We start from the raw sequence: 48,510 nt of genomic DNA, 5'->3' as shown, positions 1-48,510 counted from the left end.
AAAGGGTGCAAAACGGACACTACTATTCGTCCTCGTGCACCACATCCACGTGTGAGCGCACTCACTGCACAGGCCCCGGCGACATCACCGACCGACCCACCGCCACCACGCTGAGTCAACACCAGGCGGCCGCCACTGAGACCGCCACCACACCCCGCCGAACCGTGGCGGTCATCGCCGGCCCCACCTCCTGCACGCGGCCTGTCCTGGGAGCGGCCGGGAGACGAGGTGCAAGCGCTGGAACGCCGCCGGTGAACTGCCCCTGGACACCAGGACCCGCCGAACGGCACCGTCTGCCTCCCCCACGGCCCGGCGGACACCGCCCACCGCACCCACCGGATCCGCCTACGCCACTGCCCTGACCGCCAGCGCCTGCGCCTGCGCGCCACCCTCACCGCCTACACCGCGCCCGCCACCGGGCGCCGGGCGCCGGCCATGGCTGAAATGGCGAGGCCGGCCCGTTCTGCATAGGCTCGACCGCGGGCCCTCCGGGTCTTCCTGCGGCAGTGTTCGACCGCGGCGGCCGGCGTCCGATTCTGCCGCGCGAGGTTGCGCCGCTCCCGGTGCCGTCATGGACGCGATCGGCGCCGCGCCCTGGGCTGGTCGAGTTCGGTGGGCGGTCCGTCGCGCGGTGATCGTCGCAAGGGAGATCGATTCCCGTGGATCTCAACACCATCACCGAAGTCGTCCGCCGTCCGCCGGATCGACCGGGCGCGCACTGGCGCGAGGGCGACGCCTGGCTCGCCGGGGGAACGTGGCTGTTCTCCACGGAGCAACCGGGCCTGCGTCGCCTGATCGACCTGACGGCGTTGCGTTGGGATGCCCTCGTGCCGAGCGACACGGGCCTCGAGATCGGCGCCACGTGCACCATCCGTGACCTGTATGCCTTCGTGCCGCCGGACGACTGGATCGCGGGCACCCTTCTCGCGACGAGCTGCGACGCGTTCCTGGCCTCGTTCAAGGTGTGGAACTCGGCGACCGTCGGTGGCAACATCTGCCTGTCCCTGCCGGCCGGCCCGATGATCACGCTGACGGTCGCCCTGGAGGCGACGTACGAACTGTGCGCCCCGGACGGGTCCGCGCGCGTCGTCGACGCCCTCGACTTCGTGACCGGCGACAACCAGAACGTTCTGACTCCCGGGGAAGTCCTGCGGCGCATCACCATTCCGGCGCGCGCGCTGAGGAAACGCGCCACGCACCGCCGCTTCACGCTGACCCGCCTCGGCCGTTCGACGGTCTTCCTCATCGGTACTCAGACGCCCGGTACGAACGACCTGCTGCTCACCGTCACGGCCGGCACCACACGGCCGGTGCGCCTCGCCTTCGACGCCGTGCCCGATGCCCGAACTCTGCGGCAGAGCATCGACGCCGTCCCCGCCGACGTCTGGTTCGCGGATCCCAACGGGACCCCCGACCACCGCCGTCACCTGACACAGCACTTCGCCGAAGAGATTCGTCGCGAACTCATGGCTGGGAGCCCGGCGTGACCTACATCGTGAACGGCAGACGTTTCGACGAGGAACCGGAGCCCGGCCAGTGCCTGCGGACCTTCCTTCGCTCACTCGGCCACTACGGCGTCAAAAAGGGCTGCGACGCCGGCGACTGCGGTGCGTGCACGGTGTGGTTGGACGGCAGTCCGATCCACAGCTGCATCACCCCCGCGTTCCGCGCGGACGGTCGTGAGGTGACGACGATCGAAGGCCTCGGATCACCCGGCGATCTGCATCCCGTGCAGCGGCAGTTCCGCGACGCCCCGGGATTCCAGTGCGGCTTCTGCACCGCAGGGATGATCATGACGTCGGCGACGTTCACCGAGGCCCAGAAGGAGGACCTGCCACGGGCGTTGAAGGGCAATCTCTGCCGCTGCACCGGCTACCGGGGGATCGAGGATGCCGTGAAGGGCGTCGTCGGTGTCGAGACGGCCGCCCCGGGAAAGGCCGTGGGGACGAGCGTCGCTACCCCGGCGGCCGACGACGTGGTCACCGGCCGCGCCGAGTTCACGATGGACACCCGCATCGACGGCATGCTGCACCTCAAGGTGCTGCACTCGCCGCACGCACACGCCCGGGTCGTCTCGATCGACAAGACCGCCGCACTCGCGGTTCCCGGCGTGCATCGCGTCTACACCTGGGAGGACGTGCCGCGCAGGCGTTTCACCACGGCGATCCACACCGACCATCTCGTCGATCCGGACGACACCTTCATCCTCGACGACACGGTCCGCTTCGTCGGCCAGCGGGTCGTCGCGGTCCTGGCCGACACCGTCGGGGCGGCGGAGGAGGGCTGCAGGCGGGTCGCCGTCGAGTACGAGGTGCTGCCGGCGGTCTTCGACCCCGAGGAGGCGATGGCCGAGGGAGCGCCGCAGCTGCACGGCTCGCACGACCCCTTCGTCCGCGACCCCGTGCGCAACATCCTGCTGGAGCTCCATGCGCACATCGGCGATGTCGACGCGGGGTTCGCCGAGGCCGACGTGATCCACGAAGGCACGTACTCCTCGCCGCGCGTGCAGCAGGCGCATCTCGAAACCCACGGCTCGATCGCCTGGATGGAGGACGGCCGCCTGAACGTCCGTACCAGTTCGCAGTCGCCGTCGATCGCCAAGGTCAAACTCGCCTACCTGTTCGCGCTGCGCCCGGACCAGCTCCGCGTGTTCTGCAAGCGCGTGGGCGGCGCCTTCGGCGGCAAACAGGAGGTGTTCTCGGAGGATCTGGCCGCGCTCGCCACCCTGGACACCGGGCGGCCCGTCTGCTTCGAGTACACCCGCGAGGAGGAGTTCACCACGGCCTCGCCCCGGCATCCGATGACGCTGACGGTCCGGCTTGGCGCGAAGGCGGACGGAACGCTGACGGCGTTCCAGGTCCGCAACGTGTCGAACACGGGCGCCTACGGCAACCACGGCGGCGAGACGCTGTACGCGGGTGGCGCGGCCGGCATGATCTACCGCTGTCCCAACAAGAAGTACGACGCCTTCGCCGTCTACACGAACACCGTTCCGAGCGGGGCGCTGCGCGGTTACGGGATGACGCAGCCGGCGTTCGCCGTGGAGTCGGCGATGGACGAACTGGCACGCGCCCTGCACCTCGATCCGCTCGAACTGCGGCGCCGCAACATCGTGCGGCCGGGTGATCCGCTCCTCGCCCTGCACGACGGCCCCGACGACCTGCTGTTCACCGAGGACGGACTCGCGAAGTGCATCGACCTCGTGGACGACGCGCTGGCCCGCACGGCCGATCAGCCGCCCCCCGGCCCCGGGTGGCTCGTCGGGGTCGGCGTGGCGAGTTCCCTGCACGAGACCGCGCCCCCGACCGAGCACACCTCGGAGGCCTGGGTCACGCTCGGCGACGACCTCAGGTACGAGGTGGCCGTGGGAACGGTCGAGTTCGGCCAGGGCACCCCCACCGCCCATGTCCAGATCGCGGCCAACCAGCTGGGCACGACCCCGTCGCGGATCCGCCTGGTGCGGTCCGACACCGACCGCACGGGATTCGACACCGGCGCCTTCGCGAGTGCGGGCCTTTTCGTGGCGGGCAACGCGGTGCTTCGAGCGGCTAACGCCGTGCGCGACCGGGTCCTGGAATTCGCCGCCGCTCACACGGGCGTCCATGTCGTGATGTGCTCGATGGACGACGACGGCGTCGTGTGCGGCGACCGGCGGGTGTCGTTGGCCGAGCTCGTCGCCCTGGCCCGCGCGCGCGGAATCCGGTTCACCGCCGCCCGCAAGGCCTACGGCTCCCCCCGAAGCGTCGCCTCCAACACGCAGGGCTTCCGCATCGCCGTCCACCGGGTGACGGGCGAGATCCGCATCCTCTACAGCGTCCAGGCGACCGACGCCGCCACGGTCATCAACCCCGCGCAGGTCCGGGGACAGGTGGAGGGCGGTGTCGCCCAGGGGATCGGCTTCACACTGACCGAGAACTACCTCGTCGACGCCAATGGCGTCATGGTCAACCCGAACTTCCGCAACTACCGCATCCCCGCCTACGCCGATGTCCCCCGTACCGACGTGCTCCTGGTGGAGTCGTCGGATTCCTTCGGGCCCCTGCGGTCGAAGGGGATCGCGGAGTGCTGCATCAATCCGGTGGCCCCCGCGTTGGCGAATGCGCTCCACGACGCCACGGGTGTCCGCTACCGCGCGCTGCCCCTGACCCCGGAACGGATTTACGGTCGGCTCAACGAGAGCCGGCCGGTGCCAGCGGCCTGAGCCATGAACACGGACAGGCAGCTGAACAGCGGCCGGCACGAGGACGCCGCGGCGACGGCGATCATCGGCCAGAAGGTCCTGCCCGGACTGGAGCGGGAGTACGAGACGTGGCAGGAGGACGTCAACGCCGCTGCCGCCGGCTACGCCGGGTTCCTCAGCGCCGAGATCTCCCCGCCGACGCCCCGGCAACCCGACTGGGTCGTCGTCTACCGATTCGACTCGATCGCCCACATGCAGGTGTGGATCAACAGCGCGACCCGGCAGCGTTTTCTCGATGCCGGCAGCAAGTACTTCGACGGCCCCGCGACCCAGCAGGTCGTCACCGGCGGCACTCGAACAGCGGATCCACTGGTGACCGTGGTGGTCACCCATCGAGTCCACCCGCGCCGCGTCGACGACTTCCTCGCCTGGCAGGACCGCATGAGCCAGGAGGAGAGCACGTTCGAAGGCTTCCGCGGAACCGAGCTCTTCCGCCCGATCGAGGGTCTTCAGGACGAGTGGACCACGCTGTACCGGTTCGACACCGCCGAGCACCTCGACGCCTGGCTGACGTCGGCCAAGCGGCGGGAACTCCTCGCCGAGGGCGAGGAGTTCAGCTCCTTCGAACTGCGCACGATCGACAACTCGTTCGGCAGCTGGTTCGCCTTCGAAGGCGACCGCCGGCAAGCGCCGCCACCCTCGGAAACCAAAACCGCCGTGGCGGTCTGGGTCGGCCTGTACCCGACCGTGGTGCTGCTGACGCTCGTCCTGTCGCCGCTGAAATTGCCGCTCTGGCTCGGGCTGCTGGTGGGCAACCTGCTGTCGAGCTTCATCATGAGCTTCTTCACGATGCCCTACTACGTGAACCCGCTGCTCAGGCGGTGGCTGCGGCCGTCACCGGACGAACCCGCGGCGAGGACCAACCTCGTCGGTCCCGGCATCGTCGCTGCGGTGACCGCGTTCTGGGCCGTCGTCTTCTACCTCGTGACGACCCGGTTCTGGTCGCTGCCCTGACCTGGTGCTCCACGCGTGGCTCGTGACCGCGCGTGGTGTTCTCCCGGGAAGAACCAGCCGGGCGGTCACGCCGTGCCCGGCGCACCGTCCGGACGGGGGCAGGACCGTTCCTGAACAATGTCCAGGAGTGAACCTTGAGTCCGGCGGTGACCACCCGCGGCCGGGGTGCGCGGGTGGGTGCGGGCAGCAGGTGGGCGGTGAGGGCGAAGGAGAGCGGGTGTGTTGTCGCTCCGCCCGGTCTGGATGCGGGTATCGCTTGCGGCGCGGACTCGTCAGTCGCGGGCACGGAGGCTGGCTTCCTCGAGGTCGAGTTCGCGCTGGATCCGGCGCCGGGTGGCGTTGCTGATCATGTTTGCTTCGTAGAGGCGCTGGAGCTCGGTCGCCTCGATGTCGATGAGTGTCCGGCGTATCTCGCGGTAGGCGTCGGCGGGACGGGCGTCCGGGTCGCTGTAGTGGGCGTCTTCCGCTTGGTGGATGCGCGCTTCCAGATCGCGGCGAGCCTGTTTCACGGCGGCCTCAGCGGCGGCGCCCAGTTCGGCGAGCTCATCCAGATCGCCGAGCTGTTTGAGCTCGTCGAGAGCGGTGTGGGCGATGTGTCGGCGGGTCCGGGCCTCCTCGCGGGCGGTGTGCTCCGGTTCCAGAGCGATGCCCGAGCGGCGCACGACGGGAGCGAGGGTGAAGCCCTGGAACACAACGGTGAGCGCGACGGTCCCGGTGGTGAGCGTGAGGATGAGCGCCCGGTGCGGCAGCGGCGCCCCCGTGTGGGTGACCAGGGGGATGGAGAGCGCGGCGGCCAGCGGCATGACGCCTCGGGTGCCCGCCCAGGACAGGACGGCCGGAACGCGCCAGGAGAGGCGACTGTCGCCCTCCTTGTGCCGGTAGTGGATCAGGGCGGACAGCGGGAAGATCCACAGCAGGCGGATCGCCAGCACGGTGAAAGCGATCACCGGCACCCACAGCGGCCAGCCGTGCTCGTCGTGCGCGAGGTGACGGACCGCGGAGGGGAGCTCGAGACCGATGAGGGCGAAGACGACGCTCTCCAGCAGGAAGGTCACGGTGTCGTAGACGGCGTGGACCTGGAGACGGACGGGGGCGTTGCCGAGCTTGTGGCCGGTGCTGCCCAGGACCACCCCGGACACGATGACGGCGGTCACGCCGGAGGCGTGCGAGTCCTCCGCGATGACGTACGAGGCGTACGGAGTGACCAGTGCGATGACGGTCTCCAGCACGGGGTCCTCGGTCCGTCTGCGGATGAGGGTCACCACCGCGGCGACCGCCGCGCCGATGAGGGCTCCTCCGCCCGCGAGGATCAGGAACTGCTCGACCGTCGCGGACACGGTGATGGCGCTGCCGGAAACCGCGGTCGCCACGGCGACCTTGTACAGAACCAGCGACGTGGCGTCGTTGAACAGACTTTCCGCCTGCACCATGGCCTGCACCCGTGGTGGGAGGGACAGGCGCCGGCCGAGTGCGGTAACGGCCACGGGGTCGGTGCTGGCCAGGACAGCGCCAAGGATGAACGCGGTCGCGATGGTGAGCGGGGTGATCGCTCGGGCGACGTACCCGACGGCGACGGCCGAGGCCAGGACCAGACCGAAGACCAGGCCGGTCACCGGCCGCCACACGCTGCGCAGGTCGCGCACGGAGATTTCCCCGGCCGAGGCGTAGAGCAGTGGCGGCAGCACCAGCACGCTGATCACGTGAGGCGGCAGGCGGACCTCGGGAACCCAGGGTATGAGCCCGACGACCAGACCGGCGATGACGAGGAGCGAGGGAGCGGGCAGGCGCCAGCGCCGGGCACCGGTGGCCACGGCCGTGGCCAGGACCACGAGCAGCAGGATGACGGTCAGGCCAGTCATGCAGCGTCCCCGGTGGGTTACGGCTTGTTACCCCCCTCTGACCAGGTGCTCTATCAACGTAACCGGATCACCGACACCAGCGCACCGCCAACGGCGGCCCCGGCGGCAAGGACCGGCCCCCTGGGCGGCGCACGGTGAAAAACGGCTGCTCTCCCCGCGAGGAGGCACGCCATGTCGACTTTCGTCGGGCCCTGGTCACCGTCATCGCCGCGCCCTTCCTGGCCGCCGCCATGGCGTCGCAGGCCACCGCCGCGCCGCCCGCCCCAGGGCGGTGACAACCGAGGACGGGCCGGCCGTCCACCGGGCCCCGATGCGTCCGTGGTCGTCCTGGAGTACGCACTCCCGCCGGCCTCGCCGGCCGTGCTCAGGGGGCGGCGAACAGCCCGGGGAAGGCCGGGGCCAGCCACGGCCGGCGGCCCCAGGCGAGCACCTTGCCCCGGGCGAGGGCGCCGATGGCGGTGCAGCGGCCCAGCGCGATGAGGAGGAACGCCACCGGCTCGGTGAGGATCGTGCAGTCCGGGCGCCGCGGCGGCTCCTGGCTCACCACGGCGACGCCGTCCGTGAAGGTCACCGCGAAGGCTCCCAGGCCGCGCACCCGCAACTGGTAGCAGGCGCTGTGGCCGGCCGCGGCGCGGGCGTCCGTCACCCGTGGCATGGCCGCCCGCAGGAACGGCATCGTCAGCCCGACGCGGTACCGGTCGATCGGGTGCGGCCGCCCCAGGGCGACGGCGATGTCGTAGAGGTGGCCCAGCATGTGGGTCAGCAGGTAGGCGCCGAGGGTGTCCAGGTCCATCGGGCCGAGTGGGGTCAGCACCGGCTCGGTCCCGGCACGCGGACCGGCCGCCGCCGTGAACTTCCTTGCCTGCCGGGCGATCTCCTCGGCGAGCACGGCCGGGTCCCGCTCCGGCCGCGCGGCCAGCGAGGCCGCGTTCGCCGCGGCCAGCGAGCCCGCAGTGCCGTCCCCGTACGGCCGTTCCTCGCCGGCGGCCAGCGCGGCCATCAGCTCGTTGGCCATCGCCAAGTGGGCGGCGGCCTCGGCGACCGTCCACTCGGCGCCGGGTACCGGGGTGTCGCCGCGGCAGCCGGCGAGCAGCGCGACCGCCTCGTCACCGACCGCGGTGACCGCCTCGAAGAGTGCGCCGCGCGCGGCACCGGGGCCGTGCTCAGGGAGCGGGAGAGTCATGACGTCGAACACTGACCGACTCGCGCACCGCTGTCCAGACCCGTGACGCGGTCAGGACCGGCTTCCCCCTCCGGGTCGGTGCGGACAGCGGCGACGAAGGCCCGCCAGGTGGGGCGAGCGCGCCCGTCGGGCTCGTCCGACCGGTCAGGGGGCGCCCGCCAGGACCTCCACCTGGCCCGTGTCGAGCGAGTAGTAGGCGCCGACCACGGCGAGGGCGCCCTTTGCCACGAGTGGGGCCAGGTCCTGGTTGGCGCGCAGGTCGGCCGCGGTCAGCGTGACCTGGGCACGGGCCATGGTCTCGACCGGGTCGGCGCCACCCTCCCGGACCGCCTGGTCGTACGCCGGCTGCAGGGCCTTGACGATGGCCTGCAGGTTGCCGGGCAACGGTTTGCCGTCACGGATGGACTCGTACGCCGCCTTGACGGCGCCGCAGCGCTGGTGCCCGAGGACCACGATGAGCGGGGTGCCACTCGTCATGGGCCCGTACTCGACGGAACCGGTGACCACCGGGCCGACCGCCTCCCCGCCCGTGCGCATCACGTACAGGTCGCCCAGGCCGGTGTCGAAGAGGAGCTCGGGCGGCACTCGCGAGTCGATACACGAGAGGATCGACCCGAAGGGCTCCTGTTCCTGGGCCACGAGCTGACGCCGGTTCGGATCCCGGTTGGGGTGTTGAAGGTCTCCGCTCACCCAGCGCTTGTTGCCATCCATCAGCCTGGTGAACGCCGCGGCCGGCGTGGTGGGCCGTGCCTCCGGCGAAGCGCTGGTCGCGGGCGAGGCCGCCCTGGTCGTCGTGCACCCCGCGAGCGCGACCGCGGCGCCCACCAGCCCGCCGGCCAGCAGCGCCCTACGACTCGGGTGTCCGGCTCCGTCCATCGGTTGTTCCCCTCGATGCCACTCGGACACGTCCCTGTGTCTCGACCAGGCCGAATTGTTCAGCGTGGCGTGGGCGTCCCGGCGACAGGCGCGGGCGGGCGCGGGCCACATTGCCGCGAACGGCCCACAGAACGCGCCCGGACGGCGGTGAACCCCCCACCGGAGCGCCGGCCAGCACTGCTACGCCCTGGACGCGCTCACCGGCAAACCGCGCTGGAGCCATCACGCGCAGGACCGGGTGATCCATACCCCCGCCGTCGCGGGCGACACCGTCTACCCGGTCGGCGAGGACGGCCTGCTGCGCGCGGTCGGCACCGCCGACGGCGTCGAGCGCTGGAACACCCGCGTCGGCGCCTCGGCCGAGCCCACCGTCGCCGACGGTGTGGTCTACACCGCGACCATGTCGCAGTTCGCGCTGCGCCATACCCTCCCCAGCACGCTGGTCGCGACCGGCGCACACACCGGCCGGAAGCGGTGGGAACCACCTGCGCGACGGCTCCTGCTCGGCGGCCACGGTGGCCGGGGGCCTGGTCTACGTGACGGGCGTCAAGGGCACGGTCGTGGCGGTCGACGCCCTGACCGGCCGCCGCCCCGCCCCGGGGCAGCGCAGGCGGCAGATCGCCTGACGCGGACCGCCGGCGCCGGGAGGACCGCCCGGCGACGAAGCGGGACGTACGACGAAGCGGGACGTACCCGGGCCCGACGCGGCTGACCGGCCTGACGGCCGCGCCGTTCGAGGACCTCTCGGTGGAATACGGCCGGTCGGCCCAGCGCGCGCCCGTGAGCCGCGGGTGCGGCCGGGTGGCGTGCCTATCGTGGGTCGGTGACCGATCATCGGACTGTTCGACCCGCTGTCGCCCGGACGGGCTACCTCCTGGCCGCCTTCGCCTTCGCCGTCTGCATGACCGGAACCACCCTGCCGACTCCGCTGTACGGGCTTTACCAGGAGCGGATCGGCTTCTCCGAGCTGACGGTGACGGTCGTGTTCGCCGTCTACGCCTTCGGCGTCATCGGCGTCCTGCTGCTGGTCGGCAACGCCTCCGATGCCGTCGGGCGCCGTCCCGTCCTGCTCTGCGGGCTGGTCTGCGCGGCCGGCAGCGCCGTCGTCTTCCTGGCCGCGGACAGCGTGCCGCTGCTGTGCCTGGGCCGCCTGCTGTCCGGTCTGTCGGCGGGCCTGTTCACCGGCACCGCCACCGCGTACGTGCTGGAGCTCGCCCCGCCACGGCAGCGGGGCCGCGCGGGCTTCGTCGCGACCGCCGCCAACATGGGCGGCCTCGGCTGCGGACCGTTGCTGTCGGGCCTGCTCTCCCAGTACGCGCCCTACCCCCTGGTGCTGCCGTTCGCCGTGCACCTGGTGCTGCTCACCGCGTCCTTCGCCCTCCTCCTGCTGCTACCGGAGACCGTCGCCGGCACCCGCCCGCTGCGCGCCGCCCGGCCCAACCGGCCCGACCTGCCGCCGCAGGTGCGCCGGGTGTTCGTCCCGGCCGGGATCGCCGCCTTCGCCGGTTTCTCCCTGCTGGGCCTGTTCACCTCCGTCAGCCCCGCCTTCCTCGCCGAGGGCCTGAACGTCCACAACCGCGCGGTCGTCGGCCTGGTCGTCTTCACGGTCTTCCTCGCCTCCACCCTCGGCCAGCTCCTCGTCCCCCGGTTCGGCACCGCGCGGGCGGTCCCCCTGGGCTGCCTGGTGCTGATCGGCGGGCTGGCGCTGCTGGCGGGTTCGCTCGCCTGGACCGTCCTGCCGCCCCTGGTGCTGGCCGCGCTGGTGGGTGGCGCCGGCCAGGGCATGGGCCTGCGTGGCGCGGTGGGCGAGGTCGCCGCCGCGAGCCCCGCCGAGCACCGCGGCGGCGCCCTCTCGGCGCTCTTCGTGGTCGCCTACTTCGGCATCTCGATCCCCGTCATCGGCGTCGGCCTGCTCACCGGGCCGCTCGGCCTGGCCCACGCCGGCCTGGTCTTCGCCGCCTGCATGACCCTCCTCGCCGCCGCCTCCGGCGTCTACCTGCTGCGCCGGGCGAGCATCGAGGCTTGAACCGCGACCGCCGGCAGTCCCCCACCCGACGACCGCGACCCGGGCGGCGGCCGACCGGCGACCGGATCGCGCGGGCGGGTTGCCCGGCGTGCGGAGCACTGGCCGGACGGCCGGGCCTCACCCGCACCGGACGGCGGCGGCCCGCCGTGTGCGAGGACACTGCACGCGGCGGGCCGTCGGGTGTGCGGGAGTTGTGGGTTGTGGGCCGTGGGTCAGCGCACGGTCACGGTGAACACGGGAGAGGCGGTGTTCCTGCTGATGATGCGCAGCTCGTTCAGGCCCTTGATGCCGAGCTTCACGCCGAGGGAGTAAGAGCCGTTGCGGGTCGTGTGCACGGAGGCCGGCAGGGTGACCCACGTGCCGTGCTGCTTCTGCTGCAGGGTCACCGTGCTTCCGGCCTTGAGGCCGGTGGTGGCGCCGGTGACACGGAACAGCTGCCAGGTCTGGACGGACGAGACCGCCGGCTTGGCGGTGATGGCGGCGGACGCGGAGGAGGCGGAGGAGGCCACCGGGGCGGCCGGGGCGGCCGCCATGGCGGTGCCCGCCGTACCGAGGAGGAGCGCGCTGAGGGCGGCGACGGCGGCCAGGCGCAGGGAGTTCCGCTTGGAGACGATCACGGGTGCACCCCTTTCAGGGGGAGGTGGTCGTTCGGCCCGAAGACACGGTCGGTGTGGTTCGGGCGCTGTCATCCGGTGGGACGCCTCACTCGACGCCACCGGTTGGGTGCGGAACGTCACTGTCGTGTAACAGTCGGCAATGCTGGACGTCGGTGGCGGCGGTTTGGTGCGCGGTCCGGACACCGGTCCCGGCGTGGCGATCCCACGCCAGGCACGGCCCGTGGAACGGGGAACCCGCCTCGGCGACCTGCGACCCACGGATACCCGTGCCGCAGACGCGGGAGGAATCCCCCGGCTCTAGCCGGGGGAGGATGTCAAGGCATCGTCTCTGCGTGGGGCGCCAGTGGATCCCCTGCGAGGTGGAGCGGCTCGGTGAGCGCGGCCTCGCAGGCGGGGCGGGCGAAGGTGTACGGGCCCGTGGGGAGGTCCCCCGTCCCGTGCGGAAGGGCTGGCGGAAACAGGGCCAGGTGACGGGCCGAGCCCCCCGGCGGCGGGGGCGTCGCCGGGGCCGCGGGCCTGGCCTGCGACGATGGGCCCCGTCGGCTGATCGAGCAGGGGGACCGCATGGAGCTACGGCAGCTGCGCTGCTTCGTCGCCGTCGCAGAGGAACTGCACTTCGGCCGGGCCGCCGAGAGGCTGCTGCTCGGCCAGCCCGCCGTGAGCCAGCAGGTCCGGCGTCTGGAGCGGGAGTTGAAGGTCGAGTTGTTCGACCGCTCGCCCCGGTACGTCCGGCTGACCCCGGCCGGCGAGCGTTTCCTGCCCGCCGCCAGGGACGTGCTGGCCGCCGAGGACGCCGCCCGCGCCCTCGCCGCCGATCTGGCCGCACCCGCCGTGCTGCGGCTCGGCACCATCACGGGGCTCGGCGAGCGGCTCGACCTGATCCTGGACACCTACCAGCGGCGGGCCCCCGGCGTGCGCGTCGAACTTCATTCCGCCCCGGTGCGGGAGCGGCTCGCGCGGCTGGCGGACGGCCGCCTCGACGCCGCGTTCGTGCGCGGTGCCATCGCCGAGAACAGCGCCGATCTTCGCTTCCTGCCCGTCTGGCAGGACGAGTTGGTGCTCGCGCTGCCCGCCCGGCACGCCCTCGCCGACCAGGCTGAGGTCGATCTCGCGGAACTGGCCGCCCTGCCGCTGCGGCTGACCGAACGCCGTAACCACCCGGCGCTGGTGGACCTGGTGATGGGTGCCTGCGCGCAGGTCGGCTTCCAGCCGGTCCTGGGCCCGGCTCACAGCACCCTGCAGGACACCCTGGCCGCGATCGGCGCCGGGATCCCGATGTGGACGGTGGTGTACGCGGCCAACGCCCGGATGGTGAACACCCATCGGGTCGCCTTCCGCCCCTGCCGCACCCCGCTGGCCCTGCCGACCTCGATCGCCGTCCGGCGCTCGGCCCCGTTCCCTGGGCTGCTCCTGGAAGCCTGCCGCCAGACGGCCCCGACCTGGGACGATCAGGATTCGTGATCGCTGCCAGAGCGATTCGGGTCTGGGTGCGGGCGCCCCGATCGGGTGGACTGTTCCCAGCCGGAAAAACCGGCAGAGGAAGACCCGGTAGGGAATCCCCGGTAGGGAATCCCCGGTAGGGAATCCCGGTTAGGAGCCGAAGATGCCGATCGTCACCATTCAGCAGGGCCCGCGCAACGTCGAGCAGAAGCGTGAGCTGGTCAAGAGGGTCACCGAGGCCTTCGTGGAGACCCTGGAGGTTCCCGCCGAGAGCGTGTTCGTGTGGATCCAGGAGTACCAGGCGGAGAACTGGGGCGCGGCCGGCAAGCTCACCGCGGACCGGTAGCCGGCCCGGTTCCGGCCCGGTTCCGGCCCGATGCGGCACGACAGGCCGGTGCAGGCCACGCCCTTCCGGGTGCGGTGGCCAGCACCGGCGGGCCGGGAGCGGGAGGACGCGCTGCGGCGCACGGCACCCGCGGCCGGTCCCGGACGGCCCGTCATGGTTCAGTCCCCGCCGGCCACCAGGCCGTCCAGCTCGTCGGGGTCGACGCTGAGCGTCACTCCCGCGTACGTTTCGTCGGCGCTGCCCCGGTACTGGTGGATGCGGTGGCCGCTCCACAGGTCGTCGGGCAGCCCGGCCTGTCCGTTGGTCGTGGGGCGCCCGTCCCAGCGGGCGTACCAGAGCGCGTCGGGCATCGGGTCGCGGCCGGCCCGGGCGGCGGCGACGACGTCCGCGATGCCGGAGTCCATGCTGGAGTAGAAGCCCGACCGGTACCCGGCCGCGTGCAGCGCCCGGGTCCAGCCGGCGGTGAAGTCGATCACCGCGCGGCTGCACACCGCGTCGCCCGCCGGGTAGGCCTCCATGTCGAGGTACACCGGGCTGCCCGGCCCGAGCCCCAGCGCCTGCAGCGCCGCCGCCGCCTCGCCCGCCTCCTGTGCGCCCTGTTCCTCGGCCAGGTCCGGGTCGATCCGCAGCGGCTTGTCCTCGCGCTCGGCGCAGGGTGCCTGGAGTCCGACGTGGGTGGGCACCAGCTTCCAGCCCATCGCCCGGACCGCGGCGACCCACTGGGGCGTCAACCGGGGCTGCTCGCAGCCGCGCTGGCCGCCGCTGCTGTAGATGTTCACCGCGCCGTAGGGCGAGGCGGTGCGCCAGACGTACAAGGCCTCCTCCGGCGGGGCCGAGCAGGCGTCGAACCCGGCCCCGGTGAACCGGTACTCCGGCAGCGGCTCGGTGGAGCCGTCGGGCGGCGCGGCGAGGGGCGCGGGACGGGCGGCCGAAGGTGCCGTCGACCGTACGGCGGCCGGCTGCCACGTGCCGGGAGCGCGCCCGTGGACGGTACCGGGGAGCATGACGAGCGAGACCGCCAGGAGCGCGGTCGGAGAGGGAAGGCGCATCCCCCCGTCCTAGCCGTCCGGCGCGGGCCTGCCGTGCCATCACGGCGCCGCGTCGCGTCCGTTCACCCGGATCACGTACCCCCGTTCGGCTCGCCCGCGGTCGGCCGGCCCGCGGGCGAGGGCGTCCACTCCCCCGCCCGGCCCGCCGCGTCGCGCTCGACGAACACCTCGCGGGCGGCGGCGATCCCGTTGAGGGCCGCCGGGAAGCCCGCGTAGACCGCCATCTGGACGATCGCCTCGATCGCCTCCTCCCGGGTGCCGCCGACGTTGAGCAGCCCGTGCAGGTGGACCCGCAGCTGCGGGGCGGCGGTGCCGAGCGCGGTACAGGCGGCCACCGTGGCCAGTTCACGGGTCTTCAGGTCGAGGGCGGGACGCGAGTAGACGTCGGCGAAGGCGAAGTCGACGATGTAGTCGGCCAAGACCGGGGCGATGTCCGCCAGCGAGGCGACGACGCGCTCCCCGGCCTCCCCGTCGACCCGCTTGAGCGCGGCGAGCCCGCGCTCGTGGCGCTCCCGCAGCGTCTGCTCGCCGTCGGTGCCGCTTCGCGCGGGGGTGACGTCGAGCTCCGGCCGGGCCGCGAAGGCGGCCTTGGCCACGGCCATGCCGTTGAGCGCCGCCGGGATGCCGGCGTAGACCGCCATGTGGAGGACCGTCTCGACGATCTCGGCGGGCTCGACGCCGATGTTGAGGGCGCCGTCGATGTGGAAGCGCAGCTGCGGGGCCGCGGTGCCCAGCGCGGTCAGGGCGGCGACGTTGATCAGCTGCCGCTGGGCGAGGGTGAGGCCGGGACGGGCGTACACATCGCCGTAGCCGAACTCGACGGTCAGCCGGGCGAGGTCCGGGGCGATGTCGCCGAGGCCGTTCAGAATGTCCGAGCCCTCGGGGCCGGCGATCTCGTGCAGGAGGGCCAGCCCGCGCTCGAAGCGGTCGGCGGACGGGGACACGGCCACGGGCACGGACGGGGAGACGGCGGCGGTGGTCATGGCGGCCTTCCTTGGGTTCGTGAGCAGCAGTCAACGTTACGAAACGTTTCGTAACGCCGATGAGGCTAGGACGACCCGGAGCCGACTGTCAAAACGAAACGTAACGTCACGTCTGGGCTAGACTCGGGCCATGACCCCCCAGCCGAACCCCGAACGCCGAAGCGAACGCGCCCGCCGCGCCGTCCTGGACGCCGTCTTCGAGGTGGCCGGGGCCAAGGGGTACGGCAAGACCACCATCGAGGCCATCGCCGCGACCGCGGGCGTCGGCAAGCCGACCATCTACCGCTGGTGGCCGTCCAAGGGCGCGATCGCCCTGGACGCCGTCAACGACCGGATCGGCGACTCCATGGACTTCCCCGACACCGGGGACATCGCCGCCGACCTCACCGCCCAGCTCACCGCCGTGGCCGCCATGCTCACCGGCGACATCGGAGCGCTCTACCGCGGCATCATCGCCGAGGCCCAGAGCGACCCCGACCTCGCCGCCGCCCTACGCGCCACCTTCCTCGAACCCCGGATCCGGCGGTGCGTCCGCCGCCTCGACGCCGCCGTGGCCGCCGGCGAGCTCCGGGCCGACCTGCCCACCCGCACGATGGTCGACATCCTCTACGCCCCGGTCTACTACCGGATCCTGCTCGGCGCCGGACCCGAGGAGACCCTGCGCAGCCCCCTGCTCGTCGAGACCGTCCTGGAGGGTCTGCGCCCCTCCTGACGCCCGCTCCGACACGCCGGGCGCAGCGGGTCGAGGGTGCCCGTCCGCGGCGGACACCCTCCACGGACGGCCTCGCGCGTCCGCCCGGGAGCCGGGTTCAGATCCTGTCAGCGTCGTCTTCCCGATGGCGGTACCGGACTCCTGTAGTCGGTGGGCCTCGCGGAGGTTGGCGGCGTTGACGGGTCCGAGGTCCCGGGTGGCGGTGGTGCGCAGGACGCCGGCGTCCACCAGGCGCGCCACCTGGGTGAGGATGTGGTGCTGCATGGCCCGGTCGGCGGTCGCGAACCGTGAGCGCGTGTACATCGACTCCCAGTGGAACGCGATGCTCTTCGCCTTGAGCAGGCCCATCGGCAGGGAGTCGACGTCGTCGATGGCCACGATCCGGCCGAACGGGTTGAGCACCTGCGCGTAGAGGGGGAGGTTGCACTAACCGTTCTGACTTGCCGTAACAGTTAACCGCAGGGAAGGCATCCCGTTCTTTTCGCGGGCCCCCGGAGGACGGCGGGGCCGGCCCGGTACCCGAGGGGGTGGATACCGGACCGGCCCCGTGCCGCGCGTGACGGCGGGTCAGCGCGCGGCGCTCTTGCGGGTGCGGCGGGAGACGGAGTCCAGGACGACGGCGGCGAGCAGGACGGCGCCGGTGATCATGTACTGGACGGCCTGGTTGACGTGGACCAGGTCGAGGCCGGTGATGATCGACTGGATGACCAGGATGCCCAGCAGGGCGGACCAGGTCTTGCCGCGTCCACCGAACAGGCTGGTGCCGCCGATGACGGCCGCGGCGATGGAGTTCATCAGGACGTTGCCGCCGCCGAGGAGCTTGTCGGCGGAGCCCTGCTGCGAGGCGATGAACAGGCCGCCGAGGGCCGCCATGCCGGCGGAGATCATGAAGACCGAGATCCGGACCCAGGCGACGTTGATGCCCGCGCGGCGGGCGGCCTCCACGCCACCGCCGACGGCGAAGATCTGCCGGCCGTAGCTCGTGCGGCGCAGGACGAAGTCGGTGATGACGACGACGGCCAGGAAGACCAGCAGGGGCAGCGGCAGGCCGCGGTCCTGGTTGAGCGTGTACGCGGCGGTCAGCGCGACGACGGCGAGGACGCCGGTGCGCAGCGCGATCTCGCCGACCGGGCGCGCGGTGAGGCCGGCGGCGGTCCGGCGGCGGGCGTCGAGGATCTGCCCGGCGGCGAAGAGCGCGATGCCGAGGACGGCGAGGCCCCAGGTGTAGGCGATGTCGCCGTCGCCGAGGAAGTAGGTGTCCAGGTTGGCCAGGACGCCGTCGTTGACGACGTTGACGGTGCCCTTGTCGCCGAGGACGTACTGCTGCAGGCCGCTCCAGGCGAGCAGGCCGGCGAGGGTGACGACGAAGGCCGGGACGCCGATCTTGGCGAAGAAGAAGCCGTGCAGGGCGCCGATGGCGACGGCGGCGGCGACGGCGATGAGGCAGGCGAGCCACTCGTTGTAGCCGGAGCGCACGGACAGGACGGCGGCGATCGCGGCGGAGACGCCGGAGACGGAGCCGAGGGAGAGGTCGATCTCGCCGAGGAGGAGCACGAAGACGATGCCGACGGCGATCAGGCCGGGGCCGGCGATCCACTTGGTGATGTTGGTGAGGTTGTCGGCGTTGAGGAAGTCGCCGGTGACGCTCTGGAAGATGGCGCCGATGAGGATCAGGCCGAGGACGACGGGTACGGAGCCGAGGTCGCCGTTCTTCATCTTCCGCTTGAACTCGGCGAGGTAGCCGGCGAGGCCGGCCTCGCGGACGAGCAGGCGGGGGTCGACCGCGGGGGTGGTCGGGGCGGGCTTGGCCGGGGTGGTCTGTTCGGTGGTCACTTCGCTTCCTCCGCGAGTCGGGCCTGGCGCCGGGTGACGGCGTTCTCGGTGGCGCCGGTGATGGCGGAGATGATCTCCTCGTGCGAGGTGGCGGCCACCTCGAAGACGCCGTTGTTGCGGCCCAGGCGCAGGACGGCGACGGTGTCGGCGACGGCCTTGACGTCGGCCATGTTGTGGCTGATCAGGATGACGCCGAGGCCGCGGTCGCGCAGGCGCTCGACGAGGTCGAGGACCTGGGCGGTCTGCTCGACGCCGAGGGCCGCGGTGGGCTCGTCCAGGATGACGATCTTGGGGTCGCCGACGAGGGCACGGGCGATGGCGACCACCTGGCGCTGGCCGCCGGAGAGGGCGGCGATGGGGATGCGCACGCTCGGGATACGGATGGAGAGGGTGTCGAGCAGTTCGCGGGCGCGCTTCTCCATGGCGACCTCGTCGAGCGTGCCGAAGCGCTTGAGCTCGCGGCCGAGGAAGAGGTTGCCGACCACGTCGAGGTTGTCGCACAGGGCGAGGTCCTGGTAGACGGTGGCGACGCCGAGGGCCTGGGCGTCGTGCGGGCGGCCGATGGAGACCGCCCGGCCCTCCCACTCGATCGTCCCCTCGTCGATGGGGTGGACGCCGGCGATGGTCTTCACCAGCGTGGACTTTCCGGCGCCGTTGTCGCCCACCAGGGCCACCACCTCGCCTGCGTGTACCTCCAGGTGCACGTCGGTCAGTGCCTGGACGGCGCCGAAGCGCTTGGAGACCCCGCGCAACGCCAGTACGGGTGCGCCTGTCACGTGAACCATCTCCTTCTTCCCGTGCGCGCCGTGATGGTGGGTCGGCGGCCGGGCTGGCCCGCGCGCCGTGCGGGGCGGGCGGATGAGCGTCGAAAAGGGGGGTGCCGGGGCGGGGCGGGGCCCGCCGCGCGGTGTGGGCGGTGCTCCCCGGGGAGGTGGGGAGCTCCGCCCGGGCGGCTACTTGAGGCCGGCGGCTGCGCAGGCGGCGGCGTAGTCGGCGGTGCAGATGTCGGAGGCCTTGTAGAGGCCGTCGGCGATGACGGTGTCCTTGATGTTGGCCTTGGTGACGACCTTGGGGTCGAGCAGCTTGGCGGGGATGCCCTTGTCGGTGGCGCTGTCCGCGGTGGCGGTGGCGACGGACTTGACGTCCTTGCCCTGCAGGAGGTCGACGGCCAGTTCGGCGGCGTTGTCGGCGAGCGGCTTGTAGGCCTTGTAGATGGTGTAGGCCTGGTCGCCGTTGACGATGCGCTGGACGGCGTCGAGGCCGGCGTCCTGGCCGCCGACGGGGACCTTGATGCCCGCGCCCTGGAGCTGGGTGATGATGGCGCCGGCCATGCCGTCGTTGGCGGAGTAGACGGCCTGGAAGCCGTCCTTGCCGAGCTGGGTGATCGCGGCGCCGATCTTCTGGCCGGCGACGGTGGGCTTCCACTCGCCGGACTGCTCGTAGACGACCTTCTTGACCTTGCCGTCGAGGACCTTGTGGGCGCCGGCCTTGAACTGGCCGGCGTTCGGGTCGGCGTCGTCGCCGTTGATCATGACGATGTTGGCGTCGGCGGCCTTGTCTCCGAGGGCGTCCAGCAGGGCCTGGCCCTGGAGTTCGCCGACCTTCTCGTTGTCGAAGGAGACGTAGGCGGCGACCGGGCCGGTGGCCAGGCGGTCGTAGGCGACGACCTTCACGCCCTTGGCGGCGGCCTCCTGGACCCAGGCCTGGGTGGAGGTGGCGTCGAAGGCGTCCAGGACGATCACCTTCACGCCCTGGGCTATCAGGGTGTCGAACTGCTGCTTCTGCTTGGCCGCGCTGCCCTCGGCGTTGTTGTAGAGCACCTTGCAGTCCGCGCACAGGGCCTTGACCTTGGCCTCGATGAACGGGCGGTCGAACGACTCGTAGCGCGTGGAGGACGCGTTCTCGGGCAGCAGCAGACCGATGGACTTGTTGTCGCCGGAGGCGGCGGAGTCCTTCTTGTCGCCGCCGGCCTTGCCGCACGCGGCCATGGACAGGGCCATCGAGACGGCTGCGGTGGCGATGACGGCGCGACGCATCGTTGCGTTCATGTGGGGTGCCTCCCTGACGTCGCCGCGACGGTGCGGCGGGGTGGGAGGGAGTCAACCCTTACACGCCAGATGGAGTCAAGAAGTAAATCCAATACGAGACCATGCCAGGCCTTTTCGTTATCTTCCTGAACGCATTCACCAAAGGCGCCGCGAACACGGAGAGGCGCGGGCGGAAACTGTCAGTAACAATTGCCGGTGTGGGGTGGGCGGTCCGCTGGGCCTGGTCGACGAACCGGGCGCCAGGGGAGCCGCCCGGCCACTTGCGGGGCAGATGTGTTCAAGATGTGTCGGATTCAGTGTCCTCCGCGAGCCGGATACGGGCTCCGCGGCTGGCGGCCCCGCCGGCGGGACGCCCCGGCCCGGCCGACCCCTGCGGCCCGACTCACCCGCAGGGGCGGGATCCTGATGCCGCGTCAGTGACGGCGCGAGGATGACTCGGCCGCCTCCTCCCCTCGGGGACCGACGGGAGGAGGCGGAGATGGGCTGACTAGGCTGAAGCCGCACGTCAATGGCCGTGAACGGCCGGGGAGGGTACTGGACGGTGGAGAACATGGGCGAGTTGGACGACCTGCGGGCGCGGCTGGCGGCGCTGGAGGCGGAGGTCGACCGCCTGCGCGAGGAGTCCGCGGCGACGCGCGCGCCGGCGGCGCCGACCGACCGTGACGGCGCGCAGGTCCGCCCCAGCGCGCCCGAGCGCACCCCGGTGCCGGACGCGGTCCACGCGGACCGGGTCGGGCAGCGCCAGTCGATGACCCGGCTCGCCGATGCCGTCGGTGTCATGGTCTCCGGCCAGGCGGAGCAGACCGTGCTCCTGCGGGCCCAGACCCGGACCCTGGAGACCCAGAGCAGCACGCTCACCAAGCACAGCCGGTTCCTGGAGAGCCTCCTGGAGGGCCAGTCCGCGCTGTTCGAGGAACTGCGCCGGGACGGCAGGTAGGCGCCGGGCGACCCGGCGGTGGGGACGGTCCGAATGAAGGGCCGGCCCCACCGTGGCGTTCACGAGCCGTCAGGGGGCGGCGTCGGCTCCGGGCGTAGGGCCAGGCCCACGCCGACGGCGGCCGCGGCCAGGCCCAGCACGGCGAGGGGGCGGGACCACTCCCCCGCCGCGGTGGGGGCAAAGGCCGACGGCAGGACCAGCAGCGAGGCGGTCAGGGCGGCGGCCGCGGAGGCGGGGCGGATGCTCGGGCGGCGGGAGCCCAGCGCGTCGAGCAGCAGCAGGTGGCCGGCGAGCAGGACGGACACCGCGAACGCCCGCCACCAGGACGGCTCGCCGAGGGCCGCGAGCAGGACGGATCCGGCGGCGAGGAGCGTGGTGCGGGTCGCGGACAGGCGCGCGGGCCTCGGGTGCGGGCGATCCGCCGGAGTTCGGTGGGCGCGGTCGCGGCGATCGGTCGTACGGACCCTTGGGGTGGGGAGCAGCGCTCGACGTCCTCGGTCCCCGTGAGCGGCTCGCCACCGATGGGGCTCCTGCAGAAGGTGCGGGGCGGTCTTTCGGCGTGTGCGGGGGGATTCGGCAGCGCCCCTGCGAGTCCGGCTGCCGGGTCGTGGTTTGCGGCTACAGCAGGACGAGCAGCTTGGTGCCCGGCACCAACTTGCGGTTGACGGAGGTCGATTGGACGAACACGGTGTACGAGGGGTTCTCACCCGGCTTCACCGTGGCCTCCGATGCCGGCAGGCCGAGGAGCTGGCGGGCGGCCGGGCCGGAGAACACCCTGCCGGTCATCCGGCCGGTGGTCGGGTCCTTCTCCGCTACGGCGAGCTGCTTGCTGCCCTGGATCTTCTCGCGCTTGGACAGCTCGTAGAAGGCGCAGCCGGTCTTGTAGGTGTGGCCGGCACTGGTGACGAAGTCACGGATCTGGGTCTGCTGGTCGACCGGTATCAGGATGTACTTGCCGGTGTCCAGGGCGTCGAGGTTGGCCTTCACCTCGGCGGTGTTCAGGTCCTGGCCCATGGCGAACAGGTTCTTGGTGCCGCGCACGCCCTGTTCGCGGCCGCGCAGGAAGCTGGTGGCGGCGTTCTTGACGGTGCCGATGGCCTCCTCGACGCCCTTGCTGGAGTCCGCGTCCCAGATCGCGATGTTGCCCGCGGGGAAGCCGTACTCCTGGGCGGTGCGCTTGGCCAGGGAGTTCGGGACGAGGATCGCCGAGGTCCAGTGGTCGGGGAGGTTGTCCATAGCGCCGTGGATGCGGTCGATCCACGAGCGCAGGACGGCCTTGCCCTGGCCGGCGCCCATGCGGGTGTGCATCTGGCCGCTCTGCGAGCAGCCGGAGGCGTTCTCCTCGCCGTCGGTGACGACGACCTGGAGGAAGGAGTGCTCCCCGTAGCCTTCCCAGATGTTCTTCAGGTCGTCGACGGACTTCACGGCCGCCTCGATCAGCGCCGTCGCACCGTTGTCGACCGTGTAGAGGCCGCGCAGGGACGGCAGGTGCTTGACGTCCATGTCCCAGACCAGGTTCTGCACCTCGTGGTCGAAGGCGTAGAGGCTGATGCGGGTCTCGTGGCCGAGCCGGTCGGACTCCTCCTGCAGGCCCTTCACGAACTCGTCGACCACGCGGACGAGTTGCTCCTGGTGCTGGCTCATCGAGCCGGACTTGTCGACCACGAGCGAGACATGGTTGACCTTGTGCTTGATCCGGTTCGCAGACATGGCTCTACCCCTTTTCCAACGCTCTTTCGGCGCCTTTTCGGCGTCCCCTCCGGCGTTGTTCCCAACAGTAGGAGGGGGCACTGACAGTCTGTTCCGGCCCGTTCCGGCCCGTTCCGGCCCGTTCCGCCTGCGCCGGCGAGGATGTCGCCCGCCTCGACGGCCGTCGGGTGCGGCAGGGTAGGCGTCCGCGCCGGAGCCGGGACAATGGCCGGATGACCAGTCAGCTCCCGCGCGGCCTCCAGCACCTCATCCCCACCACGCGCGCCACCACCGCCGGTGAGCGCGCCGCCTCCCAGCTGCTCCACCTGCGCACCGCCGCCGTGCCGGTCCCGGTGCTGGCCGCGGCCGCCGAGCTGATCGCCGGGCAGCTGGACGACCCGGACCCGGCCACCCGCGACGCCGCCGGCACGGTCCACGCCCGTCTGCTCGCCGCGATCGAGACCGCCGCGCCGGACCGGTAGCGGTTCACCGCGGGGGCGGTGGGGCCGGCGCTACCGGGGGTTGCCGTTGGCGGCGAGGCGGGCGCTCATCTCCGCGCGGGCGCGCCGGGAGTGGGTGGTGGCCGGGTCGTGGACGAGTCGGATCCCGGACGCTACGCCGAGTGCCCGCGCTGGCGGTGGTAGTGGCGGGCGGCGCGGGCACGGTTGCCGCAGCCGGGGCCGCACCACTCGCGGCGCGGGTGGTCCTTGACGAAGACCTGGACGCAGCCCGGCCCGTGACAGGCCCGCAGGTCGCGGCGGGCGGGCCGGTGAGCAGGGCGGCGGCATCGTGGGCGAGAGCGCCGAGCGTGGCCGGGACCCGCCGCCCCGTCACGGACCGTGCACACGATGCACGCTGCCCGAACGGGGACACTCAAGGAACGCGGGCGGCCAGCGTACCCAAAACCGTTCGGGATGCGCGCAGTACCGGGACGTGGACTCAAGGTTCACTCCTGGACACTGTTTAGGAACGGTACGTCCGGGCCTTCGACCGCTGCGAGCCCTGGCTGGACTTCGGCACCGCCTCGCTGAACGAGTGGCTGCCGCCGCTGGAGCGCGTCCTTTTCCTCGACGCCGCCCTCACGTGAGGACGGGCCCGGCTCCGCGCCGTCAGGTCATCCGGGCCGTGGTGGGGGTGTCCTCGCCCTGCGCGATTCAGGACAGTTGTTGATCGTCGGAGTCCCGCCGGGCGTTCTTCGGGCCGCCGCGCGCGAGGGGCCGGGCGGGCGTCTCTGCCCGTGGCGAATCTGCGGCGGGCAGAGAAACCACATCCGGGGTGCTCCCGGGGTCGAGAGTGGAGTCGACGGCAGACCTCCTCGACAAGGAGACCGGATGACTCCCCTCACCACGCCCCCGCCCCGCGCGGAGCAGGGCGACACACCGCCCAGCCGCTTCGACGACCATCTGGCGGCACAGCTGCTCGCCCAGCGGATCGTCCTGCTCGGCACCCAGGTCGACGACGTGTCGGCCGACCGGGTGTGCGCGCAGCTGTTGCTGCTGTCGGCGGAGGACCCGCGCACCGACATCAGCCTGTACATCAACAGCCCCGGCGGGTCGGTCACGGCGGGCCTCGCGATCTACGACACCATGCGGCTGATCCCGAACGACGTGTCGACGCTGGCGATGGGGTTCGCCGCCAGCATGGGCCAGTTCCTGCTCACGGTGGGGGCGCCCGGCAAGCGGTTCGCGCTGCCGAACGCGCGGATCATGATGCACCAGCCCTCGGCGGGCATCGGCGGCACCGCCGCGGACATCGAGATCCAGGCGGAGAACCTGGAGTTCACCAAGCGGGCCATCGAGCGGATCACCGCCGAGCACACCGGGCAGAGCGAGGAGACGATCGCGCGCGACGGCGACCGGGACCGCTGGTTCACGGCCGAGCAGGCCAGGGAGTACGGGATCGTGGACCGGGTGGTGGAGTCGGTGGCCGACATCCGCCCGGCCTCCTCGCGTCGACGGATGGGGCTGTGACATGGGGTCGTACACGGTTCCCTACGTCATCGAGCGGACCGCGCACGGTGAGCGGTCCTACGACGTCTTCAGCCGGCTGCTGAACGAGCGGATCATCTTCCTCGGCACCGAGATCGACGACGGGGTCGCCAACGTGGTCATCGCGCAACTCCTGCACCTGGAGTCGGAGAACCCGGAGCGCGAGATCTCGATCTACCTCAACTCGCCCGGCGGATCGTTCACTTCGCTGATGGCGATCTACGACACGATGACGTTCGTGCAGGCGCCGATCTCCACGTTCTGCGTCGGTCAGGCGGCGTCGACGGCGGCGGTGCTGCTGGCCGGCGGAGATCCCGGGCGACGGTTCGTGCTCCAGCACGCGCGGGTGCTGCTCGGCCAGCCGGCCAGCGGCGGCCGGCAGGGGACGGTCTCCGATCTCAGCCTCGCGGCCAAGGAGATGGTCCGCATCCGCTCGCAGGTGGAGGAGGTCCTGTCCCGGCACACGCACCACGACGTGGCGACGCTGCGCGCGGACCTGGACCGGGACAAGGTGCTCACCGCCGAGGAGGCCGTCGCCTACGGGCTCGCCGACGAGGTGCTGAGCCGGCGGCTCGCGTTCGCCTGATCGCGCGCCGGGGCCGATGGCCGAACCGGCGGCCGGTACGACGGGGGTGTACCGGGCGCCGGTTCGGCCAGACGGTTCGGCCAGACCGTTCGGCCAGACCGTTCGGTCAGACCGTTCGGTCAGGCGGCGAGGCAGAGGCCGTCGTACCGCGCCGTGGGCGACGTGCGGCCCCCGCTCACCCGACTCTGGCCCACCCGGCTCGGGGCGTACCGGGCCAACTCGTCCTGGGCGAGCGAGAGCAGGTCGCCGAGGCCGAGCCCGAGGGCCTTGGCGGCGGCCGCGAGCACCTCGGAGGACGCCTCCTTGCGTCCGCGCTCCAGCTCCGACAGGTACGGCATCGAGATCCGGGCCGTCTCCGCGACGTCCTTCAGCGTGCGCTCCTGGGCGAGGCGCTCGCGCCGCAGCACGCCGCCGACGAGGTCGCGCCACAGGGGTTCCCTCGGCGCGGGTGCCGGTGGGGCCCCCGCCGGTCGCTGCGGGGCGCGGGCCGCCCCACCGGATGCGGGCGGCGAGGTCTGCGGGCGCAGGGGGATGACGCGGGCTTCGTTCGGCGCATGAGTGCTCACCCCTTCAGCCTAGGGATCCGGCGCGCCAGGGGAAGGGAACGGCGTTCTGCCCTCGGTGAAGCCGAACGGGCGGACCGGCGGCGTCGCGGAGCCGGCGGGCAACGTGCTCGGCCGGTTCGACGCCCAGTACAACTCGGGGGCGACGTACGCGGACACCTAACAGCGGTCCTTCCTGTGGCTCACCGCCTCCGACCTGCCGGAGCTGGCCGCCGCGGTCTTCGCCCTGCTGGTGGTCCACAAGCTGACGGCCATGCAGGAGGAGCGCTTCGCCGAGTCCGCCGCACGGGCGTACGGGGTGCCCGCCGCGACCGTCCAGAGCTGATCCCGCGACGGAGACGGGGGCCACTCCGCGATCGTCGTCCCGTACCTGATCCCCGCGCCCGTCGCCGCTCTCGTCCTCGCGTGGGATGAAGCCGGTTGTTCGCCTCGCAGGGTTCGACCGGACGACGGTGGATGACATCGCCGGGGCGGCCGGGATCGGGCGTCGGACCTTCTTCCGGTACTTCGCCTCCAAGCACGATCTGGTGTGGGGCGACTTCGAGGAGCAGTTGGAGCGTCTCGGGCGCTGCTGGAGGCCGTCGGGCCCTGTGTCCCGGTGGTGGACGCACTGCGTGGGGCGGTCTGGGAACGCTCTGCGATGGGGAGGTTGCCCGCCGTCATATGCTTGTCGTATTTGCTGGTGGGCTCGGTGGGGGCGTGGGTGGAGTTCCGGTTGTTGGGCTCGGTGGCCGTGGTGGCCGCGGATGGGCGGGAGCTCGCTGTCGGGTCGGTGAAGCGCCGGAGTCTGCTGGCGATGCTGCTGCTGAACCCGGGTGCGCCGGTGGGGGTCGGGCGGCTGACCGAGGCGCTGTGGGAGGAGGAGCCGCCGCGGCACTCGCGCGCGGTCATCCAGAACCACGTGTCGGGGCTGCGCGCGGTGCTGGCCGCGCACGGGGCCGGCGACGGCGGGGTCGAGCTGGTGACCGACGGCGGTGCGTACCTGCTGCGGGTGCCCGACGCGGCGGTGGACGCCGGGCGGTTCGAGCACCTCGTACGGTCGGCCCGCTCGGCGCCGAACGCGGGCGCATCGGTGGCGGCGCTGCGCGAGGCGCTCGGGCTGTGGCGGGGGCCGGCGCTGGCCGGGACGACGCCGAGCCTGCCGTTGCGGTGCGCCGCGCAGGCGATGGAGGAACTGCGGCTCGCGGCGGTGGAGGAGCTGGCGCGCGCGTACGGGCGGCTCGGTGACCACGGGTCGGCGGCCGGGGTGCTGGGCACCGAGGCCGCGCTGAACCCGCTGCGGGAGTCGCTGGTGGCGGCGCTGATGACCGCGCTGGGGCAGGCCGGTCGGCGCTCGGAGGCGATGGAGTGGTTCCACCGCGCCCGCCGGGCCCTGGCCGAGCAGTTGGGGATCGCCCCGGGGGCGGAGCTCGTCGAGGCGCACGAGGCGCTGCTGCGCGCCGACGCCCCCACCGCGCGGCCCGCCCCGCCGGCCGTCGAGGGCGTTCCCGCCACCGCCCCCGCGCCCTGGCCCTTCCCCCGGCGCCCCCGCGGCTTCTCCGGGCGCGAGGAGGAGCTGGCCGCGCTCGACCGGGCCGCCGCCTCCCCCGGGGCGATCGCCGTGGTCGCCGGCGGGGCCGGGGTCGGCAAGACCACCCTGGCCGTGCACTGGGCCCACCGCCGCCAGGCCGACTTCCCCGACGGGCGGCTGTTCGTCGACCTGTGCGGGCACAGCCCGCTGCCCGAGCGCTCCACCCCCGCCGTGCTGCGCGAACTGCTGCTCGCCCTCGGGCTGCCGGCCGAGCGGATGCCCCACTCCCCCGAGGCGCTGGCCGCCCGCTACCGGGAACTGACCGCCGGGCGCAGGATGCTGATCGTCCTGGACAACGCGCGCACCTCCGACCAGGTCCGCCCGCTGCTGCCCGACGCGGAGGGCTGCGTCACGGTGGTGACCAGCCGCGACCGGCTCGGCGGGCTGGTCGCCTCGGACGCCGCCCGGCCCGTCCCGCTGGCCGAGCTGTCCGCGCCGCAGTCCGTCACCCTGCTCGCCGACACCCTGGGCCCGGAGCTGGTCTCGGCCGAGCCCGAGGCCGCCGCCCGGCTGGCCGCCCTGTGCGACGGGCTGCCGCTGGCGCTGCGCCTGGCGGCGGCCCGCGTCGCCACCTGCCCGACCCGGGGCCTTGCCGCCATGGCCGACGAACTGGCCGACGAGCAGGGCCGGCTGAGCCTGCTGGACATGGAGGACACCAGCGTCGCGGCCGCCCTGGCGCTGACCGTGCAGCACCTGTCCGACCCGGCCCGCCGGATGTTCCACCGCCTCGGCACCCACACCGGCGCCACCCTCGACAGCCGCACCGCCGCCGCGCTGGCCGGCTACGGACTGCCCCAGGCCGCGGGCGCGCTGGGGCAGTTGGCCGCCGCCCACCTGGTCGTCGAGATCGGCCGCGACGCCTACACCCTGCACGACCTGGTCCGCCTCTACGCCCGCGGCCTGCCGCCGCGCCCGGGCGAGGACGACGCCGAGGTGCTGCCCCGCCTGCTCGACCACCTGGTGAACACCATGCTCGCCGCGTGCGCCGCCGCCGAGCCGGGCAGCGAGCCGTGCTGCGTCCCCCCGCCCGGGGCGCGGCGGCCCGTCGAGGTCCGTCCGTTCCCGGACCGGGCGAGCGCGCTCGCCTGGTACGCCGCCGAACGCGACACCCTGCGCGGCGCGGTCGAGGCGGCGATCGCGGCCGGGCTGCACGACCGGGCCTGGCGCCTGGTGCTCCTGCAGTGGCCGCTGATCGTGTGGCAGGTCCGGGACGGCTGGGCGCCGCTGCTCGAACACGGCCTGGCCGCCGCCGAGGCCGACCTCGACCCCGGCGCCCAGTCCCGCGCCCGCGCGCTGCTGGGCTGGGTCCTGCTGGAGGAGGACCGGCCCGAGGAGGCCCTCGTCCACCTGGAGCGGGCGCCCGGCCTCGCCGCCCTGGCCGGCGACCGCACCGCGCAGGCCGTCGCCCTGGCCAACCTGGCCGTCGCCCTCGCCCGGCACGGCCACGACGCACGGCACGGCGGGCCGGCGCGGGTGCGCGCCCTGCTGACCGAGGCCCTCACGCTGGCCGAACGGGCCGACCGCACCGACCTCGTCGCCCTCGCCCGCCAGCACCTGGCCGACCAGTGCCTGGCGGCCGGCGACCCCGAGCAGGCCGCCCACCACGCCGCCCGCGGCCTGGCCCTCGCCGAGCCGCCCTTCCCGGTCACCCGCCGGGTCGTGCTGCAGACCCTCTACGGCCGCGCGCTCGCCGCCACCGGCCACCCGGAGGAGGCCGCGCTCCACCTCGACGCCGCCCTGCGCTCCGCCCGGGCCCACCAGTACGGCGACGGCGAGGCGGCGGCCGACGCGGCCCTGCGCGCCCTGCGCGCCGCACGGCCGGGGGCGGGCCGGGCCCTGCCCGGACGGTGCTGACGGCCGGCCGCAGCCGGGGCGCGTCGCTCGGCGGCCCCGGCCTCCCCCCGGAAGGCGGGCCCGCCGAGCGGCGTTCAACGAGCGTCAGGGAGTGAGCACCCACTTCTGGTTGTCCAGGCCGTTGCAGTCCCAGATGCCCAGCTGGGTGCGGTTGGCGGTGTTGAAGCCGAGTTCGTCCAGGCACTTGCCGGTCAGCACGTTCTTCAGCGAGCCGTCGGGCTGCGGGAGCCACTGCTCGCCCTGGCTGCCGACACAGTCGTAGATCTCGACCTTGGTGCCGTTGGGACTGTCGGCGCTGCCCCACACCACGTTCAGGCACATGCCCAGGGCGCGCACGGAGTTGTCCAGGCCCAGGGTCCACCACTGGGCGCCGGTGCCGTTGCAGTCGTAGATCTGCACCGGGGTGGCGACGTTGGTGCTGCCGTGCGCGATGTCCACGCACTTGCCGCCGTAGCCGACCAGGCGGCCCTGCTTGCCCTGCATGCCGATGACGACCGGGCGGATGGTGTCGGTGGCGATGTCACCGGGGCGGCAGACCGACCTGGACGTCCCGTCGCCGACCACGGTGTTGCCGGCGACCCAGTAGGTGATCGGCTGGTTCTGGACGACGTAGAAGCAGACCGTCTCGACGTGCCAGACGGTGCCGGGCGGGACGTTTCCGCAGCTCGCGGTGGCTATCCCGGCACCTCGGCCGGTGGTGCAGTTGCCGGGGGTGTCGGCCTGCGCGACGGACGGCAGGACGGCGACACCCATCAGGGCGAGCAGGGCGGTCAGTAAGGCGGCGAAGGTTCGGCGCATGCGAGAAGGACCCCTTCCGGTGGACGCGGACCGACCGGGTGTGTGGAGTGCGTGGTCGGTGTCGCCCAGCGTGGGGGACGTGGTGATGGATCGTCAACTGTTATGAAAGCTTTGTCCAGAACTTGTTCACACCAGCTGATCCGAGAGGGACGCGTCAGCCGCCCACGGCGGCCGGGTCCCGCGCCCACCGGACGGAAGCACACTGCGGCCCGGCACCAGCGACGCCGAGCCCAGCACCGCCCCGGCCATCACCACGAGCCCGACGAACTCGGCGAGCAGTACCAGCGGCTCCGTGCGGCCCGGTGAACGCCAGCGCGGACGCTGACGGGCCTGGGCCCGAACCGCGCGCCGCCCCGGCACGCGGGAGCGCGGGCCGAGGCGGGGTGGGGCGGGGCGGGCGAGGAGGCGTCAGGCGGGGACGATGGCGAAGGAGCCGTTGCTGAGCGAGGTCTCGGTGTACTGGCCGCTGTCGATGGCCTGCGGCGAGTAGCTGTCGAAGACCTGCCCGTTGACGGTGACGTCGGAGAAGTCCAGGCGGCTGAAGGACGGGTAGCTCTGGGTCGGGGACTCGATCACGGCCTCGGCGCTGACGTTCTGGCCGTCGAGCCGCTGGGTGGTGTTCTCGGTCCAGCCCTTGGTGGTGTCGGTGATCTGCAGGGTGTAGTCGGAGCCGCCGCTGTTGACCACGGAGGCGGTGAAACTGTCGCCCGCGTCCACCGGGTCGCTGAAGTACTGCGGCGGGGCCGGGTACATCTCGTACCAGGCGGAGTAGACCGGGGAGCCGCTGGAGCAGTCGACCTGCACGCCGGTCTGCTCGACGGTCTGCGAGCCGTAGCCGTCGATGCCGACCCAGGGGGCGAACAGGTCGTTGGAGGTGTTGCACTGCACGGTGGGCATCGTCCAGGAGCCGGAGACGCTCTGGAGGCCGCTGCCCTGGGCGACGTAGCCGCCCCAGACGCCGCCGTCGTAGCGGGGGCCGTGGCCGTAGTGGTGCGCGCCGTACGTGTGGGCGGCGTGGGCGGTGGGGGCCGCGGTGGCCGCGGGGGCGGCGGCCACCGCGACCGGCAGGGCCAGCAGGGCGGCGAGCACGAGGCGGCCGGTGCGGGAAAGGGCCATGGGGGGCTCCTCGACTGGAGGTTGTGGGGGTGCCGCCAACTGTGGGGGCGCCCCGGTCGGGCCGGGAAGGGAGCCGGGGGGACCGGAACCCGACATGGCGTAAACATGTCAAGCCGTCAATCCCTTGATTTCGGCCACCGGGTGGCGCACAGTCGCTCTGTTCGGCTGGCGGTCGAGGACGTGAGGAGGCTGTCGTGCCGGGGACGGGCATGCTCGCCGGGCTCGGACTCGGCGCGCTGGAGGAGCAGCTCTACCTTCGGCTGCTCGGCACCGCGGCCGCCGAACCGCAGTGGCTGGCCGCGCAGTTGAACCTGCGGGCCCCGGTCGTGGTCGCGGCGCTGGCCGTGCTGGCCGAGCTGGGACTGGTGGAGGCGTGCGCGGCGGGGGCGTGGGCGGCGGTGCCCCCGGACGTGGCGCTGGAGGAGCTGCTGCTGCGGCGCGAGGTCGAACTGCGGCGCGCCCGGGGGCGGATCGGCGAGCTGATGCGCGCCTACCGGCAGGGCCGGCCGGGCGCCGAGGCGGCCGGGCCGGTCGAGGTGATCAGCGGGCGCCGCTCGATCGCCGAGCTGTGGCGCACCCTGCAGCTGGGGGTGCGCGAGCGGCTGCGGGTGCTGGACCGCCCGCCGTACGTGCGCCGCACCGATCCGCAGACCGAACTCGCGCTGCTGGCACGGGGAGTGACGACCCGGGTGGTGTACCACAGCCGGGTGCTGCGCGACCCCGGGCGCCTCGCGGAGATCCGCACCTTCACCGCGGCCGGGGAGCAGGCCCGGGTGCACACCGAAGTGCCGCTGAAGCTGGCCCTGTTGGACGACCGCTGGGCGCTGCTGCCGGTCAGCGCGGGCACCGAGCTGGAGAGCGTGCTGCTGATCCGGCCCTCCACCCTGCTGGACGCGCTGGCCGGGCTGTTCGAGCTGTACTGGGCGCACGCGATGCGGCTGCCGGAGCTGTCCGAGGAGCCGCCGGAGGACCGGCACCGGCAGTTGCTGACGCTGCTGGCGGCCGGGCTCACCGACGAGTCGATCGCCCGGCAGCTGGGGGTGTCCACCCGGACGGTGCAGCGCTGGGTGCGGGAGCTGATGGACCGCTTCGGCGCCCGGACCCGCTTCCAGGCGGGCATCCAGGCGGCCCGGGCGGAGCTGCTCTAGAGGCGAGTGCGCAGGTCAGGAGCGGGGCCGGGTGCGCGCGGGAGGCCGGGCGACCGGGAGAATGGTGCGGACATTGCTCGGAGTACAGAGACGTACAGAGCTCGACGCACAGAAGAAAGCGAAACCCCCACATGGATCTCGGCGTGCGCTGGAAGCTGCACGGTGACGGGCGTACGCCCGCGCCGGGAGCGGTCGTCCGCCCCGACGAACGGCTCTCCTGGCCCCGCACGGCAGGGCTCGGCGCCCAGCACGTGGTGGCCATGTTCGGCGCGAGCTTCGTGGCCCCGGTGCTGATGGGGCTGGACCCCAACCTGGCGATCATGATGTCCGGCGTCTCGACCGTGATCTTCCTGCTGGCCACGCGCGGCAAGGTGCCCAGCTACCTCGGCTGCTCGCTGTCCTTCGTCGGCGTCGCCGCCGTGATCCGGGCACAGGGCGGCACCAGCGCGACGGTGACCGGCGCGGTGCTGGTGGTGGGCGTGGTGCTGTTCCTGGCAGGCCTGGCGGTCCAGTACTTCGGGGCGCGGATCATCCACGTGACGATGCCGCCGATCGTCACCGGCGCCGTGGTCATGCTGATCGGCTTCAACCTGGCCCCGGTGACCGCCTCGACCTACTGGCCGCAGGACCAGTGGACGGCGCTGCTGGTGATGCTGTTCACCGGGCTCGCGGTGGTGTGCCTGCGCGGCTTCTGGTCGCGGGTGGCGATCTTCCTGGGGCTGCTCTTCGGGTACGGGATCTCCTTCGTGTTCGACCGGGTCTTCGGCAAGATCCACTCGGTGGACGGCGGCGGCCACATGACCGACCACTGGCGCCTGGACCTGTCCGGCGTCGGCAAGGCCGACTGGATCGGCCTGCCCACCTTCCACGGCCCCTCCTTCCAGTGGTCCGCGATCCTGGTCGCGCTGCCCGTGGTGATCGCGCTGATCGCGGAGAACGCCGGGCACGTCAAGGCCGTCGGCGAGATGACCGGGACGAACCTGGACGACAAGCTGGGCACCGCGATCTCGGCGGACGGCGTCGGCTCCGTGCTCTCCACCGCGCTCGGCGGCCCGCCCAACACCACGTACTCCGAGAACATCGGCGTGATGGCCGCCACCCGGGTCTACTCGACGGCTGCTTACTGGGCGGCGGCCGGGTTCGCGCTGCTGTTCGGCATCTGCCCGAAGTTCGGCGCGGTGGTGGCCGCGATTCCCGGCGGGGTGCTCGGCGGCATCACCGTCATCCTGTACGGCATGATCGGCCTGCTCGGCGCGCAGATCTGGATCAAGTCCGGGGTGGATCTGCGCAACCCGCTGAACCTGGTGCCGGCCGCGGCGGGCATCATCATCGGCATCGGCAACGTGACGCTGAAGTTCACCAACACCTTCAGCCTCAGCGGCATCGCGCTCGGCACCCTGGTCGTCATCACCGGCTACCACGCGCTGCGGGCGCTGGCCCCGGCGCACCTCCGGACGCAGGAGCCGCTGCTGGACGAGGGCACCTCCTCCTACGACGAGCCGGCCCTGGGCGAGGGGGAACGGCGCGCCCCGTAGGCGTGGTTCAGGACCGGCGGGAGCGAGCGGAACAGGAAATGAAGACAGCAGGCCCGGACCGCAGCGAATGCCGTCCGGGCCCGTTGCTTCAGACGTCGCCGAACTCCCCGCTGCGGACGGCTGCGACGAACGATTTCCAGGCCTCGGCAGCAAAGATCAGCGCCGGTCCGTTGGGGTCCTTGGAGTCGCGGACAGGCATCACACCGGCGAAGCCGGGCGCTACCTCTACGCAGTTGCCCCCGTTGTTGGAATACGAGGACTTGACCCAGGCAGCCCTGGGCAAGTCTACACGGACGGCCATAGCGCTTCTCTCAAACGTCGCCGAACTCGCCGCAGCGGACAGCGGCGACAAACGACTTCCAGGCCTCGGACGGGAAGACTAGGGACGGACCCTGAGGGTCCTTCGAATCACGAACGGGCATCAGTCCCGGGAAGTCGCAAGCCACCTCGATGCACTGTCCGCCGTTGCCGCTGTAGCTGCTCTTGCTCCAGGAAGCACCCGTCAGGTCAACGTTCTCGCTCATGCTGAAGAGTCCCTTCGCGCCTTGCTGATCATTGTGAGCGATGCCGCCTGCGACAGCGCTTCCACCTGGAGCAGATCGTATTCCCTTGCCCAGGCCGACACGATTGCTCGGTCGTTCTCCAGGTAGCCACGTTGATGCGTCTCGGTGTACCCCAGCGAGGCGCCGTCGCCGAGATCGAGAATCGACATGGACCGCATGAACGGGCGAAGCGCGCCCAGGGTAAAAGGCGCAACCTGTACCACGTAGTTGGGCCGTTGGGCCAACTTCTCCACATGCGCCAGCTGTTGGGACATGACAGCACCACCGCCAACCACGGTCCGAAGACAGCTCTCGTCAAGGATCACATGGATCAGCGGAGCCGGGTCCCTGTTGATTCGCTCCTGTCGGTTCAGGAGAAGCCGGACGCGTTCGGCTCCTTGTTCAGCCGTGACGCTGCCTCGCGCAACAGCGCCAGCCTCCAGAGTCTCAGCGTAACCCCGTGTCTGCACCAGACCAGGGATGATGCCCAGCTCAAAAAGCCGGATGACCCTGGCCTCCCGCTCCTTGGCTGCGTACTCCGGGTAGCCCTGCAGGAAGGAAGATCCCCTGAGGCTCCAGTACGTCAGTTCCAGTGTTCCACCGGTGGCAAGAACCTTGTCAGCAGCACGGACCCACTCAAGTGTGGGATTGCGCGTCCCTCTTTCGAGATTCGAAATCTGACTATCACTCAGCTGTGTGCGCTCCCCGAGCTGGGTCTGCGTCAAGCCCGCGGCCTTGCGCAGCCTGCGCAATTGGGCCCCGAACGCCTTGAGGGGTGAAGCCGATGGATCCAGCTGAGACTCACGCACCGTCAGACCTCCACTGCTGCGCGAATACCACACGGGGAAACTGTCAAGTGGGAAAGCCTTCCGATCGTAGCGAGTGAAGCGCCACCATGGCTACACCCGGTCATTCGCCGGACGCGCAGCGCAACCAGTGGAGACCCCCATGGCTGACGGCCAGAACGCCCCGCCCCCGTTCCAACTCCACGAAGTCGTCCAGGACTTCAGCTCTCTGGAGGACGGGAGGCCGCGCGAAGGGGTCTTCGTCGAGATGCTGCTAGGAAAGGTGGTTCTCCGACCGTTGGGGGCGACCGCGCCCGAGTGGCGGGTCGACCCGGCCTTCCTCCGCCCCCTCTCCCCGAGGGAGACCGCGCCCGGTACCTGCGGGAAGCCGCGCCGTCGGTCGCTGTGACCATCGAACTATCCACTTCTGGAGCAGAGTTGAGCACCGCCCACATCATGAGCCGTCCCCCCGCCCGGCGATCGGGCCAGCAGGTCCTCGTCCTCCTCGAGGACCCCGACCGATCCGACGACTTCTTCGTCCTCCTCGTCGACCGCACCCACGCGGACGGCCTGACCCTGCCCGGTGGCAGCGCCGAGCAGGACGAGCTCCCCCACCTCGCCGCCCGCCGCCACCTCGAGACAGAGACCGGCCTCGTCCTCGCCCTCCGCACGATCCTCACCGTCGACTACGTGCCCGCCGCTAGGTTCCCCGAGGGCGTCAACTTCGTCTACGCGGGCGGGATGCTCACGCCCCGACAGGCCGAGACCGTCCGCCGCCACCAGCCGCCGGCCGACATCCGCGGCCTCCACTGGGTCCCCCAGTCCAAGCTGCGCGAGGTCATGGCCGACGACCAGTACCGGCGCGTCGAGGACGCCTGGGACGCCTGGGAGCACGGCGCCGGCCTCCCGCTCCTGATCCGGGGCGTTCCGATCCCGGTCGGCTGATCAGGGTCTCCGTCGGCGGCGACACCCCAGCGCCGGGCCGCCATGTACATCGGGCAAGCGCAGCGCACGGCGCTCTCCACTCGAACGCAATCCCCCCTTGAGGCTCCCCCATGCTCACTGCCGGTCGCCCCCGCGCGTTCGTCGCGCGCCTCGACTCCCGCACCGAGTCCACGCCCCTGGCGCGGCACCTGCTCCGCGCCTACCTCTGCGGCCTGCCCACCGGCGAGCGCTACACCGATACCGCCGAGCTGCTCCTCGGCGAGCTGTTCGCCAACGCCGTCCAGCATTCCGACGCCCCCGCCGACCGCCCGATCGAACTCCGCTTCGCCCTCGTCAACGACCGCCTCCGCCTCGAGGTCCACGACGGCGGCACCGGCCGCCCCGCCCTCCACTGCCCCACCCTCGACGACGAGCACGGCCGTGGCCTCCACCTCGTCAACGAGCTGGCCGAGAAGTGGGGTTTTGCCCCCTGCCCCAGCGGCATCGGCAAGTACGTCTGGGCCCTCGTCACCGTCTGAAAGCACACACTCCCTTGCACCTCGCCACTCTCGCCAAGCACGCCCTCTCCCGGGGCACCACCCCCGCCGCCACCTACGCCCTCCTCGCCCGCCGCACCCGCAAGCCCCTGCCCTCCGCCCGGGCCGTCTGCCTCGCCCTCTCCATCCCCCTCGCCGAGGCCACCCGCCGCCTCAACGACTGCTACGACGCGCTGCTCGCCGATCCGCGCCCGGGCTCCGAGGTCGACACCGGCGAACTCCTCGAAGCCCTCGGCGTCTTCGACATCCCCAAGTCCCTCACCCCCACCGAACTCGCCATCGTCGAGCTCTTCCTCACCGCCATCGATGCCATGGGCGGCATCCGCGTCGGTCACCAGCACGGCCTGGCCCGCTGGTTCACCACCGGCAACCTCACCGCCGCCTACCTCTCCCTCGCCGCCGCCCACCCCCTCCCCCGCACCGGCGACCCGGCCCTCTACTGGACGGCCCTCGTCCAGGCCGGCGAACTCCTCACCACCGCCCCCACCCCCGACCCCCGCATCAAACCCGCCCTCACCCACTGCCGCACCCAAGCCACCACCCACACCACCACCCCGTAAGCGCAGGAAGTCGACCCCGCCGACTTCCTGCGCAGCGATCCACCACCCGGGCTGCCCCAAGCACCAAAACGTCGGCCCTCACCACGCGGTGAGGGCCGACACCCGTGCGTGTTCAGCCCCCGCCCCGGGTGGCGGCGGCGAGGAGTGCCCGGCCCCTGCTCCTGCCCCGACCCTGGCCCCCGACTCCGGCCCCCGGCTCCGACTCCGGCTCCGGGGCGGACGGGTCCGCGATGTGGCACGGGACACGCTCCGGGGGCCTTCAGGTGAGAAGGGTCACCTGCGGCGGACCTGGGGGCGGTCGGGGCGGGCCCGGGCCCGTGAGCACTGGGCGGGCGCGGCTCCGGCACGGGCCAAGGGCCTGTCCGCTTCGGGACCAAGGTCATCAATCCGGTCGACCTTCGGCCCGGTGGTGACATGTCCCAACCCGGGCAACCGTGGACGGTCGCCCGGTGTGATCGGGCGGTGGCGCCGTCCAGCGTGGGCGGCGCCGTTCCCTGCCGTCTACCCGGCGCACGGCGTGCGTGACAAGCGCGCAGCCGTACGCTCCGGAGGACCCCGAAGCCCATGTCCCAGACCATCGACAACGCCCCGTATACCGCCTTCCACCGCCGACTGGCCCTCGCCTGTTCCGGTGGGCCGCTGCTCGACGGCTACATCCTGAGCATCGTCGGCGTCGCCCTGATCGGGATGCGCCCCGACCTGGGCCTGTCCACCGCGCAGGTCAGCCTGATCGGCGCCGCCGCCCTGGTGGGCATGTTCGTCGGCGGCGCCCTGTTCGGCGTGCTGACCGACAAGATCGGCCGGGAGGTGATGTACACCGCCGATCTGCTGGTGATGGTCGCCTGCTCGGTGCTCTCCTTCTGGGTGGACTCGGTGTGGGCGATCACCGTGCTGCGCTTCGTGCTCGGCATGGCCGTGGCCGCCGACTATCCCATCGCCACCTCCCTGCTCGCCGAGTGGCTGCCCGCCAAGCACCGCGGGCGCCTGCTCGGCCAGCAGATCGTCGCCTGGTACGCCGGCTCGGTGCTCGCCTACGTGGTGGGCTACCTGTTCCTGGAGCTGGCCGGACCGGGCAGCTGGCGGTGGATGCTGGCCAGCTCCACCGTGCTGTGCGTGGTCTTCCTGGTGATCCGCCGCGGCTCCCCCGAGTCGCCGCGCTGGCTGGCCGCCAACGGGCGGGTCGGCGACGCGGTGCGCGTGGTCGAGAAGCACCTCGGGGTCCGGGTGGACGGCCGCGAGCTGATGCCCGATGCGGCCGAGCGCGCCCGCAGCGCCGGCGGGCTGCGGCTGCTGATGACCCCGCCCTACCGGCGCCGCACCCTGTTCTGCGGCCTGTTCTTCCTCTGCCAGGTCGGCCCGCTGTTCGCGATGCTCACCTTCGGCCCGCAGATCCTCTCCTCCTTCGGCATGCCCGGCGGCACCGTGATGGAGACCCTGGGCACCGGGCTGATCAGCCTCGTTTTCCTGCTCGGCTGCTACCCGGCCCTGCGCCTGATCGACACCCGCGGCCGGCGCCCCGTCATCATCTGGTCCTTCGCCCTGATGACCGTCCCGCTCGCCCTGCTCGGCGTGTGGCCCACCGCCCCCGCCGCGGTCGCGCTGACCGCGCTGTGCGCGTACGCCTTCCTGTGCGGCGGGCCCAACGTGCTCGACTGGACCTACCCGAACGAGCTCTTCCCCACCGAGATCCGGGCCACCGCCGTGGGCGTGGCCACCTCGGTGAGCCGGATCGGCGCGGCGGTCGGCACGTTTCTGCTGCCGCTGGCGCTGTCCGGGCTCGGTACCGGGCCGACCATGCTGATCGCTGCCGGGACGACGGCGCTGGGGCTGCTGGTGTGCGTGCGGTGGGCGGAGGAGACCCGCGGCACGGCCCTGGGCGCTGCGCCGGCCGCCCCCCGTACAGGCAAGGCGCCGGCCGTTCCGGCGCAGCGCGTGCCGCAGACGGTGCGCTGACGGCCGACGGCTGGAGGGCGGCGCCGCCCGGGGGTTCCCGGGCAGTGCCGCCGTCGGCTCACCAGAGGTCGGATTCCTTGACCAGGGCGGGATCCAGGCGATTCAGGGTGTGGCGGTAAGCCCTCCGCACGGGCAGCAGGGTGCTCAGGCCCGGGTGCTCAGGCCCGGGCGCGCAGGCGGCGGAGCATGCGGGCGTCCTGGAAGCCCACCGTGCGGGCCGCGGTCTCGGCGGTGGCGCCGTGGGAGACGAGGTGCTCCGCGTGTTCGAGCCTCAGCTCCTGCTGGTAGCGCAGCGGGGTGAGGCCGGTGGCCTCGGTGAAGCGGCGGGTGAGGGTGCGTTCGCTGACGCCGCACGCGGCGGCGAGGTCGGCCAGGCGCAGCCGGGTGGCGAAGTGGGCGTCGATCAGGTCCTGTGCCTGGTGGACGGCGTCGGCCAGGTGGGCGCGGTGGCGCAGCATCGCGCTGGTCTGGCGCTCGTCGCCGTTGCGCCGGGCGTAGACGACCATCTCGCGGGCGATCCGGGCGGCGGCCGCGGGCCCGTGGCGGACGGCGACGAGGTGCAGTGCGAGGTCGATGCCGCTGGCGATGCCGGCCGAGGTGACCACCCGGTCGTCGACGACGTAGAGCACGTCGCGCATCACGCGTGCCCCGGGGTGGCGGCCGGCGAGTTCGTCCTGCGCGTCGTGGTGCGTGGTGCATCGGCGGCCGTCCAGCAGTCCGGCCCGGCCGAGTGCGGTCGCCCCGGTGCAGACGCTGGCGACCGTCCCGCCGGCCGCGTGGTGGGCGGCCAGCCGCTCCAGTGACGCCGGGGACGGCCCGTCGGCGCGCAGTGCCGGCTCGCGCCAGCCGGGGACCACGATGAGGTCTCCGGCCGACAGCCGCGGCCACTGGGTGGCGGCCCGCAGCGGCAGTCCCTGCGCGGTGGGGACGTCCTCCTGCTCGGCCACGTAGCCGATCTCGTACCCGAGACCGTGGTCGGCCGCGGTCGAGAACACCTGGGCGGGGCCGGCGAGGTCCAGCAGGTGCAGGCTCGGAACGAGCAGGAAGACGACGTGGGTCACGATCCGGTCAGCTCCTTGACGGTGGCGACGCGGGCGAAGCGGCCCGACAGCGCGTACTCGGTGCGGGCGGTGATCTCGTCGGTGGACAGGGTGCGCGGGTCGGCGAGGATCTGCGCCAGGCTGCGCCCGGGCGGCGCGTCGCGGTGTTCGATCGGGTGGGTGGCGGTGGCGTCGGTGACGAAGGTGACGTCGTAGCCGAGGTCGGAGGCGACCCGGGTGGTGGTCTCGCAGCACTGCTCGGTGCGGATGCCGCTGACGGTCAGTTCGCGGATGCCGTGCTGGGTGAGCAGTTGCTGCAGGTTGGTGGTGGTGAACGCGTTGTGCGAGGTCTTGGTGATGACGGGTTCGCCCTCGGCGGGCAGCAGTCCGTCGATCGGGTGCACGTGGCCGAGGGCCGGGTCGAAGACCGTCCCGGTGCCGTGCTCGGCGTGCAGGATCCAGACGACCAGGTCCCCCTCGTCGCGGGCGTGGGCGACCAGCTTGTTCACCTGGCCGACGATATCGGGGTTGGACACGGCCGCCCACTTGTCGAGGCGGCGGAAGGATTCCTGGACGTCGATGACGAGGAGTGCGCTGTTCATGCCTCGATCCTGGCGGCCGGGGCCCGTCGGCTGAAGGCACCATCGAGGCCGGAAGCGGAACGATCCGGTCAGCGGCGCGAGGGGCAGGGCAGGGCGAAGTCCGCTCTTGAAATTTATCGTCCCATGCAACTATTGTCACGACACATAGAGCGCACCTGCAAGCGGCCGTGGGGCCTCCCCGCCGCCGACCCACCGGGAGTCCGACATGAGCATCGACCTCTTCACCCCGTACACCCTGCGGGAACTGACCATCCCCAACCGGGTCTGGATGCCGCCGATGTGCCAGTACAGCGCCGCGCCGTCCGGCGAGGCCGCCGGGGTCCCGAACGACTGGCACTTCACCCACCTCGCCGCGCGGGCCGCCGGCGGCACCGGGCTGATCATCGTCGAGGCCACCTCGATCAGCCCCGAGGGGCGCATCAGCCCCTACGACCTCGGCCTCTGGAACGACACCCAGGTCGAGGCCTTCCGGCGGATCACCTCCTTCCTCAAGGAGCAGGGCACCGTCCCCGCCGTCCAGCTCGGCCACGCCGGGCGCAAGGCCTCCACCGAGCGGACCTGGGTGGACCGCGGGCGCGCCCTCACCCCGGACGAGGAGCACGGCTGGCGGCCGCTCGCCCCCAGTGCCGCCGCCTTCTCCCCCGAGCACAGCACCCCCGACGAGCTGACTGTGGATCAGATCCACGAGATCGTGCGCAAGTTCGCCGACGCCGCCCGGCGCGCGCTCGACGCGGGCTTCCAGGTCATCGAGCTCCACGGCGCCCACGGCTACCTGATCCACCAGTTCCTCTCCCCGCAGAGCAACCACCGCACCGACGCCTACGGCGGCTCCTTCGAGGGCCGCATCCGCTTCGCCCTGGAGGTCGTCGACGCGGTGCGCGCGGTGTGGCCCGAGGAGCTGCCGCTGTTCTTCCGCGTCTCCGCGACCGACTGGCTCACCGAGAACCCGCAGGACGGCCGCGAGGGCTGGACCTCGCAGGACACCGTCCGCCTCGCCAAGGAGCTCCAGGCGCACGGCGTGGACCTGCTGGACGTCTCCACCGGCGGCCTCGTCCCCGACGCCCTGATCGAGGCCGCGCCCGGCTTCCAGGTGCCCTTCGCCGAGGCGGTGCGGGGCGAGGCCGGCCTGCCGGTCGCCACCGTCGGCCTGATCACCGACCCCGCCCAGGCCCAGGACATCCTCGCCTCCGGCCGCGCCGACGCCGTCCTGATCGGCCGCGCGCTGCTGCGCGACCCCTTCTGGGCCCGCCACGCCGCCGCCGAGCTGGGCGGCGAGGTCCACTCCCCCATCCAGTACCACCGCGCCTGACGGCGCCCGTACGACGGCCGAGGCCGCCGGCACCTGGGTGGGGTACCGGCGGCCGGGTCGGGTCAGGGCGGTGCCGGCCGGTCGGGGCGGCGCCGGCCGGTCGGGGCGGTGATCAGGCGTTGCCGCGGCCGAGGAAGTGGCCGGCGGTGGTGGCGCTGGTGGAGCGGCGGTCGTGGGAGGCGTCCTCCACGACGTGGATCATGCTGCTGTCCGGGTCCATGCCGCGGTCCTTGGCCCAGCCGCTGACCAGGTGGGTCATCTCGTTGTCGGCGTCCAGGTAGGTGTCGGAGATCTTGGCGTTGGCGACGCTGTTGTTGTGGTCCTTCATCTGGTTGTCCCACTCCCAGGCCCAGGTGTCGACCAGGCGCTGGGCGCTGTCGCCGACCCACGGGACGAGGGTCGGCGGCGCGCCGATGACGTGGTACGCGACCTTGGCCTTCCAGTCGGCCTGGAGGTTGGCGTCGTCGCGCTGGCCCATCGCGACGTCCGCGCGGATCGCGTCGTAGACGCCCAGGCTCGCGGCGCCCTTGTTCATCACGTCCTGGATGTCGTTCTGCGAGGGGTTGGGCCCGATCGAGGACAGCTCCTGGGCGATCTTCGCGCTCTCGGCCTTGTGCAGGGTGGCGTAGGCGTCGGGGTTGTCGGACAGGCCGCGCATGACGCGCACCAGGCTGTCCTCGCCGACGCCCATGTGCACCGTGCCGTTGCCGTCGGTCCACACCGAGCTGCCGTGGTCCATGGGTTTGTCACCGTTTAGTCTCCGCAGGTTTCGGACCCGGCGGGCGCGGGACGCGGGCGCTAGGACGGAGGCGGACGGACGGGCGGGGCACGCGATGCCTATGGCGGCATGGAAAAGGGCCCCTCACCCCGCCGGCAGGGAGGTGAGGGGCCCGAGGAACGGTCAGGCGAGCAGGTCGGACTGGAGGGTGACGACCTGACGGAAGGCCGCGGCGGGGACGCCCTGGGGGTTGGTCATGGTGACCACGGCCACCACGTCGGAGGCGGACAGGTACGCCAGGCGGGTGGCCGGCACCCCCTGGCCGGCGGTCGCCGGGGAGTCCTTGAGCGTCACGTCGACGCCGTCGACGGTGTCCCAGTCGCTGTGCGGGGCGGTCTTCGCGTCGGGCGCGGCCTTGGCCGGGATGTCCGTGCGCAGGTTGGAAAAGGTGTTCCAGGCCTCGGCCGTGGAGCCGAAGCGCAGCAGCCGGATCTGGGTGCGGGTGCCGTCGGAGGCTGTCCACTCCCGGACGGTGGCCGCCCGGCACGCGTTCTGCAGGAGCAGCACGCGCAGCTTGGCCGGGTCCTTCTGCTCGGCGGCGATCGCGTCGCAGGGGACCCAGGAGGCGAGGGCCGTCCCGGCGGGCGCGGAGGGGGAGGCGGAGGCCGTGGGGGTGGTCGGGCTCGCGCTCGCCGAGGGTTCGGCGAAGGGCGTGGCGGAGGGCGTGGCTGAGGACGACGCCGAGGGGGTCGCGGTGGGCACCGGGAAGACCGGCGCGGTCAGGGAGCCGCCGGCCTCCTTGGGGGCGGGCAGCAGCAGGTAGCGCAGGTCCGCGTAGTGCAGCACCTTGCCCTTGGCGTCCGGCGCGGCCTTGCCCGAGGGCAGGGGCGGCAGGGTCAGGGGCGGGAAGGTGTAGCGGCCGTCGTTCGTGGTGGCCAGGCCCGGGATGTCGGTGCGCTCGGGGGTGGTGACGGCCATCGCCGCGCCGGTGCCGGCGAGGGCGAACACCAGGACCGCGCAGCTCCAGCGCACGGCGGCCTTGCGGCGGCGGGTGCGCCGGGCGGCCTGCTCCTCGGGGGTTTCCAGGGGCTCCTGGGTTCCGGGGGTCGGCGCGGCCTCGGGGGTCGGCGCGGCCTCGGGGGCCTCGACGGCCTCCGGCGCCTCCGGGGCTGCCGGGGTCGCGGCGGAGGCGGGGGCCGGGGCGGTCGGGTCCGGCGCGGACTGCGGCGCGGCGGGCTGGTCGGTCATGCGGACGCTCCCGGAAGGGCGAGGCGGTCGAGCTGCAGGGTGAAGAGGGCGACGATCTTGTCCTTGGGCAGCGGTGCCACACCCTCGGCCTCCATGATCACCAGGAGGTCGCCCTCGGCGGCCGAGCACTCCAGGTGGTCGATCGGCGCGGACGGCGGCGCCGGCATCAGGTAGCAGTGCGCCTCGGGGTGGCCGGGGATCTGCGGGCCGACGCGGAAGATGCCGGTGTCGCCGGTGAACACCGCGGTGTACTCGTTGATCTTCTGCACCTCCTGCTGGTTGAACTGGCGCAGCCGGAGCCCGACCACCAGGTCGTCCCCGCTGCTGCGGTAGGTCCGTACGCCGGTGCCCTTGATGTGCAGGCCCTCCCAGTAGGAGCGGAGCTTCTCGCGCTTGTCCTTGGGGATCTCCTGGAGGTCGGCCTCCAGCTCGTCGGCCAGCTGCCCGGTGCCGTACTCGTTGTCGTTGCCGTAGCCGCCCTGGTCCGGGCCGAGTTCGTAGCCGGCCGGGACGGGCAGCAGCAGGTCGCGCAGGGAGCCGAAGTGGCTGCCGTTGGACTTGGCGCCGAACGGCGTGGCGCTCGCCGTCGGGGCGGGCGCGCCGGTGGGGCCGGCGGCGGCCGGAGCGGGGTCGTCGTACTGGGTCTTGATGATGCCGATGCCGATCGCCACACCCACCAGCGCGGCCGCGGCGGTCGCCGCGCCCGCGCGCAGCAGGCGGCGGGAGCCGGGGCGGGGCGCGGCGGGCGGCTGCTCCGGGGCGTGCTCCACGGCGGGCGGGGTCGGGGCGGGGACGTCCGGGGCGGGGGCGTCCGGGGCGGGGGCGTCCGGGGCGGAGGGGGTTCCGGAGGGGGTTCCGGTCACGGTGTCGTCGGTCATACCAGCCGCTCCCACTGCTGCTTCGCAAGGTCCTTGAGGGCCCCGGAGTTCACCGGCTTGGGGCTGAAGATCTCCACCGCCATCTGCACCGTGCCGCGCTTGGCGGTGGCGAGGCCGTAGTAGTACTGGTCGCTGCTGTCGGACCAGTGCTCGGGCACGTCGTACACCGTGTAGCCGCCATTGGCGTCGTCTGCGAAGGGCTCCGCGCGGCGGGTCCTCGCCTCGTCGGAGTGGTCGGGCGCGTACTGGGTGAGCAGGACGCGGTACCTGACGTCGTCCTTCTTCCAGCTCACCTCGACCGCGCGCCGGAAGCCGGTGGAGTTCAGGTTCTTGAAGGCGAGCTCCGGCTTGTCGCTGAGCTCGGCAAGGTCGCCGACCGACACCCAGCTCGGCTTGTCCGGGAGGTCGCCCCAGGGGCCGCTGCCGTCCGGGGCGCTGATCAGCAGCTTGCGCAGGTCGCCGTCGATGGCCGGCGGCGCGGGCTGCTCTGCGGCGAAGGCGGCCGGGTCGACCCCCTGGGCCGGGTAGGACGGGCGGGCGACCTGCAGCTTGGGCAGCGGCGTGGGCGGGCGCTGGGCCTGGATCGCGTAGCCGACGCCGCCGCCGGCCAGGGCGCCCAGCACCAGGGCGCAGGTGGACAGCAGCACCGGGCGGGGGCGGCGTGGGGCACGCGGCGCGGGCTCGGGCGCGGCCTCAGCCTCGGGCTCGGGCTCGGTGGCGGCCGACGGGAGGTCGGTGTTTTCGGTCAACTCGCCTTCGGCGGGCGGGCTTTGGGGCTGCGGCGGGACGGGCGGCGCGGGCGGGACGGGCGGGGCAGCCGGCACGGCCGGATCGGCGGCCGGCGCGGGCGGCGGCTGCGCGGGTTCGGTGGTCACGGAAATGGCTCCAGAGGAGGAAGGGGTGGCGTCGGAAGGCGGGCGCGGGCTCAGCCGCCGGAGGCGAGCCACTCGCGCTGGCGCTTCATCACGTCGCTCAGCAGCGCCTTGTCCGGCGTGCCCTTCACCTCGACGTCGATGGTGTACTGGACGTCGCCCTGGCTGCCGATGCCGGTCATCGAGCCGGTGAACGCCTCGTTCTTGGGCTTCTTCCGGAAGCCGTGGGCGTTCGGGTCGCCGTCGATGTCGATCGGCTCCTGCGACTTGATGTTGTAGAACTTGACGAACCTGCTCGCGATGTCGGCGGAGCCGAGGTGCAGCAGGGTGACCGTCACTTCGGCCTTGCCGTCGGCCGTCCGGTAGGTGCGGGTGGCACCGTCCTTGTAGCCCATGTTGCTGAGGAGGGTGTCGATGTCGTCCGGCTTGCCGAACATCTCGGAGACGTCGTCGTGGGTCAGCGCCATCCCGTCCGCGGGCCCGTACGACTCGCCGCCGTCGGGGATCGGGAGCAGGAAGTAGCGCAGGTCGCCCTCGTGCTTGGAGCCGTTGACCGTGCCCTTGACGGTGCTGGTGGGCTTGGGCTCGGTCGGGACGGCGGTCGGCACCGGGACCGGGGTCGGGGCCACGGAGGGCGTTGCGCTCGCGCTCGCGCTTGCGTTCGCGTTCGCCGAGGCGGTGGCGCGCGGGGCGGGCGCCGCGGCGGCTGGGCGGCTGTCCGGTTTGCCGACCGCGACGGTCACCGCGGCGCTGGCCGCCGTGACGGCGAGCAGCCCGGCGGTGGCCAGCGCGACGCCGACGGCGCGCGGCAGACGGCGCGGGGCGGGGCCGGGTACGGGATCCGCGACGGCCTCGGGCTCCGGCTCCGCGACCGGCTCGGGCACCACGGCGGGCTCCGGCGCGACGGCGGGCTCCGGATCCGGCTCCGCGACCGGCTTCGGCGGCGGATCGGTGAAAGCGCTCTCGTTTTCGGGCGCGGACAAAGGACTCCCCCAGGGGAAAAGTGGATTTCGCACGCGGACCACTCTCGGATTCCGCTCCCCCGCGGCTCTCCGGACCGTCCGTCACGTGTCTCAGCAGGCATTATGAGAGTTCGGTGACAGCGGCGCCAACAAATTCAACCACCGCACTCCCCCTCAAGATCCGCAAATCGGACACGCCGTAATCCAAACGCAACCGTCCGGGGTGCGCCGGGAAAAGGCCGGTGGGTCTTCGCGGGCGAACCGGTTCACCGCCCGGGCCACGGCGGTCCGGTGACCGCGTGACAGGGGGCCGGGGCACGGTGCCGGTCGTGGTGCGGGGGCCGAGCGGGGCGGGCACATCCGGCGTCGCCGCGCGGCTGCGGGCCGCGAACGGGCGGGCCGTGGCCGCCCGTCCTGCCCGGACGCCGCGCCCCTGACGGCGCGGCGTCCGGCACCTGCTTGCGGAGCCCGCTCCAGGTCCCGCAGCCGAAGGTGCACTTGGCCCCTTCCCCTGCGTGACCGAAGGGCGTCCCCCGGCCTTGCGGCCGTACTTTCGGTGCGCCCGGTCTCAGCGCTGAGACTCGTGGGCGGAGGCCGTCTTGCCGACGGCCGTCCGCAGCGGGGTCAGGCGGTCGACGAGCTGCTGGCGGTCGCTGTCGCGGCCGTCGTTCCACTGGCCGAGGGTGGCCAGCATCGCGCGGCCGGCGCCGGTGAAGGCCGCCGCGGAGTCCGGCGACTCCGACGAGCGCTTCGAGTTCGGGCATGCCCGGATCCTCCGACTGCCGGATGAAAGGCCTTGGAGGAGCTAACACAAAGCCAGATGCTCGATGTCCTGGTGCTGCCTACGATCACTGACGTGACTCCTCCCCCGGCTGAAGCCGGGGGCTTCTCGTTAAGCCGGTTGGGCTTCGCGACGGACCAGCCCGGCCCGTAGAACGTTGGTGGCTCCCACGGTATCGGCGTGGGCCTGGTGGCCGCAGGCGACGCAGTGGAATCCTGGTTGGGCCGGTTCTCCGCCGAGACGTGCCCGCATTCGGGGCAGGTCCGGGAAGTGTTGCGGGGGTCCACGGCGATCACTTCCCGTCCGGCGCTCTCAGCCTTGGCGTACAGGATCGTCAGGAACACCCCCCAACCGGCATCAGCGATCGAGCGGGGCTGAGCCGTGGGGGCACACCTCGGCCAGCGATCACCGGTTTGATGCCGCGTTTCCCCAGCAGCCGTCCGGGATTGTGAGCGGCGCTTCCTGACCAGCAGCAGCGGCTCCACCCGCCCCCACAGGTCATCCGACACCACCTACGGCGGACCGTTCCCCTTCCCCATGGCTCGTTCAACGAGCATTCAGGGAAGGGGACATGGCTTCAGTGGAGCTTCTGTCAGCTCCTCTTAGTCGGCGCGGGCGCTGCCGAAGGTACGGCGATAGGCGCCGGGGGTGGTGCCGAGGGCGGCACGGAAGCGGCGGCGCAGGTTGACGGCGGAGGCCAGGCCGACCCGCACCGCTACGGCCTCCACCGGAGGTACCGCAGGGTGCCTCGGCCTTTAGGCCGAGGGGGAATGCGGCTTCCCGCGTAGCGGGTCACGGGTAGCCGTATCGCCGTCAAGGCGATCCGGCG

Annotated in this window: 47 protein-coding genes and 4 pseudogenes; 22 read left to right on the top strand and 29 right to left on the bottom strand. The window is 72.4% G+C overall.

The window, feature by feature from the left end; genetic code table 11:
• Nucleotides 1-659 precede the first annotated feature (659 nt).
• The 3 genes from ACZ3UD_RS34825 to ACZ3UD_RS34815 are packed head-to-tail and all read left to right on the top strand — an operon-like array spanning nt 660 to nt 5,194.
• Nucleotides 660-1,487, top strand: a complete 828-nt coding sequence (locus ACZ3UD_RS34825) for an FAD binding domain-containing protein (protein ID WP_465597124.1) — start codon at nt 660-662, stop codon at nt 1,485-1,487.
• A complete protein-coding gene (locus ACZ3UD_RS34820) occupies nt 1,484-4,201 on the top strand; it encodes a molybdopterin-dependent oxidoreductase (protein ID WP_465597121.1) in 2,718 nt (905 codons plus the stop codon). The genes ACZ3UD_RS34825 and ACZ3UD_RS34820 overlap by 4 nt, the downstream gene beginning before the upstream one ends.
• A 3-nt stretch (nt 4,202-4,204) precedes the next feature.
• Complete coding sequence (locus ACZ3UD_RS34815; RefSeq protein ID WP_465597118.1) at nt 4,205-5,194, top strand: antibiotic biosynthesis monooxygenase; 990 nt, start codon at nt 4,205-4,207, stop codon at nt 5,192-5,194.
• Between the two features lie 272 nt (nt 5,195-5,466).
• On the opposite strand, the gene ACZ3UD_RS34810 is transcribed toward ACZ3UD_RS34815, so the two are convergent.
• The 3 genes from ACZ3UD_RS34810 to ACZ3UD_RS34800 form a co-directional block, all read right to left on the bottom strand.
• Nucleotides 5,467-7,053 (bottom strand): Na+/H+ antiporter, encoded by a 1,587-nt coding sequence (locus tag ACZ3UD_RS34810; protein WP_465597115.1) that lies wholly within the window; start codon nt 7,051-7,053, stop codon nt 5,467-5,469.
• A gap of 364 nt (nt 7,054-7,417) precedes the next feature.
• Entirely contained in the window at nt 7,418-8,236 is an 819-nt protein-coding gene (locus tag ACZ3UD_RS34805; protein ID WP_465597112.1) for a maleylpyruvate isomerase family mycothiol-dependent enzyme, read from the bottom strand.
• 144 nt (nt 8,237-8,380) lie between these two features.
• On the bottom strand, nt 8,381-9,112 hold the full coding sequence (locus ACZ3UD_RS34800; protein WP_465597109.1) for a carbonic anhydrase: 732 nt from the start codon (nt 9,110-9,112) through the stop codon (nt 8,381-8,383).
• A gap of 178 nt (nt 9,113-9,290) precedes the next feature.
• Between ACZ3UD_RS34800 and ACZ3UD_RS34795 the strand changes: the two are divergent.
• Both ACZ3UD_RS34795 and ACZ3UD_RS34790 read left to right on the top strand, forming a co-directional pair.
• Nucleotides 9,291-9,824 (top strand): annotated as a pseudogene (locus ACZ3UD_RS34795) (outer membrane protein assembly factor BamB family protein); the annotation flags it as partial.
• Between the two features lie 111 nt (nt 9,825-9,935).
• On the top strand, nt 9,936-11,138 hold the full coding sequence (locus ACZ3UD_RS34790) for an MFS transporter (RefSeq protein WP_465597106.1): 1,203 nt from the start codon (nt 9,936-9,938) through the stop codon (nt 11,136-11,138).
• A gap of 212 nt (nt 11,139-11,350) precedes the next feature.
• On the opposite strand, the gene ACZ3UD_RS34785 is transcribed toward ACZ3UD_RS34790, so the two are convergent.
• On the bottom strand, nt 11,351-11,755 hold the full coding sequence (locus tag ACZ3UD_RS34785; RefSeq protein ID WP_465597103.1) for a hypothetical protein: 405 nt from the start codon (nt 11,753-11,755) through the stop codon (nt 11,351-11,353).
• Nucleotides 11,756-12,319: 564 nt separating this feature from the next.
• Between ACZ3UD_RS34785 and ACZ3UD_RS34780 the strand changes: the two genes are divergently transcribed.
• Nucleotides 12,320-13,216 carry a LysR family transcriptional regulator gene (locus ACZ3UD_RS34780; protein WP_465597100.1) on the top strand — a complete coding sequence of 299 codons (897 nt, stop codon included), beginning with the start codon at nt 12,320-12,322 and terminating at the stop codon, nt 13,214-13,216.
• Nucleotides 13,217-13,358: 142 nt separating this feature from the next.
• Entirely contained in the window at nt 13,359-13,541 is a 183-nt protein-coding gene (gene dmpI / locus ACZ3UD_RS34775) for a 4-oxalocrotonate tautomerase DmpI (RefSeq protein WP_465597097.1), read from the top strand.
• Nucleotides 13,542-13,699: 158 nt separating this feature from the next.
• Here the strand turns inward: dmpI and ACZ3UD_RS34770 are convergent, their stop codons facing one another.
• Nucleotides 13,700-14,590: a DUF1906 domain-containing protein gene (locus tag ACZ3UD_RS34770; protein ID WP_465597094.1), complete on the bottom strand. Its 891-nt coding sequence runs from the start codon at nt 14,588-14,590 to the stop codon at nt 13,700-13,702.
• 71 nt (nt 14,591-14,661) lie between these two features.
• The gene (locus ACZ3UD_RS34765) at nt 14,662-15,573 is read right to left on the bottom strand and encodes a carboxymuconolactone decarboxylase family protein (protein WP_465597091.1); all 912 of its coding nucleotides are present in this window, start codon (nt 15,571-15,573) and stop codon (nt 14,662-14,664) included.
• 130 nt (nt 15,574-15,703) lie between these two features.
• On the opposite strand from ACZ3UD_RS34765, the gene ACZ3UD_RS34760 reads away from it, so the two are divergent.
• Nucleotides 15,704-16,285, top strand: coding sequence for a TetR/AcrR family transcriptional regulator (locus ACZ3UD_RS34760; protein ID WP_465597088.1), 582 nt, complete (start codon nt 15,704-15,706; stop codon nt 16,283-16,285).
• A 126-nt stretch (nt 16,286-16,411) separates the two neighbouring features.
• Here the strand turns inward: ACZ3UD_RS34760 and ACZ3UD_RS34755 are convergent.
• The 4 genes and pseudogenes from ACZ3UD_RS34755 to ACZ3UD_RS34740 form a co-directional block, all read right to left on the bottom strand.
• A pseudogene (locus ACZ3UD_RS34755) lies at nt 16,412-16,687 on the bottom strand (zinc-binding dehydrogenase); the annotation flags it as partial.
• Nucleotides 16,688-16,852: 165 nt separating this feature from the next.
• Complete coding sequence (locus tag ACZ3UD_RS34750; protein ID WP_465597085.1) at nt 16,853-18,118, bottom strand: sugar ABC transporter permease; 1,266 nt, start codon at nt 18,116-18,118, stop codon at nt 16,853-16,855.
• The gene (locus ACZ3UD_RS34745; RefSeq protein ID WP_465597082.1) at nt 18,115-18,903 is read right to left on the bottom strand and encodes an ATP-binding cassette domain-containing protein; all 789 of its coding nucleotides are present in this window, start codon (nt 18,901-18,903) and stop codon (nt 18,115-18,117) included. Before ACZ3UD_RS34745 ends, ACZ3UD_RS34750 begins: the two co-directional genes overlap by 4 nt.
• A 168-nt stretch (nt 18,904-19,071) precedes the next feature.
• A complete protein-coding gene (locus ACZ3UD_RS34740) occupies nt 19,072-20,166 on the bottom strand; it encodes a sugar ABC transporter substrate-binding protein (RefSeq protein ID WP_465597079.1) in 1,095 nt (364 codons plus the stop codon).
• 514 nt (nt 20,167-20,680) lie between these two features.
• Here ACZ3UD_RS34740 and ACZ3UD_RS34735 point away from each other — a divergent pair.
• Nucleotides 20,681-21,103, top strand: coding sequence for a hypothetical protein (locus ACZ3UD_RS34735; protein ID WP_465597076.1), 423 nt, complete (start codon nt 20,681-20,683; stop codon nt 21,101-21,103).
• A gap of 59 nt (nt 21,104-21,162) precedes the next feature.
• Here the strand turns inward: ACZ3UD_RS34735 and ACZ3UD_RS34730 are convergent, their stop codons facing one another.
• Complete coding sequence (locus tag ACZ3UD_RS34730; RefSeq protein ID WP_465597073.1) at nt 21,163-21,408, bottom strand: hypothetical protein; 246 nt, start codon at nt 21,406-21,408, stop codon at nt 21,163-21,165.
• 313 nt (nt 21,409-21,721) lie between these two features.
• Nucleotides 21,722-22,813, bottom strand: a complete 1,092-nt coding sequence (locus tag ACZ3UD_RS34725) for a vWA domain-containing protein (RefSeq protein WP_465597070.1) — start codon at nt 22,811-22,813, stop codon at nt 21,722-21,724.
• A gap of 212 nt (nt 22,814-23,025) precedes the next feature.
• On the opposite strand from ACZ3UD_RS34725, the gene ACZ3UD_RS34720 reads away from it, so the two are divergent.
• The gene (locus tag ACZ3UD_RS34720; RefSeq protein ID WP_465597067.1) at nt 23,026-23,274 is read left to right on the top strand and encodes a hypothetical protein; all 249 of its coding nucleotides are present in this window, start codon (nt 23,026-23,028) and stop codon (nt 23,272-23,274) included.
• A 131-nt stretch (nt 23,275-23,405) separates the two neighbouring features.
• Here the strand turns inward: ACZ3UD_RS34720 and ACZ3UD_RS34715 are convergent, their stop codons facing one another.
• Nucleotides 23,406-23,639 carry a CGNR zinc finger domain-containing protein gene (locus tag ACZ3UD_RS34715; protein WP_465597064.1) on the bottom strand — a complete coding sequence of 78 codons (234 nt, stop codon included), beginning with the start codon at nt 23,637-23,639 and terminating at the stop codon, nt 23,406-23,408.
• Nucleotides 23,640-24,123: 484 nt separating this feature from the next.
• On the opposite strand from ACZ3UD_RS34715, the gene ACZ3UD_RS34710 reads away from it, so the two are divergent.
• Both ACZ3UD_RS34710 and ACZ3UD_RS34705 read left to right on the top strand, forming a co-directional pair.
• Entirely contained in the window at nt 24,124-24,762 is a 639-nt protein-coding gene (locus ACZ3UD_RS34710; RefSeq protein WP_465597061.1) for an ATP-dependent Clp protease proteolytic subunit, read from the top strand.
• A 1-nt stretch (nt 24,763) separates the two neighbouring features.
• Nucleotides 24,764-25,366 (top strand): ClpP family protease, encoded by a 603-nt coding sequence (locus ACZ3UD_RS34705; RefSeq protein WP_465597058.1) that lies wholly within the window; start codon nt 24,764-24,766, stop codon nt 25,364-25,366.
• Between the two features lie 119 nt (nt 25,367-25,485).
• Here ACZ3UD_RS34705 and ACZ3UD_RS34700 read toward each other — a convergent pair whose 3' ends face one another.
• Entirely contained in the window at nt 25,486-25,932 is a 447-nt protein-coding gene (locus ACZ3UD_RS34700; RefSeq protein ID WP_465597055.1) for a helix-turn-helix domain-containing protein, read from the bottom strand.
• 407 nt (nt 25,933-26,339) lie between these two features.
• On the opposite strand from ACZ3UD_RS34700, the gene ACZ3UD_RS34695 reads away from it, so the two are divergent.
• On the top strand, nt 26,340-26,705 hold the full coding sequence (locus ACZ3UD_RS34695) for a TetR family transcriptional regulator (protein WP_465597052.1): 366 nt from the start codon (nt 26,340-26,342) through the stop codon (nt 26,703-26,705).
• On the top strand, nt 26,612-29,353 hold the full coding sequence (locus tag ACZ3UD_RS34690) for an AfsR/SARP family transcriptional regulator (protein ID WP_465597127.1): 2,742 nt from the start codon (nt 26,612-26,614) through the stop codon (nt 29,351-29,353). The genes ACZ3UD_RS34695 and ACZ3UD_RS34690 overlap by 94 nt, the downstream gene beginning before the upstream one ends.
• 84 nt (nt 29,354-29,437) lie before the next feature.
• Here the strand turns inward: ACZ3UD_RS34690 and ACZ3UD_RS34685 are convergent, their stop codons facing one another.
• Together ACZ3UD_RS34685 and ACZ3UD_RS34680 are read right to left on the bottom strand one after the other, a co-directional pair.
• A complete protein-coding gene (locus ACZ3UD_RS34685; protein ID WP_465597048.1) occupies nt 29,438-30,151 on the bottom strand; it encodes a ricin-type beta-trefoil lectin domain protein in 714 nt (237 codons plus the stop codon).
• Nucleotides 30,152-30,559: 408 nt separating this feature from the next.
• Nucleotides 30,560-31,267: a G1 family glutamic endopeptidase gene (locus tag ACZ3UD_RS34680; protein ID WP_465597045.1), complete on the bottom strand. Its 708-nt coding sequence runs from the start codon at nt 31,265-31,267 to the stop codon at nt 30,560-30,562.
• Between the two features lie 194 nt (nt 31,268-31,461).
• Between ACZ3UD_RS34680 and ACZ3UD_RS34675 the strand changes: the two genes are divergently transcribed.
• Together ACZ3UD_RS34675 and ACZ3UD_RS34670 are read left to right on the top strand one after the other, a co-directional pair.
• Entirely contained in the window at nt 31,462-32,415 is a 954-nt protein-coding gene (locus tag ACZ3UD_RS34675; protein ID WP_465597042.1) for a LuxR C-terminal-related transcriptional regulator, read from the top strand.
• Nucleotides 32,416-32,546: 131 nt separating this feature from the next.
• The gene (locus ACZ3UD_RS34670) at nt 32,547-33,950 is read left to right on the top strand and encodes a uracil-xanthine permease family protein (protein ID WP_465597039.1); all 1,404 of its coding nucleotides are present in this window, start codon (nt 32,547-32,549) and stop codon (nt 33,948-33,950) included.
• Nucleotides 33,951-34,038: 88 nt separating this feature from the next.
• Here the strand turns inward: ACZ3UD_RS34670 and ACZ3UD_RS34665 are convergent, their stop codons facing one another.
• Genes ACZ3UD_RS34665 through ACZ3UD_RS34655 form a run of 3 tightly spaced genes read right to left on the bottom strand, consistent with a single transcriptional unit; the run spans nt 34,039 to nt 35,301 of the window.
• A complete protein-coding gene (locus ACZ3UD_RS34665; RefSeq protein WP_465597036.1) occupies nt 34,039-34,251 on the bottom strand; it encodes a DUF397 domain-containing protein in 213 nt (70 codons plus the stop codon).
• A gap of 10 nt (nt 34,252-34,261) precedes the next feature.
• Nucleotides 34,262-34,474: a DUF397 domain-containing protein gene (locus ACZ3UD_RS34660; protein ID WP_465597033.1), complete on the bottom strand. Its 213-nt coding sequence runs from the start codon at nt 34,472-34,474 to the stop codon at nt 34,262-34,264.
• Nucleotides 34,471-35,301, bottom strand: coding sequence for a helix-turn-helix domain-containing protein (locus ACZ3UD_RS34655; protein ID WP_465597030.1), 831 nt, complete (start codon nt 35,299-35,301; stop codon nt 34,471-34,473). Before ACZ3UD_RS34655 ends, ACZ3UD_RS34660 begins: the two co-directional genes overlap by 4 nt.
• Nucleotides 35,302-35,440: 139 nt before the next feature.
• On the opposite strand from ACZ3UD_RS34655, the gene ACZ3UD_RS34650 reads away from it, so the two are divergent.
• The 5 genes from ACZ3UD_RS34650 to ACZ3UD_RS34630 all read left to right on the top strand — a co-directional run bounded on the left by ACZ3UD_RS34650 (nt 35,441) and on the right by ACZ3UD_RS34630 (nt 39,271).
• Nucleotides 35,441-35,686 carry a hypothetical protein gene (locus ACZ3UD_RS34650; RefSeq protein WP_465597028.1) on the top strand — a complete coding sequence of 82 codons (246 nt, stop codon included), beginning with the start codon at nt 35,441-35,443 and terminating at the stop codon, nt 35,684-35,686.
• A 47-nt stretch (nt 35,687-35,733) separates the two neighbouring features.
• Nucleotides 35,734-36,222 (top strand): NUDIX domain-containing protein, encoded by a 489-nt coding sequence (locus ACZ3UD_RS34645; RefSeq protein ID WP_465597025.1) that lies wholly within the window; start codon nt 35,734-35,736, stop codon nt 36,220-36,222.
• Between the two features lie 110 nt (nt 36,223-36,332).
• On the top strand, nt 36,333-36,740 hold the full coding sequence (locus ACZ3UD_RS34640; RefSeq protein ID WP_465597022.1) for an ATP-binding protein: 408 nt from the start codon (nt 36,333-36,335) through the stop codon (nt 36,738-36,740).
• A 14-nt stretch (nt 36,741-36,754) separates the two neighbouring features.
• Nucleotides 36,755-37,318, top strand: a complete 564-nt coding sequence (locus tag ACZ3UD_RS34635) for a hypothetical protein (protein WP_465597019.1) — start codon at nt 36,755-36,757, stop codon at nt 37,316-37,318.
• A gap of 564 nt (nt 37,319-37,882) precedes the next feature.
• Nucleotides 37,883-39,271 carry an MFS transporter gene (locus ACZ3UD_RS34630; RefSeq protein ID WP_465597016.1) on the top strand — a complete coding sequence of 463 codons (1,389 nt, stop codon included), beginning with the start codon at nt 37,883-37,885 and terminating at the stop codon, nt 39,269-39,271.
• Nucleotides 39,272-39,429: 158 nt separating this feature from the next.
• Here ACZ3UD_RS34630 and ACZ3UD_RS34625 read toward each other — a convergent pair whose 3' ends face one another.
• Together ACZ3UD_RS34625 and ACZ3UD_RS34620 are read right to left on the bottom strand one after the other, a co-directional pair.
• Nucleotides 39,430-40,332: a GlxA family transcriptional regulator gene (locus ACZ3UD_RS34625; protein WP_465597013.1), complete on the bottom strand. Its 903-nt coding sequence runs from the start codon at nt 40,330-40,332 to the stop codon at nt 39,430-39,432.
• Entirely contained in the window at nt 40,329-40,913 is a 585-nt protein-coding gene (locus ACZ3UD_RS34620; RefSeq protein ID WP_465597008.1) for a cysteine hydrolase family protein, read from the bottom strand. Before ACZ3UD_RS34620 ends, ACZ3UD_RS34625 begins: the two co-directional genes overlap by 4 nt.
• 205 nt (nt 40,914-41,118) lie before the next feature.
• Between ACZ3UD_RS34620 and ACZ3UD_RS34615 the strand changes: the two genes are divergently transcribed.
• Complete coding sequence (locus ACZ3UD_RS34615) at nt 41,119-42,222, top strand: NADH:flavin oxidoreductase/NADH oxidase (protein ID WP_465597005.1); 1,104 nt, start codon at nt 41,119-41,121, stop codon at nt 42,220-42,222.
• A 112-nt stretch (nt 42,223-42,334) separates the two neighbouring features.
• On the opposite strand, the gene ACZ3UD_RS34610 is transcribed toward ACZ3UD_RS34615, so the two are convergent.
• The 8 genes and pseudogenes from ACZ3UD_RS34610 to ACZ3UD_RS34575 form a co-directional block, all read right to left on the bottom strand.
• Nucleotides 42,335-42,961 carry a hypothetical protein gene (locus ACZ3UD_RS34610; protein ID WP_465597002.1) on the bottom strand — a complete coding sequence of 209 codons (627 nt, stop codon included), beginning with the start codon at nt 42,959-42,961 and terminating at the stop codon, nt 42,335-42,337.
• Nucleotides 42,962-43,123: 162 nt separating this feature from the next.
• Nucleotides 43,124-44,188: a hypothetical protein gene (locus tag ACZ3UD_RS34605; RefSeq protein ID WP_465596999.1), complete on the bottom strand. Its 1,065-nt coding sequence runs from the start codon at nt 44,186-44,188 to the stop codon at nt 43,124-43,126.
• A complete protein-coding gene (locus ACZ3UD_RS34600; protein WP_465596996.1) occupies nt 44,185-45,066 on the bottom strand; it encodes a hypothetical protein in 882 nt (293 codons plus the stop codon). The genes ACZ3UD_RS34605 and ACZ3UD_RS34600 overlap by 4 nt, the downstream gene beginning before the upstream one ends.
• Nucleotides 45,063-45,941 carry a hypothetical protein gene (locus ACZ3UD_RS34595; protein WP_465596993.1) on the bottom strand — a complete coding sequence of 293 codons (879 nt, stop codon included), beginning with the start codon at nt 45,939-45,941 and terminating at the stop codon, nt 45,063-45,065. The genes ACZ3UD_RS34600 and ACZ3UD_RS34595 overlap by 4 nt, the downstream gene beginning before the upstream one ends.
• A gap of 50 nt (nt 45,942-45,991) precedes the next feature.
• A complete protein-coding gene (locus ACZ3UD_RS34590; RefSeq protein ID WP_465596990.1) occupies nt 45,992-46,921 on the bottom strand; it encodes a hypothetical protein in 930 nt (309 codons plus the stop codon).
• Nucleotides 46,922-47,468: 547 nt separating this feature from the next.
• Complete coding sequence (locus tag ACZ3UD_RS34585) at nt 47,469-47,594, bottom strand: hypothetical protein (RefSeq protein ID WP_465596987.1); 126 nt, start codon at nt 47,592-47,594, stop codon at nt 47,469-47,471.
• 198 nt (nt 47,595-47,792) lie between these two features.
• Nucleotides 47,793-48,052 (bottom strand): annotated as a pseudogene (locus tag ACZ3UD_RS34580) (zinc ribbon domain-containing protein); the annotation flags it as partial.
• Nucleotides 48,053-48,283: 231 nt separating this feature from the next.
• Nucleotides 48,284-48,412: pseudogene (locus ACZ3UD_RS34575) on the bottom strand (AraC family transcriptional regulator); the annotation flags it as partial.
• Between the last annotated feature and the right edge of the window lie 98 nt (nt 48,413-48,510).

The sequence above is a fragment of the Kitasatospora sp. NPDC023118 genome (assembly GCF_055560875.1).
Note: the sequence above shows the minus strand (reverse complement) of the source record. Positions and strands in the feature narration are given on the sequence as shown.

What these genes read in the sequence shown, in the direction of transcription:
- ACZ3UD_RS34815 (WP_465597118.1), top strand. Translation starts at nt 4,205, where the DNA reads ATGAACACGGACAGGCAGCTGAACAGCGGCCGGCACGAGGACGCCGCG.
- ACZ3UD_RS34810 (WP_465597115.1), bottom strand. Translation starts at nt 7,053, where the DNA reads ATGACTGGCCTGACCGTCATCCTGCTGCTCGTGGTCCTGGCCACGGCC.
- ACZ3UD_RS34805 (WP_465597112.1), bottom strand. Translation starts at nt 8,236, where the DNA reads ATGACTCTCCCGCTCCCTGAGCACGGCCCCGGTGCCGCGCGCGGCGCA.
- ACZ3UD_RS34800 (WP_465597109.1), bottom strand. Translation starts at nt 9,112, where the DNA reads ATGGACGGAGCCGGACACCCGAGTCGTAGGGCGCTGCTGGCCGGCGGG.
- ACZ3UD_RS34780 (WP_465597100.1), top strand. Translation starts at nt 12,320, where the DNA reads ATGGAGCTACGGCAGCTGCGCTGCTTCGTCGCCGTCGCAGAGGAACTG.
- dmpI (WP_465597097.1), top strand. Translation starts at nt 13,359, where the DNA reads ATGCCGATCGTCACCATTCAGCAGGGCCCGCGCAACGTCGAGCAGAAG.
- ACZ3UD_RS34770 (WP_465597094.1), bottom strand. Translation starts at nt 14,590, where the DNA reads ATGCGCCTTCCCTCTCCGACCGCGCTCCTGGCGGTCTCGCTCGTCATG.
- ACZ3UD_RS34765 (WP_465597091.1), bottom strand. Translation starts at nt 15,573, where the DNA reads ATGACCACCGCCGCCGTCTCCCCGTCCGTGCCCGTGGCCGTGTCCCCG.
- ACZ3UD_RS34760 (WP_465597088.1), top strand. Translation starts at nt 15,704, where the DNA reads ATGACCCCCCAGCCGAACCCCGAACGCCGAAGCGAACGCGCCCGCCGC.
- ACZ3UD_RS34745 (WP_465597082.1), bottom strand. Translation starts at nt 18,903, where the DNA reads ATGGTTCACGTGACAGGCGCACCCGTACTGGCGTTGCGCGGGGTCTCC.
- ACZ3UD_RS34740 (WP_465597079.1), bottom strand. Translation starts at nt 20,166, where the DNA reads ATGAACGCAACGATGCGTCGCGCCGTCATCGCCACCGCAGCCGTCTCG.
- ACZ3UD_RS34725 (WP_465597070.1), bottom strand. Translation starts at nt 22,813, where the DNA reads ATGTCTGCGAACCGGATCAAGCACAAGGTCAACCATGTCTCGCTCGTG.
- ACZ3UD_RS34720 (WP_465597067.1), top strand. Translation starts at nt 23,026, where the DNA reads ATGACCAGTCAGCTCCCGCGCGGCCTCCAGCACCTCATCCCCACCACG.
- ACZ3UD_RS34710 (WP_465597061.1), top strand. Translation starts at nt 24,124, where the DNA reads ATGACTCCCCTCACCACGCCCCCGCCCCGCGCGGAGCAGGGCGACACA.
- ACZ3UD_RS34705 (WP_465597058.1), top strand. Translation starts at nt 24,764, where the DNA reads ATGGGGTCGTACACGGTTCCCTACGTCATCGAGCGGACCGCGCACGGT.
- ACZ3UD_RS34695 (WP_465597052.1), top strand. Translation starts at nt 26,340, where the DNA reads ATGAAGCCGGTTGTTCGCCTCGCAGGGTTCGACCGGACGACGGTGGAT.
- ACZ3UD_RS34685 (WP_465597048.1), bottom strand. Translation starts at nt 30,151, where the DNA reads ATGCGCCGAACCTTCGCCGCCTTACTGACCGCCCTGCTCGCCCTGATG.
- ACZ3UD_RS34680 (WP_465597045.1), bottom strand. Translation starts at nt 31,267, where the DNA reads ATGGCCCTTTCCCGCACCGGCCGCCTCGTGCTCGCCGCCCTGCTGGCC.
- ACZ3UD_RS34670 (WP_465597039.1), top strand. Translation starts at nt 32,547, where the DNA reads ATGGATCTCGGCGTGCGCTGGAAGCTGCACGGTGACGGGCGTACGCCC.
- ACZ3UD_RS34665 (WP_465597036.1), bottom strand. Translation starts at nt 34,251, where the DNA reads ATGGCCGTCCGTGTAGACTTGCCCAGGGCTGCCTGGGTCAAGTCCTCG.
- ACZ3UD_RS34660 (WP_465597033.1), bottom strand. Translation starts at nt 34,474, where the DNA reads ATGAGCGAGAACGTTGACCTGACGGGTGCTTCCTGGAGCAAGAGCAGC.
- ACZ3UD_RS34650 (WP_465597028.1), top strand. Translation starts at nt 35,441, where the DNA reads ATGGCTGACGGCCAGAACGCCCCGCCCCCGTTCCAACTCCACGAAGTC.
- ACZ3UD_RS34645 (WP_465597025.1), top strand. Translation starts at nt 35,734, where the DNA reads ATGAGCCGTCCCCCCGCCCGGCGATCGGGCCAGCAGGTCCTCGTCCTC.
- ACZ3UD_RS34640 (WP_465597022.1), top strand. Translation starts at nt 36,333, where the DNA reads ATGCTCACTGCCGGTCGCCCCCGCGCGTTCGTCGCGCGCCTCGACTCC.
- ACZ3UD_RS34630 (WP_465597016.1), top strand. Translation starts at nt 37,883, where the DNA reads ATGTCCCAGACCATCGACAACGCCCCGTATACCGCCTTCCACCGCCGA.
- ACZ3UD_RS34620 (WP_465597008.1), bottom strand. Translation starts at nt 40,913, where the DNA reads ATGAACAGCGCACTCCTCGTCATCGACGTCCAGGAATCCTTCCGCCGC.
- ACZ3UD_RS34615 (WP_465597005.1), top strand. Translation starts at nt 41,119, where the DNA reads ATGAGCATCGACCTCTTCACCCCGTACACCCTGCGGGAACTGACCATC.
- ACZ3UD_RS34610 (WP_465597002.1), bottom strand. Translation starts at nt 42,961, where the DNA reads ATGGACCACGGCAGCTCGGTGTGGACCGACGGCAACGGCACGGTGCAC.
- ACZ3UD_RS34605 (WP_465596999.1), bottom strand. Translation starts at nt 44,188, where the DNA reads ATGACCGACCAGCCCGCCGCGCCGCAGTCCGCGCCGGACCCGACCGCC.
- ACZ3UD_RS34600 (WP_465596996.1), bottom strand. Translation starts at nt 45,066, where the DNA reads ATGACCGACGACACCGTGACCGGAACCCCCTCCGGAACCCCCTCCGCC.
- ACZ3UD_RS34585 (WP_465596987.1), bottom strand. Translation starts at nt 47,594, where the DNA reads ATGCTGGCCACCCTCGGCCAGTGGAACGACGGCCGCGACAGCGACCGC.